The 50381-nt window shown below is 69.6% G+C and carries 51 protein-coding genes and 1 pseudogene; 23 read left to right on the top strand and 29 right to left on the bottom strand.

Annotated features, from left to right (window positions below; genetic code table 11):
* The first annotated feature begins 93 nt into the window (after positions 1–93).
* From VB738_RS15860 to VB738_RS15850, 3 genes are read left to right on the top strand one after another with little or no spacing between them, the layout of a single operon-like run.
* On the top strand, positions 94–999 hold the full coding sequence (locus tag VB738_RS15860) for a YhjD/YihY/BrkB family envelope integrity protein (RefSeq protein WP_323306659.1): 906 nt from the start codon (positions 94–96) through the stop codon (positions 997–999).
* A 49-nt stretch (positions 1000–1048) separates the two neighbouring features.
* Complete coding sequence (locus VB738_RS15855; RefSeq protein WP_323306658.1) at positions 1049–1285, top strand: glypican; 237 nt, start codon at positions 1049–1051, stop codon at positions 1283–1285.
* Positions 1285–1707 carry a hypothetical protein gene (locus VB738_RS15850; protein WP_323306657.1) on the top strand — a complete coding sequence of 141 codons (423 nt, stop codon included), beginning with the start codon at positions 1285–1287 and terminating at the stop codon, positions 1705–1707. Before VB738_RS15855 ends, VB738_RS15850 begins: the two co-directional genes overlap by 1 nt.
* A 3-nt stretch (positions 1708–1710) precedes the next feature.
* On the opposite strand, the gene VB738_RS15845 is transcribed toward VB738_RS15850, so the two are convergent.
* From VB738_RS15845 to VB738_RS15825, 5 genes are all read right to left on the bottom strand, one after another.
* Complete coding sequence (locus tag VB738_RS15845) at positions 1711–2118, bottom strand: DUF2834 domain-containing protein (RefSeq protein ID WP_323306656.1); 408 nt, start codon at positions 2116–2118, stop codon at positions 1711–1713.
* A complete protein-coding gene (gene xseB / locus VB738_RS15840) occupies positions 2115–2468 on the bottom strand; it encodes an exodeoxyribonuclease VII small subunit (protein WP_323306655.1) in 354 nt (117 codons plus the stop codon). The genes VB738_RS15845 and xseB overlap by 4 nt, the downstream gene beginning before the upstream one ends.
* Positions 2469–2560: 92 nt before the next feature.
* On the bottom strand, positions 2561–3751 hold the full coding sequence (gene xseA / locus VB738_RS15835; protein ID WP_323306654.1) for an exodeoxyribonuclease VII large subunit: 1191 nt from the start codon (positions 3749–3751) through the stop codon (positions 2561–2563).
* A gap of 4 nt (positions 3752–3755) precedes the next feature.
* On the bottom strand, positions 3756–3950 hold the full coding sequence (locus VB738_RS15830) for a hypothetical protein (protein ID WP_323306653.1): 195 nt from the start codon (positions 3948–3950) through the stop codon (positions 3756–3758).
* 142 nt (positions 3951–4092) lie between these two features.
* Positions 4093–4239 carry a chlorophyll a/b-binding protein gene (locus VB738_RS15825; RefSeq protein WP_015109196.1) on the bottom strand — a complete coding sequence of 49 codons (147 nt, stop codon included), beginning with the start codon at positions 4237–4239 and terminating at the stop codon, positions 4093–4095.
* A 126-nt stretch (positions 4240–4365) separates the two neighbouring features.
* Between VB738_RS15825 and VB738_RS15820 the strand changes: the two genes are divergently transcribed.
* Positions 4366–5250, top strand: coding sequence for an HAD family hydrolase (locus tag VB738_RS15820; protein ID WP_323306652.1), 885 nt, complete (start codon positions 4366–4368; stop codon positions 5248–5250).
* 11 nt (positions 5251–5261) lie between these two features.
* Here VB738_RS15820 and hrpB read toward each other — a convergent pair whose 3' ends face one another.
* The 3 genes from hrpB to VB738_RS15805 form a co-directional block, all read right to left on the bottom strand.
* Positions 5262–7850: an ATP-dependent helicase HrpB gene (gene hrpB, locus VB738_RS15815; RefSeq protein WP_323306663.1), complete on the bottom strand. Its 2589-nt coding sequence runs from the start codon at positions 7848–7850 to the stop codon at positions 5262–5264.
* Positions 7847–8230 (bottom strand): hypothetical protein, encoded by a 384-nt coding sequence (locus tag VB738_RS15810; protein WP_094586552.1) that lies wholly within the window; start codon positions 8228–8230, stop codon positions 7847–7849. The genes hrpB and VB738_RS15810 overlap by 4 nt, the downstream gene beginning before the upstream one ends.
* Positions 8231–8294: 64 nt before the next feature.
* Positions 8295–8588, bottom strand: coding sequence for a DUF2973 domain-containing protein (locus VB738_RS15805; RefSeq protein ID WP_323306651.1), 294 nt, complete (start codon positions 8586–8588; stop codon positions 8295–8297).
* A 251-nt stretch (positions 8589–8839) separates the two neighbouring features.
* Between VB738_RS15805 and VB738_RS15800 the strand changes: the two genes are divergently transcribed.
* A complete protein-coding gene (locus VB738_RS15800; RefSeq protein WP_323306650.1) occupies positions 8840–9997 on the top strand; it encodes a trypsin-like peptidase domain-containing protein in 1158 nt (385 codons plus the stop codon).
* A 22-nt stretch (positions 9998–10019) separates the two neighbouring features.
* On the opposite strand, the gene VB738_RS15795 is transcribed toward VB738_RS15800, so the two are convergent.
* The 5 genes from VB738_RS15795 to VB738_RS15775 all read right to left on the bottom strand — a co-directional run bounded on the left by VB738_RS15795 (position 10020) and on the right by VB738_RS15775 (position 13404).
* Complete coding sequence (locus tag VB738_RS15795; protein WP_094586521.1) at positions 10020–10289, bottom strand: hypothetical protein; 270 nt, start codon at positions 10287–10289, stop codon at positions 10020–10022.
* Between the two features lie 194 nt (positions 10290–10483).
* Entirely contained in the window at positions 10484–10648 is a 165-nt protein-coding gene (locus tag VB738_RS15790) for a hypothetical protein (protein ID WP_323306649.1), read from the bottom strand.
* Between the two features lie 125 nt (positions 10649–10773).
* On the bottom strand, positions 10774–12531 hold the full coding sequence (locus tag VB738_RS15785; protein WP_323306648.1) for an ABC-F family ATP-binding cassette domain-containing protein: 1758 nt from the start codon (positions 12529–12531) through the stop codon (positions 10774–10776).
* Positions 12532–12772: 241 nt separating this feature from the next.
* Positions 12773–13006 carry a hypothetical protein gene (locus VB738_RS15780; RefSeq protein WP_323306647.1) on the bottom strand — a complete coding sequence of 78 codons (234 nt, stop codon included), beginning with the start codon at positions 13004–13006 and terminating at the stop codon, positions 12773–12775.
* Positions 13007–13095: 89 nt separating this feature from the next.
* Entirely contained in the window at positions 13096–13404 is a 309-nt protein-coding gene (locus tag VB738_RS15775; protein WP_015109185.1) for a hypothetical protein, read from the bottom strand.
* 228 nt (positions 13405–13632) lie between these two features.
* On the opposite strand from VB738_RS15775, the gene VB738_RS15770 reads away from it, so the two are divergent.
* On the top strand, positions 13633–13965 hold the full coding sequence (locus VB738_RS15770; protein ID WP_015109184.1) for a ribbon-helix-helix domain-containing protein: 333 nt from the start codon (positions 13633–13635) through the stop codon (positions 13963–13965).
* Here VB738_RS15770 and VB738_RS15765 read toward each other — a convergent pair.
* From VB738_RS15765 to VB738_RS15735, 7 genes and pseudogenes are all read right to left on the bottom strand, one after another.
* The gene (locus VB738_RS15765) at positions 13954–15099 is read right to left on the bottom strand and encodes an anhydro-N-acetylmuramic acid kinase (RefSeq protein WP_323306646.1); all 1146 of its coding nucleotides are present in this window, start codon (positions 15097–15099) and stop codon (positions 13954–13956) included. The genes VB738_RS15770 and VB738_RS15765 overlap by 12 nt on opposite strands.
* A gap of 20 nt (positions 15100–15119) precedes the next feature.
* Positions 15120–15824, bottom strand: coding sequence for a TrkA family potassium uptake protein (locus VB738_RS15760; protein ID WP_323306645.1), 705 nt, complete (start codon positions 15822–15824; stop codon positions 15120–15122).
* 49 nt (positions 15825–15873) lie between these two features.
* Positions 15874–17253, bottom strand: a complete 1380-nt coding sequence (locus tag VB738_RS15755) for a potassium transporter TrkG (RefSeq protein ID WP_323306644.1) — start codon at positions 17251–17253, stop codon at positions 15874–15876.
* The gene (locus VB738_RS15750) at positions 17250–17885 is read right to left on the bottom strand and encodes a peroxiredoxin (RefSeq protein ID WP_254949307.1); all 636 of its coding nucleotides are present in this window, start codon (positions 17883–17885) and stop codon (positions 17250–17252) included. Before VB738_RS15750 ends, VB738_RS15755 begins: the two co-directional genes overlap by 4 nt.
* Before the next feature lie 84 nt (positions 17886–17969).
* Positions 17970–19232, bottom strand: a pseudogene (gene hflX, locus VB738_RS15745) (GTPase HflX); the annotation flags it as partial.
* A 347-nt stretch (positions 19233–19579) separates the two neighbouring features.
* Entirely contained in the window at positions 19580–20254 is a 675-nt protein-coding gene (locus tag VB738_RS15740; RefSeq protein WP_323306643.1) for an HAD-IA family hydrolase, read from the bottom strand.
* Positions 20251–21477: an NAD(P)/FAD-dependent oxidoreductase gene (locus tag VB738_RS15735; RefSeq protein ID WP_323306642.1), complete on the bottom strand. Its 1227-nt coding sequence runs from the start codon at positions 21475–21477 to the stop codon at positions 20251–20253. The genes VB738_RS15740 and VB738_RS15735 overlap by 4 nt, the downstream gene beginning before the upstream one ends.
* Positions 21478–21528: 51 nt before the next feature.
* Between VB738_RS15735 and VB738_RS15730 the strand changes: the two genes are divergently transcribed.
* A complete protein-coding gene (locus tag VB738_RS15730) occupies positions 21529–22377 on the top strand; it encodes a phosphoadenylyl-sulfate reductase (RefSeq protein ID WP_323306641.1) in 849 nt (282 codons plus the stop codon).
* A 1-nt stretch (position 22378) separates the two neighbouring features.
* Positions 22379–23104, top strand: coding sequence for a type III pantothenate kinase (locus tag VB738_RS15725; protein ID WP_323306640.1), 726 nt, complete (start codon positions 22379–22381; stop codon positions 23102–23104).
* Between the two features lie 25 nt (positions 23105–23129).
* Here the strand turns inward: VB738_RS15725 and bcp are convergent, their stop codons facing one another.
* The gene (bcp, locus tag VB738_RS15720; protein WP_323306639.1) at positions 23130–23597 is read right to left on the bottom strand and encodes a thioredoxin-dependent thiol peroxidase; all 468 of its coding nucleotides are present in this window, start codon (positions 23595–23597) and stop codon (positions 23130–23132) included.
* Between the two features lie 185 nt (positions 23598–23782).
* Here bcp and VB738_RS15715 point away from each other — a divergent pair, with 185 nt between their 5' ends.
* Positions 23783–24496 carry an alpha/beta hydrolase gene (locus VB738_RS15715; RefSeq protein ID WP_323306638.1) on the top strand — a complete coding sequence of 238 codons (714 nt, stop codon included), beginning with the start codon at positions 23783–23785 and terminating at the stop codon, positions 24494–24496.
* 57 nt (positions 24497–24553) lie between these two features.
* Here VB738_RS15715 and VB738_RS15710 read toward each other — a convergent pair whose 3' ends face one another.
* Complete coding sequence (locus tag VB738_RS15710; protein WP_323306637.1) at positions 24554–26809, bottom strand: AAA family ATPase; 2256 nt, start codon at positions 26807–26809, stop codon at positions 24554–24556.
* Positions 26810–26863: 54 nt separating this feature from the next.
* Between VB738_RS15710 and VB738_RS15705 the strand changes: the two genes are divergently transcribed.
* The 12 genes from VB738_RS15705 (at position 26864) to gltS (ending at position 42722) form a co-directional block, all read left to right on the top strand.
* Positions 26864–28009, top strand: coding sequence for an efflux RND transporter periplasmic adaptor subunit (locus VB738_RS15705; protein WP_323306636.1), 1146 nt, complete (start codon positions 26864–26866; stop codon positions 28007–28009).
* Between the two features lie 10 nt (positions 28010–28019).
* Complete coding sequence (locus VB738_RS15700; RefSeq protein ID WP_323306635.1) at positions 28020–31430, top strand: efflux RND transporter permease subunit; 3411 nt, start codon at positions 28020–28022, stop codon at positions 31428–31430.
* Positions 31430–31714, top strand: coding sequence for a hypothetical protein (locus VB738_RS15695; protein ID WP_323306634.1), 285 nt, complete (start codon positions 31430–31432; stop codon positions 31712–31714). The genes VB738_RS15700 and VB738_RS15695 overlap by 1 nt, the downstream gene beginning before the upstream one ends.
* Positions 31715–31766: 52 nt before the next feature.
* Positions 31767–32948 (top strand): efflux RND transporter periplasmic adaptor subunit, encoded by a 1182-nt coding sequence (locus VB738_RS15690; protein ID WP_323306633.1) that lies wholly within the window; start codon positions 31767–31769, stop codon positions 32946–32948.
* 6 nt (positions 32949–32954) lie between these two features.
* The gene (locus VB738_RS15685; RefSeq protein WP_323306632.1) at positions 32955–36257 is read left to right on the top strand and encodes an efflux RND transporter permease subunit; all 3303 of its coding nucleotides are present in this window, start codon (positions 32955–32957) and stop codon (positions 36255–36257) included.
* 84 nt (positions 36258–36341) lie between these two features.
* Positions 36342–36830 (top strand): hypothetical protein, encoded by a 489-nt coding sequence (locus VB738_RS15680; protein ID WP_323306631.1) that lies wholly within the window; start codon positions 36342–36344, stop codon positions 36828–36830.
* Between the two features lie 181 nt (positions 36831–37011).
* Positions 37012–37929, top strand: coding sequence for a LysM domain-containing protein (locus VB738_RS15675; protein ID WP_323306630.1), 918 nt, complete (start codon positions 37012–37014; stop codon positions 37927–37929).
* 137 nt (positions 37930–38066) lie between these two features.
* Complete coding sequence (locus VB738_RS15670; protein WP_323306629.1) at positions 38067–38828, top strand: 20S proteasome subunit A/B; 762 nt, start codon at positions 38067–38069, stop codon at positions 38826–38828.
* Between the two features lie 26 nt (positions 38829–38854).
* Positions 38855–39841: a glutaminase A gene (gene glsA, locus VB738_RS15665; RefSeq protein WP_323306628.1), complete on the top strand. Its 987-nt coding sequence runs from the start codon at positions 38855–38857 to the stop codon at positions 39839–39841.
* A gap of 76 nt (positions 39842–39917) precedes the next feature.
* On the top strand, positions 39918–40958 hold the full coding sequence (locus VB738_RS15660) for an AI-2E family transporter (RefSeq protein ID WP_323306627.1): 1041 nt from the start codon (positions 39918–39920) through the stop codon (positions 40956–40958).
* Positions 40959–41039: 81 nt separating this feature from the next.
* Positions 41040–41501 (top strand): hypothetical protein, encoded by a 462-nt coding sequence (locus VB738_RS15655; RefSeq protein WP_323306662.1) that lies wholly within the window; start codon positions 41040–41042, stop codon positions 41499–41501.
* A 6-nt stretch (positions 41502–41507) separates the two neighbouring features.
* The gene (gltS, locus tag VB738_RS15650; RefSeq protein WP_323306626.1) at positions 41508–42722 is read left to right on the top strand and encodes a sodium/glutamate symporter; all 1215 of its coding nucleotides are present in this window, start codon (positions 41508–41510) and stop codon (positions 42720–42722) included.
* A 10-nt stretch (positions 42723–42732) separates the two neighbouring features.
* Here gltS and VB738_RS15645 read toward each other — a convergent pair whose 3' ends face one another.
* Together VB738_RS15645 and VB738_RS15640 are read right to left on the bottom strand one after the other, a co-directional pair.
* Complete coding sequence (locus VB738_RS15645) at positions 42733–44091, bottom strand: carbohydrate porin (protein WP_323306625.1); 1359 nt, start codon at positions 44089–44091, stop codon at positions 42733–42735.
* Between the two features lie 13 nt (positions 44092–44104).
* Positions 44105–45751, bottom strand: a complete 1647-nt coding sequence (locus VB738_RS15640; RefSeq protein WP_416233192.1) for an alpha-D-glucose phosphate-specific phosphoglucomutase — start codon at positions 45749–45751, stop codon at positions 44105–44107.
* A 121-nt stretch (positions 45752–45872) separates the two neighbouring features.
* On the opposite strand from VB738_RS15640, the gene VB738_RS15635 reads away from it, so the two are divergent.
* Both VB738_RS15635 and VB738_RS15630 read left to right on the top strand, forming a co-directional pair.
* The gene (locus VB738_RS15635; protein ID WP_323306624.1) at positions 45873–46325 is read left to right on the top strand and encodes a hypothetical protein; all 453 of its coding nucleotides are present in this window, start codon (positions 45873–45875) and stop codon (positions 46323–46325) included.
* A 12-nt stretch (positions 46326–46337) separates the two neighbouring features.
* The gene (locus VB738_RS15630) at positions 46338–46580 is read left to right on the top strand and encodes a hypothetical protein (protein ID WP_323306623.1); all 243 of its coding nucleotides are present in this window, start codon (positions 46338–46340) and stop codon (positions 46578–46580) included.
* Here VB738_RS15630 and VB738_RS15625 read toward each other — a convergent pair.
* The 5 genes from VB738_RS15625 to VB738_RS15605 all read right to left on the bottom strand — a co-directional run.
* Positions 46561–47025, bottom strand: a complete 465-nt coding sequence (locus VB738_RS15625) for a hypothetical protein (RefSeq protein WP_323306622.1) — start codon at positions 47023–47025, stop codon at positions 46561–46563. The two genes, VB738_RS15630 and VB738_RS15625, sit on opposite strands and share 20 nt — an antisense overlap.
* A 14-nt stretch (positions 47026–47039) precedes the next feature.
* Complete coding sequence (locus VB738_RS15620) at positions 47040–48260, bottom strand: FAD-dependent monooxygenase (protein WP_323306621.1); 1221 nt, start codon at positions 48258–48260, stop codon at positions 47040–47042.
* Positions 48261–48298: 38 nt separating this feature from the next.
* A complete protein-coding gene (locus VB738_RS15615) occupies positions 48299–48562 on the bottom strand; it encodes a hypothetical protein (protein ID WP_323306620.1) in 264 nt (87 codons plus the stop codon).
* A 17-nt stretch (positions 48563–48579) separates the two neighbouring features.
* Positions 48580–49956 (bottom strand): phospholipase D-like domain-containing protein, encoded by a 1377-nt coding sequence (locus VB738_RS15610; RefSeq protein ID WP_323306660.1) that lies wholly within the window; start codon positions 49954–49956, stop codon positions 48580–48582.
* Between the two features lie 172 nt (positions 49957–50128).
* Positions 50129–50381, bottom strand: a 253-nt coding sequence (locus tag VB738_RS15605) for a hypothetical protein (protein ID WP_323306619.1), incomplete at its 5' end; no start/stop codon positions are given.

Below are 50381 nucleotides of genomic sequence, written 5' to 3'. Positions count from 1 at the left end.
AAGAGGGTGGCTTTTCTGTTGGTGCGTTCTGCGGCCTGGGACACGGCAGGATGCAGCGATGTCGCAGCCTTAGCCCTTGTCCATGGTTCTGTCGTGAAATGGCGTCGACGCTTTCGTCCCTTCTGGAAGGCCTATCTGTTGTGGCTGCGGGCCGACTGTGTTGACCTGAGTGCCGCTTTTGCCTACCACACCCTCCAATCGTTCTTCCCGGCCCTGCTGATTGCGCTGTCAGTGGCCTCCCGGGTTCTCGGCCGCGATCTCGAACGCTTCGATCGGCTGATCGTGATCGTCAGCCAGGTGCTGCCCCCCTCCGCCCTTCCGGGCTTCGAGGCCACCCTTCGGCGTTTCACCAACCAGGGATTCGGCGCTGGCATCCTGGGCCTGGTGCTTCTGGGCCTCAGCGCCAGCAACATCTACCTCACGCTCCAGCGCGGAGCTGATCGGCTCTGGTGGAATCGTCCCTTCGGATTCGACCACCTGAGCTGGAAGCAACACGTGCGTCGGTTCCTGGCCCTGCGCCTGAAGGCCTTGGTGCTGTTGCTGTTCGTCGGCTTGTTGATCGTTGTGGACCAACTTTTCAGCACGGTGCGGCTGTTCGGCTCCAGGGGCTTCCATGACCAGCTGCAGTCCTTCCTTCCGGAGCCCCTGCTGTGGATCAACTCCCTGTCTTCCGGGCTGGATCTGCTCATCTCCCTGCCGATTGGTTTCGGCGCCACCCTGCTGTTCCTCTGGATGCTGCCGTCGCGACGGATTCCCATCCGCCCGCTGGTTCCCGGAGCCCTGCTGGTGAGCGGAAGCCTTACCCTCTCCAACCTCCTGCTGGGCAGAAGCCTGCTCGCCCTCGGACTGCGCTTCCAGGCCTATGGAGTGGTGGGGGGTGTCTTGCTGCTGACGCTATGGGTCTGGTTGGTGGGTGCAGTTCTCTATCTCGGCCAGTGCTTCAGTGTGGTGCTTTCCGGCGGTGCCGCTGGGGGGCCATCGACACCTCTGCCGCGCTGAGGATCGACCCATTTCGGGTCAGGATGGAATGGCCTGATTGGATGGACCCTTGACCAAGCCTGCCCTACGGATCCCCCCTCTGCCGGCCAGCCTGGCGCTGGTCTCCATGGCGGTGGGCGCGGTCGTGCTGATCGGTCTCACAACCCTGGCGTTGATTCCGCTGCTGGTGGGCCTGGGCCTGCTGGCGGCCTGGCTGGTGGCCGCCCTGCTGCTGGGCTGGGCTGGCCTCGAGGGCCTGGCGGCCCTGGAGCGGTGGATCGAGAACGATCCACGCTTCCAGCGCTGATGGAACGGCGCATCCCCTGGCTGTGGATCGGCGTGGCGGCGGCGCTGCTGCTGATCCCCACCTCCGCCGGCCGCCTGTTGCTTGACGTCATCGGTGGACTCACCCTCACCCTGCTGCTCCTGCCCCTGCTGGCGGGTGGGGTGGCCCTGATCGGCTGGCAGCTGCTTCGGCGCCGCCTGCGCACCTGTCCCAGCTGCGGCTTCGCCAGCCTGGGCACCGACGTCTGCCCCGCTTGCGGCAGTCCCTTCATCGTCGGCGATGTCCCTGGATCGACACCGGGGGAACCGTCCGGTTCGATCTTCTGGGGACCCCGCTCCCCTGCCGAGATCGATGCCCGTGACGTGACCATCAATGTCGACGCTGTTGATGTGGAGGCCACGTCGAGCGGCGACCCGGACGGCCGCAGCGGTGATGGGACCTGAGCCCTAACCGGCCGACTCGGGCGCAGCCGGGCTGAGACGGGCCAGCTCCAGCAGCCGCCGTTCGCGTAGATGCAGGAACAGGGGCGCCCCGAAAGCGAAGGCGATCGTGACGCAGCTCAGCAGGACCCAGCCCAGTCCCCGCATCTCGAGGCGGCGGCTCTCGCGCACCATCCAGATCGTGACGGCCGTTGCCCCAATCGCCAGGTCGCTGGAGACGGAGCGGGCGGCTGGATTGGCGTTGGCCTCGCGGATGAACAGCCCCAGATCGAAGGCCGAGCCTGCGCTGCGGATGAACTCCAGATTGGCCAGCCAAGGGAGCACCCCACCGGCGACGGCCAAGAGCAGATAGATCCAGGCGATCCAGCTGAGGCTGCCGGTGCCGCTCCGGGTGGACAGGGCGTCGTCACTCATGGGGTGTAGGGCGTCGGGGCCAGGTCCGGCTGGCCGGGATCCCATTGCATCACCTGCTGTTCCACCCGGGCCAGCACCGCCTCGCAGCGTTCGGCGTAGGCCAGGGCCCGGCGGTAAAGACCGGCCATCGCCTCCACATCCAGATCCTGGTCCTGCAGCTGGGCCAGACAGAGCTCGAGCGCCGTCTGGGCTTCTCGGAAGCTCAGCTCCTGGGCCACGTCGTCCCCATCACGTCCCTCGTCCGCCCCATGTCCTTCGGTTCGACCGGCCCGATCGTCATCAGCGTCCTGGCCGGCGAGGTGGTCGGCGGCTTTGGCGGAGGCGCTGGCTCGAGGGGAGGGTTTGGCCATGGGTGCAAGCAAGGAAGGAATCGGCAGGGAGCCAGCCGGAACGACTGGTGGATGGAAGGAAACGAACCTGGGACGCTGCCCCGGGCCCGGGCTCAGGGACCCTGCCCGTCCGGCTCGACCACTTGCACCTGCAGGGCCACCCGGCCATCCGCCAGCTCGGCGGTGATGCCTGTGCCGGGCCGCAGCTGGCTCACCGAGCGCAGCAGGCGACCATCGCCGTCCCGGAGGAGGCTGAACCCCCTGGCCAGCAGGTGCCGCGGTGAGAGCGCTTGCAGCAGTTGCTGTCGCTGGTCCAGCCACTGGCGTCGCTGGCCAAGCAGCCGGGCGGGGTGCAGCAGGCGCAGCTGCTCCTGACGTGCGCCAAGCCGTTGGCGGGCCGAGGCGATCCGCAGCGTCAGCGTGCGTTGCAGATGGCCGCGTTCCTGCTCCAGGGCCCGGATCACCTGGCTGCGGTCCGGCAGTAGCGCCACCAGGGCCGCCGTGGGCGTGGCCGCCCGGTAGTCGGCCACCAGATCGGCGATGGTCACGTCATCCTCATGGCCGATGCCGCAGATGACCGGCCGGCGACAGGCCGCCAGACAGCGGGCCAGGGGCTCACCGTCGAAGACGGCCAGATCCTCCCGGCTGCCTCCGCCACGGGCTAGTACCAGGGCCTCGATGCCGAGGCGGTCCGCCTGTTCGCCGAGGTTCTCGATGGCGGCCACGATCTGGGCTTCCACGTTCCCCTGCACGGGGATCGGCACCACCAGCAGGTCGGTGGCGGGCCAGCGTTCCCGGGCGGTGCGCAGCATGTCGGCGAGGGCGGCGCTGGGCACGCTGGTGAGCAGGGCGATGCGACGGGGCCAGCGGGGCAACGGTCGCTTGCGCTCCGGCGCGAACAGCCCCTCGGGCTCCAGCCGGCTGCGCACCTGCTCGAACTGGCGCAGGACGGTGGTCAGGCTGGGGCGCACGTCCAGCACCTGCACCGTGAGGCTGGCCCGCGCCGCCCAGAAGTTGAGCTTGCCGACCACCACCACCCCATCCCCCTCCTGGGGCAGGAAGCTGAGTTTCTGCAGCTGGGACGCCCAGATCACCCCCTGGATGCTGGCCTGGCCGTCGACGAGGGTGAGCCAGAGATGGCCCTTCTTCTGCTGGGGGCGCCCCACGGTGGCCTCCAGCAGGAAACGGGGGGCGAAGCCTCGCTCCAGCAGGGAACCGATGGCCTGGTTGAGCTCGGCGACTGTGAACCGGGGGATGCCGTCGTGCTGGCGGGGGGATGCGCTGCTGCCAGGGACCGTCAGCATGGATTCAGTGCTTGAGCTGGCGGTAGCAACGCCACCAGTAGAGACTCAGCAGGCCGGCCACCAGGGCCACGGCGCGTCCCACCGGATGGTCGATCCGGACCAGGCCCGCCCCTGCGATCACCAGCGCGCTGCTCAGGAGCCGGGCGCCGTCGCGGCGGTTGCCGACATAAAACCGTGGTGCGGTGGCGGACGGGGCCATCAAGGGGCGCAGCCTGGGGAGAGCCTCAACCTAGGGCCGCCTGGGAAAGGGCTCCGTCCCATGGAAAAGCCGCCGGTTGGGCCGGCGGCTTACGGCTTGAACGGGCTTCAAGGACGCTGATGCTGAGCAAGACGGCCGGGCTTCAGCCGAGGCCGACCTGGGCCAGAATGCCCTGGCCGGTGAGAATTTCGGTCGCCAGACCGATCACAAAGCCCATCATGGCCAGGCGGCCGTTCCAGGTTTCGGCGAAGTTGACGAAACCGAAGCGGGGCTGGGAAGCGTCAGACATGGAAAGAACCCTCGGTGGAGCCTTGACTGTAACGAAACATGGAGTGGTCTTGACAGTGGCAGGGGCTACAAAGGCCGGTGTGGGTTGCACGGTTGACAGCCGAGCCTGGTCATGGCAATGAGGCCCGTGCAGGGACAGAGGGCGGACGCCGACCCAGGTGTCGAGCCAGGCGCCGGCTCGGTCTGGGGGCCCGGCACGGACGACCGCCGGCGGGCACCCCGGACCCGCCTCCAGCGCCATCTGGCGGCTCCTCTGCCCAGCAGCATCGAACTGGTGCTGGTCACCGACCTGGACGGGACCCTGCTGGAGGGGAGCGTTCCGACCCGCCGCCGCGTCTACCGCTGGCTGGCCTGCCAGCGTCACCGGGTGCTGCAGGTGTTCAGCACCGGCAGGGATCTGCGCTCCGTTGCCCGGCTGCTGTCGGCGGAGGCCGCCCTGGGACTCCATCCCCCCCATCTGGTAATCGGTGATGTGGGCTGCACCGTGGCCTGCGGCGCCAGTCTCACCCCCCTGGCCCTGGCCCTGGAGCCGATCGAGGCCCTTTGGCGGGGACGGGCGGAGAAGGTGCTGCCCCTGCTGGCGCTGGTGCCGGGGCTGTCCCCCCAGCCCCTCAGCACGGACCGGCGCCTGGCCTACGGCATCGATCCCCTCCGGCTCGACACCAGCCGGCTGGCGGCCATCGAGGCCCATGGGGTGGATTGCCTGGTCTCCGGCGACAAGTACCTCGACGTGCTGCCGCCGGGCGTCAACAAGGGCAGCACCCTGCTGGGCCTGCTGGAGTGGCTGGAGCTGGAACCGGCCCGGGTGGTCACCGCGGGGGACTCGCTCAACGATCTGGCCATGTTCGAGACCGGCCTGCAGAGCGTCATGGTGGGCAATGCCGAGCCCGGCCTGGTGCGGGCCCTGCCGGGGCTGGCCCGCACCTACCGCGCCCGCGCCCATGGCTGCCTGGGCATCCTGGAGGGACTGCGCCACTTCGGCTTCGGTCATCTGCTCGACGGTCTGCCCTAAGAAGGGCCCGCTCAGCGACTCTCCCCGCGCGCTTCCCGCGCCAGGCCCGCCTTGGTGCGGGCGCTGGCAACGCCCTGGCGGGGGTCCTCAGGCCAGGGGTGGCGGGGGTAGCGGCCGCGCAGCTCGCGGCGCACCTCGGCGTAGCCCTGGCTCCAGAAGCCGGCCAGGTCGCTGGTCACCGCCGCCGGGCGTCCCGCCGGAGACAGCAGCTCCACCCGTACCGCCAGCCGGCCGTCCAGCACCGTCGGCCCTTCGAGGCAGCCGAACATCTCCTGCAGCTTCACGGCCAGCACCGGGGTGCCACTGCCGTAGTCCAGCGGCACCCGGCGGCCGGAGGGCACCGGCTGGCTGAGGGGCAGCAGCCGATCCAGCTCCCGACGCAGGGACCAGTCCAGATCGCCCCAGAGAATCTCCGCCAGGTCGAGCTGCTGCAGCTCCTGGAGGCTGCGTAGGCCGCCGAGGTGGGGCCCCAGCCAGGCCCCCGGGTCGTGCTGCAGCTGCTCCGGTGAACGGTCGGGCCAGGGCGCCCCCAGGTGCCGGTGGGCCAGCATCAGGCGCTGCTGCAGCTGGCGGCTGGTGCGGCACCAGGGGAGCACCTCCAGGCCGAGTCGTTCGAGACCCTCCAGCAGGGCCCGCTCCACCAGCTCGCCGCTGGCGTCCGGCCAGGGGCGTCGCTCCAGCACCAGGGCGCCGCTGCGCCGCAGCCGCTCGCACCGCACCCGCTGGTCGGTGCCGTCCCAGCGGGCTTCGGTCTCCCACTCAATCTCCTCCGCCACCAGCGCCTCCAGGCCGCTGCGGGAGAGGGCCAGCGCCAGCCGCACCCGGGCCTCCTGGCCCTGGCCGTCGACGCTGGCGATGGCCAGGGCTTCGGCGGCGGCAAGGGGATCCCCCGGGGGCAGCACGGCGCCGCGGCCGCTGCGCATCAGGAAGCGGCCGTCGCCCCGGCCCCGGCCCAGGGCCAGGCGCTCCGGGTAGGCCCAGGCCAGCAGCTGGGCGGCACGGCCGTCGTCGGAGTCCATGCAGGAGCCACGGCCAGCGTCGCCGCCGGAGCCAGCGCTGGAGGCGACCGCTGCGGGGGCCGCCGCGCTGCGCCCCTCCCGGAGCTGGCGCAGCAGCTGGGTCTGGAGGTTGGTCCAGGGCGCCCGGGCCGCGGCACGCCCGCTCCCCTCCGCTCCCGGGCTGCGCTGCAGCCAGTCGAGGCGCCGCATCAGATCGCTGCCGGCCTCGCGTCGATCGAGGGGATCACGTTCGCTGAGCAGCACGGCCACGGCCGTGGCCAGCGACTCCCAGCCCCTGTCCCTGGCCCGCAGCAGCATGTGGGCCAGGCGCGGATGCAGGCCCAGCCGGGCCATGGCCCGCCCGTGGCGGGTGATGCGTCCCTGGCCATCGACGGCCCCGAGCTGCAGCAGCAGGCCGCGAGCCTCCTCCAGGGGGCGGCGGGGGGGCGCGGTGAGCCAGGGCAGGCTCTCGTCCTCCGCGGCGCCCCATTCCGCCAGCTGCAGGGCGATCGGCAGCGGATCGACCTCGAGCAGTTCCGGGGGATCGAAGGCGGCTCGCCGCTGCTGCTCCGCCGGGGACCAGAGCCGCAGGCAGCGCCCTGGCCCCAGCCGGCCGGCCCGGCCGCTTCGTTGTTCGGCGCTGGCCTGGCTGGCGGGCTGGGTGACCAGCCCGTCCATGCCGGTGGCCGGGTCGAAGCGGCTGCGCCGGCTGAGGCCGCTGTCGATCACCAGGGTCACCGCCGCGATTGTGAGTGAGCTCTCCGCCACCGACGTGGCCAGTACCACCTTGCCCGCCGCCCCCCTGGGAGCCGCGATGGCCCGACCCTGGGCCTCCAGCGGCAGTTGGCCGTGCAGAAGGGCCACCTCCAGCCCCTCGCCCCACGCGGTGGCCGCGATGGCCCGCCGTGCCGCCTCCAGCTCCCCCACCCCCGGCAGGAACACCAGCGCCGTGCCCCGCGGCTCAGGTTCGACCAGCCAGTTGCCTTCGAGGGCCCGCAGCACCTGGCGCTCCAGCCGCTCGTCCGGTCGCGGCGGCTGGTAGGCCACCGTCACCGGATGGCTGCGGCCCTCGCAGCTGATCACAGCGGCCCCATCCAGCTCCTCGGCCAGGGGCGCCAGATCGAGGGTGGCGGACATCACCAGCAGGCGCAGTTCGGGACGCAACAGGCTGCGGGCCTGGCGCACCAGAGCCAGGGCCAGATCCGCCTCGGCCTGGCGCTCATGGAATTCGTCGAAGATCACGCAGGCCACCCCGTCCAGGGCAGGATCGGCCTGGAGCCGGCGCAGGAACAGCCCCGCCGTGACCACCTCCAGCCGGGTGGCCGCCGAGGTGCGCGACTCCAGGCGCACGCTGTAGCCCACCCGCCCGCCGACGGGTTCACCGAGGCCGGCGGCGAGGCGATGGGCGGCGTGGCGGGCCGCCAGCCGTCTTGGCTCCAGCAGCAGCAGGCGGCCCTCGTCGCCGAAGCTCTCCAGCAGGGCGAGGGGAACCCGGGTGGTCTTGCCGGCGCCGGGTTCGGCCTGGAGCAGCAGGGTGGCCCCGGGCCCGAGGGCGGCGGTGATGGCCGCCAGGCGGCCGTCGATGGGCAGGGGCGTGTTCAGCGCACGTGGCGGAGGCCATCCACCGGGTGGTAGGCCTCTCCGGTGGTTTCCTCGTAGACGATGGCGGGCAGGCCGGTCTCGAACATGGTCTGGAGGGCCTCCTTCAGGTAGGGGTTCCAGCCGCCGGTGGTCACCTTGCCGTGGCGCACGGTCCAGTCCCAGGTGCCCTGGAGGTCACGGGGGATGCGCCCCTCCCGGTCACGGCGGGCCACCAGATCCTGGGATTCGACGATGCCGACCAGGATCGGATCCTTGCCGTAGGACGGCGTCAGGCTGAGCTCGAGCCGGATGGGGTCGTCCTTCACCATCTTGAGTCGAAACCGTGGCGGCAGCTTCAGTGCTCCGAGCACGGCCGCCACGATTCGCGTTCTCTGATCCACCATCGATCTCCGCCGGTTGGCGCATTCACCACAGGGAGCCTATTCAGCGGCCGGCCGGCCGCGCTCAGTTCGGATCGGCAGGGAAGGCGGGCTGCTCGTTGTCGCCACTGAAGCGCACCGTCAGCAGGTCCTCCTGTGTGAGCTGGCCATCCGCGTCCAGCAGCTCCGGGTGGATGGTGAGCCGGCCCGTGCGATCACCGGCGGGGCCGCCCTGGTCGGCGGCGGCGGCGGCTCCAGGGTCGCCGGGACGGGGAATGGCGCTGAAGCCCTGCCCCATGACCCGGAACGCCTGCCACAGCAGAACGATGAAACAGGCTCCGTAGACGATCGGGAAGATCTGCGAGAGGAGGGAGGTCATGGCGCGATGGGAACCCCGCAGTCCGCGGACTCCCCCCATCATCACCCGTCCGACGGAGCGGTGGTGGTGGCGAGCATCCAGGCCCAGAGGGAGGTGCAGGCGGCTCCGAAGGCGAGAAAGGCAAGCAGCAGGCGGCTTGTGTCCATGACCCGATAAAAAACTTTACAAATCATAGCCGGTCAGGCCGGTTTGCCTCCCCTTTCTCCTTCCCGGGGACTTGCCTACGGTTTTTCCATCTGAGCTTCTTCACGATGCGTTCCTCCCGCGTTCTTGCCGCGGCCGCCGCCGGGCTGGCCACGGTCACGGCGGCGGCCACCGCCACGGTCACGGCCACCACGGCCCTCGTCAGCCCGACCCTCACCTCCCCAGGCCTGGCCCAGCCGGCCACGGCCGTCCTCGGGCGGCAATCCTTCGTGGCGGCGGCGATCCGTCGGGCGGGCCCGGCCGTGGTCACCATCGACACCGAGCGCACCGTGCAGTCAGCCGCCACCGGCGGCCTGCCCCGGGGTCTGCTGAACGACCCCCTGTTCCGTCAGTTCTTCGGCGTTCCCCAGCAGGGGGCTCCCTCACGGCGCACCGAGCGGGGCCAGGGCAGCGGGGTGATCCTCCAGTCCGACGGGCTGGTGCTCACCAACGCCCACGTGGTGGACCAGATCGACCGGGTGACCGTGGGTCTCGAGAACGGTCGCCGCTACGAGGGTCGGGTCGTGGGCCTCGACAAGCTCACCGACCTGGCGGTGGTGCGGCTGGTGGGCGCGGGCCCCTGGCCCGTGGCGCCCCTCGGCAACTCCGATGCCCTCCAGGTGGGCGACTGGGCGATCGCGGTGGGAAACCCCTTTGGCCTCGACAACACCGTCACCCTGGGGATCATCAGCAGCCTCAACCGCAACGCCAGCAAGCTCGGCATCACCGACAAGCGGCTGGATCTGATCCAGACCGACGCCGCCATCAACCCGGGCAACTCCGGGGGACCGCTGCTGAACGCCGACGGCGAAGTGGTGGGAATCAACACCCTGGTCCGCTCGGGGCCCGGGGCCGGACTGGGCTTCGCCATTCCGATCAACCGGGCCCGCGGCATCGTCAACCAACTCGTGGCGACCGGCCGGGCCACCCACCCCATGATCGGCGTGGGGCTGGATGAGGTCCGGGCGGGAAGCGGCTCCGGCGTTGCCCAGGGTGCGGTGGTGGTTTCGGTCCAGCCCAACGGACCGGCGGATCGGGGCGGGCTCAGGACCGGTGATGTGATCGTCGCGGCCCAGGGGGCCGTGGTGAGGGATCCGTCCCAGGTGATCAACGCCGTCGAACGGGCGGGGGTGGGGGGAACCCTCAACCTGACGGTGAACCGTCAGGGGGCGATGGTGAACCTGCGGCTCATCCCTGGCGACATGGCCCTGCTGCGTCAGGGATGAGGAGGCTGCCCGAGTTCGCCATTCAGAGGACGTCCATGCCTCCCTTGCTGCTGTCGGGGCGAAGGGCGTCGAGCAGGCCGGCGTCCATGGTGAGCTCGGCGCCGAACCGGGCGGGAGCCCCCAGCTGCTGGCGCATCACCCACTGGGTGGCGGCCTTCTGGCTCTGCCAGGCCTGCAGCAGCTGCTTGGCCAGACCCCGCAGGACCTGTGGATCGCCCGTGGCGTCGATGGCCCGGGTCATGCGCTCCAGCTCGAATTTCTGACCGAGGCTGAGGGCGAGGGGTTCGGACATGGTGGGCTCTGCGATGGGGCGTTTCTGACCGGCCCAAAGCTACAAACTGTTTCAAGATCCCCCGTAGCGGCTGTTACAGGGCCTATGCCCCGGTCAGGAAATCCGCTCAACCCTTGCCTCTGGCCCGTTGCCCCTTGTCGCCGGTCCCGCGCAGCGGTATGGGAAGGGGCCCGTCAAGTGGCGCCCGCGTGAATTCAATGGCGCTCGCGCAGCTCTTCCACGCAGCGGGTGACGCACTCGCCGTCCTCCAGGGAACAGGTGGTGATGCATTCGAAATACACCTCCATCGCATCGCTGGTGCCGGCGGCCTCCTCGCGGTCCGCTGTCCAACCGTCGGTGACGACGTTCTGGATGGTCATCGCTGCTCCTGGATGGGTGACCCTGTCAGCCTATGCACACAGAAACGCCCACACCAGAGAAATGAGTCTTCCTGCCTAGGCAACCATGAAGTTGTATTTTGTGCCGCGCCCCTGACGGCGCCGCCTCAGCTGTCGGCCGTTCCCGCCGCTTTGCCCTTTGCCGTCCCGCCGGTCTTCTGGGCGGCCTTGGCCTTCTGCTTCTGTCGCTGTTCCTCGCGCCTGGCGGCGAGGCGGCGCTCCTGCTCCAGACGCTCGCTTTCTTCGGCCTCCTCCCGTTTCTTCTCCTGGTAGTAGGCGTAGTCGCCGCGATAGAGCACCAGCTCCCCGTCCCGCACCTCGACGATCCGGTTGGCCACCCGGCCGATGAAGAAGCGGTCGTGGGAGACCAGCAGGGCGGCGCCCTCGTAGGCCATCAGGGCCTCTTCGAGCATCTGCTTGGCGGGGATGTCGAGGTGGTTGGTGGGCTCATCGAGCACCAGCAGATTGCAGGGGGTGAGCAGCATCAGGGCCAGGGCCAGCCGGGCCTTCTCGCCGCCGCTGAGCTTGGCCACGGGTTTGAACACCGTGTCGTTGCTGAAGCCGAAGCTGCCCAGCAGGGAGCGCACCTGGGTCTGGGTCCAGTCGGGCACGGCCTCGAAGAGGGTGTCGATCACCGTCTTGGCCAGATCCAGGGCTTCGGCCTGGTTCTGTTCGAAGTAACCGGCCACCACATGGTGTTCCCCCAGGCCGGCCTGGCCCTCAAGGGGAATCTCGTAGCCCATCACCAGCCGCAGCAGGGTGGACTTGCCGGCGCCGTTCGGGCCGACGAAGGCGATCCGGTCACCCCGCTCCACCTCCAGATTCGCCCCCAGAAACAGAATCTGATCGTCGTAGCCGTGGGTGAGGTTCTCGATCGAGGCCACCACCCGGCCCGAGCGGGGGGCGGGGGGAAAGGAGAACCGCGGCCCGCTCACCGACTCCAGCGGCGCCTCGATCCGCTCCACCTTCTCCAGCAGCTTCTCGCGGCTCTTGGCCTGGGTGCTGCGCGTCGCACTGGCCCGGAAGCGGTCGATGTAGGCCTGCTGGCTGCTCAGTTCCTTCTGCTGGCGCTCGAACGCCGCCTGGCCGGCCTCCCGCTCCAGGGCCTTCTGCTCGAGATGCTGGCTGTAGTTGCCCAGGTAGGTCCGCGAGACGCCGCGCTCCGTCTCGACGATCTGGTTGCAGACCCGGTCGAGGAAGGCCCGGTCGTGGCTGATCACCACCAGGGGAACGGTCTGATCCACCAGATAACTCTCCAGCCACTGGATCGTTTCGACGTCGAGGTGGTTGGTCGGTTCGTCGAGGAGCAGCAGATCCGGCTCCTGCAGCAGGATCTTGCCCAGGGCGATGCGCATCTGCCAGCCACCCGAGTAGTCGCCCACCGCCCGCTCGGCCGACTCCGGCGTGAAGCCGATGCTGGGCAGCAGCTTGTCGATGCGGGCATCGAGTTCGTACCCGTGCAGAGCCTCGAAACGGCTCTGCAGCTGGCCGAGTTCGTCGATCAGGCGATCGAGCAGGGCTGGATCGGCGGCGGCCTCCTCGCTGGCCATCGCGTCCTCCACCTGCCGCTGGCGGTTGAGCACCTCGGCGGCCTCACCAAAGGCCTGGAAGAGTTCCTGGCGCACGCTGCGGGCGAGGTCGACGTCGAACTCCTGCTGCAGGTAGGCGATGCGGGGATCCCCCTGGCGCACCACCTGGCCGCTGGTCGGCTCCTCCAGCCCGGCGATGATGCGCATCTGGGTGGATTTGCCGGCCCCGTTGACCCCCACCAGGCCGATCCGGTCCCCCGCCTTCACCTCCCAGGTGATGTCCTTGAGCACCTCACCGGTGGGATAGATCTTGCCGATGCGTTCGAGGCGCAGCACGGAGCGGAAGGCGGTCGCGGTGTGCGCATCATCCCCTGCCGGGGCGTCCTGCAGACTGTCGAACGGGTCCGATCGCGTCGTCAGGATGATCAAGCGCCTCGAGCAGATCGCCGCCCTGGTGGTGGCGGCGGGCCTGGCGCTGACGAGCTACTGGCTGTTCTTCAGCTGGGCCCAGGGCGGGGGATCCCAGCGTCGGGAACAACCCCGCAGGTCCCAGCAGGAGGGCCGCCGGTCACCGGCTTCAGAGTCCGCCCCGGGCCTTGATCAGCCATTGCTTGGTGTCGCCGTCGTCGAGACCGGCCAGATGGGCCTTGACCTCCTCCGGGCTGACCGGCAGGCCCTCCTGCTCGCCGAGGGCGACAATCCTGCGCAGGGCCCCGCTGGGGTCCTGAAGGGCCTGGCGAAACAGTGACTGGGTGAGCTCGGCATCGTTGCTGATGCGTCCGTAGAGCTCGGCGGCGTTGCTGGTGGTCATCCTGGCAGGGATTCTTCCCTGACCTTATGGGCACAGGGGCCGTGGGCGCATCCCCTGCGGGATGTTCGTGAGGGACGGTGCGCGGCGTATCAGGCGGCGCGCGGACTGGTGTCCTCCTCGGCCCCGCTGGCGGAGGCGTCCTCCATGCTGCGGGCATCGAGACAGAGCACCTTGCGCAGCTGGGCGTAGTTGGCAGCCAGGGACTGGCGCCCCTCCTGCTGGGCACCGAACTCGGCCCGCTGCAGCACATGGTGCAGGTGGGTGAGCAGGTAGGTGCTGATCACGGCCGACACCAGCACATCGCTGCGTTCCGCCGTGCTGCGCCGCCGGCTCTGGCGGGTCTTGGGCTGCAGGGGGGTCTCGGAAGCGGTCGGACGGGATTGGGTGGTGCGGGCCATGGCGGAAGCGGCCGGTGGGCCGTCGGAAGGGACGGGGGCGTGGGACAGGTGGGCTTGGGACTGGGTCTGAAGACAGGGCCCGTTGTGGGCCTGGAGCTGGGGATCCCGGGGGAGCGGGAAGGTCCACAACCCTACGTTTGGATACTACCCATGACGGTCACTGTACACTTTTTCCTATCCCGCCGGATCCCAGCGGCCCCCTTTCTTCGGCCCCCACCCAGAGGCACCGTGCCTACCCGTCAGACCTCCTCCAGCGGCAAGCCCAAGTCGCCGCGGATCCAGGTCGTCCTGCCGGAGGAGCTCTGTGCCCGGCTGGCTGCCCTGGCCGAGAGCGAGTCGCGCACGGTGAGCAACATGGCCAAGGTGCTCATCCAGCAGGGGGTGGAGCGGCTGGAGCGTCAACGCCCCCCCGAGCCGGCCGCGGCGCCCTATCCGCTCGGGCCCACTGTCGCCGCCGATCGCTTCCGCCGAGAGCTCGAGCAACAGGAGCAGGCCGGCACCCGCCGGCTGCGGGGAGCGCCGCGCCGGCTGCGTCTGCGCCAGCCCCCCTCATCCCCCTGAGGGAGGCGGCAGGGCCATCACCCCCAGCACGGCAGCCCGCCGGGCCCCGGTGACCGAGGGCAGCGAGCCCCGATGGCCGCGCCGCCGCCACCAGGCCAGCAGGGCGAAGGCCAGCGCCTCCCGCTGGTCATCGGCGATGCCCTGGCTGGCCAGCGGCAGCACCGCCGTGCCGTGGCAGCGCCGCCGCAGTTGCTCCATCAGGAAGCCGTTGCGGGCGCCGCCACCGGCCACCAGCAGCTCCAGGGGACGGGGACGGGGGGGCCTGGCCAGGTCCTGCCCCACCACCGCCGCGCTGAAGGCCGTCAGAGTCGCCAGCACATCGGCAGGTTCCACCCCGTCGCCGAGCTCCGCCAGGCGCCGCTCGAGATCGGCCGCACCGAACAGCTCCCGCCCGGTGGACTTGGGCGGCGCGGCCTGGAAGAAGGGCTCCCGCAGCCACTGCTGCAGCCGGGCTTCGTCGATGCGACCTTGCCGCGCCCAGGCCCCGTCGGCATCGAAGCTCAGCCGACCGCCGCTGAAGCGGGCCACCGCCAGATCCAGGAGCGTGTTGGCCGGGCCGCAGTCCCAACCCAGTACCGGCGCCTTCCGGTCGGGACCGGCGGGGGGAGGCAGCAGGGTGAGGTTGGCGATGCCCCCCAGGTTGAGCAGGGCGCGCCAGCCGCCGATTCTCCCCAGCAGGGCGGCGTCAGTGGCCGGCACCAGGGGGGCGCCATGGCCGCCGAGAGCCAGATCGATGCTGCGGAAGTCGAAGACCACCGGGGTCCCGAGCAGCTCCGCCAGCAACGGCCCTTGCAGCAGTTGCCAGCTGGCCCCGCGACGCTCCCCCTCCGGCGGGCGGTGCCAGAGGGTCTGGCCGTGGCAACCGACCAGCTCGGCCCGGCCGTCCGGATCGCAGGCGCGGGCGGCCAGGGCCTGGTGTTCGGTGAGCTCCTCGGCGAGGTGCAGCAGGGCCTCGGCGTCCAGGGGCACCCCCTGGCCAACGGCGACCAGGCGTTCGCGCAGGGCCGCCGGGTAGGGGGTGTGGGCACTGGCGAGGATGCGCCACCGCGGGCGGCCCGGGCGACCCTTCAGGCTCACCAGCACCGCATCGACGCCGTCGGCGCTGGTGCCGCTCATCAGGCCCAGCACCCGCATGGCTCTCCTTCGCAAGGCAATCAGTGGGAAGGCAGGGCCTCGAGGGCTTCGCTGCTGCCCATCACCACCAGGAGCTCGGAGGCGTTGAGCACATGGGAAGCGGGTGGGTTGACGGTGAGCTGGTTGGCGGGGCCCGCCGCCAGCACGCTGACGTTGTAGTTCTTGCGCAGGTTCAGATCCCGCAGCGACTGGCCGACGAAGGAGCCGGGCACCTTGATCTCCTCGATGCTGTTGCGGTCATCGAGGCGGAGGCGCTCCAGCAGGTTGGGCCGGACCAGCTCCATGCCCAGGCGGGTCCCCTGCATCTTGGAGGGGAAGACCACCTTGTCGGCGCCGACGCGCCGCAGCATCTTTTCGTGCAGATCGCTGGTCGCCCTGGCGATCACCTGCCGGACCCGGCTGCCTTCGCCGTCCTTGACGATCAGGGTGGCCGTGATGCTGGCTCCGATCGGTTCGCTGATCGCCACCACCACCGTGCCCACGTCGAGGGCGCCGGCCGCCCTCAGGGCCTCCTCGTCGGTGCAGTCCACCACGCGGGCCTCGATGGCCGGGTCCATCTGGCGCAGCTCATCAACGGCCCGCTGGCTGTTGTCAATGGCGAGCACCTCGGCCCCATGGCGCAGCAACTCCTTGCACACGGCACTGCCGAAGCGACCGACCCCGATCACGGCGTAGCTGTTGGAGGTGTCCGCGTCACTGCCCTGCCACTGCCACCACTGGTTCATGAGGACGACGTCGCAAGGGGCATGGAGCGCGGATCGGAGGCAGCCGGATTCAGATGTAGAGCTCCTCTCGGGGAAAGCCCACCCGATTCTGGGGCCGGCTGCCGTAGACGGCTGAGAGCAGAAGGAGAATACCGATCCGGCCCACGAACATGCCCACCATCAGCACGAGTTGGCCCCAGCGGTTCAGCTGAGTGGTCACCCCCACGTCGAGCCCCACGGTGCCGAAGGCGGAAACGCAGGTGAACAACTTCTCCAGGAAGGAGAAGGCCTCGATTCCAGGGGTGCCGGCGGTGGTGTTGCCGAGCCCCAGCAGCAGGGCCATCAGCAGGATGAACAGGCCCGAGCCCAGGGTGACCCCGACCGCCTTGAGGATCACCTTGGCGGGGATCTCCCGGTTGCGCACCACCACCTCGTCGTGGCCGCGCAGGGTGGATCGGGTGGCGGCGACCAGGGCCGCGAAGGTGGTGGTCTTGATGCCGCCGCCGGTGCCGCCCGGGCTGGCGCCGATGAACATCAGGATGATCATCAGCAGAAGACCCGAGTCGGAGATCGTCTCCATGGTCAGCGGGACGGTGTTGAAGCCGGCAGTGCGGGTGGTGATCGACTGGAAGATGGTCACCTGGAGCTTGTCCCAGAGACTCAGCTGCTCCACCATTCCTTCGGTGGCGAAGTGCTCGGTGAACAGCAGGCCCACCGCCCCCAGCACGATCAGAATCAGGGTGGTGCGGATGACGAGGCGGGTGTGCAGGCTGAGGCGACGGAGTCGGGCCAGCCGGAAGCGGTTCACCCAGATGTCGTTGGTGACGCGCCAGCCGATGCCACCCATGACGATCAGCAGGCCGATCACCCCGTTGACGACGGGCTGGCTTCGGTAACCCACCAGGCTGTCGCGCCACAGCCCGAAGCCAGCGTTGTTGTAGGCGCTGATGCAGTGGAACAGGGAGGCCCAGAGCCGTTGGCCCCTGTCTGGGATGTCGGTGAAGCCGAAGTTGTAGAGCGTCAGCGTGCCGATCCCGATGACGATGCCGGCAATCAGGAGGATCTGGTTCAGGGTGGGCCCGATGCCACCCACGCCGAATTCATCCAGGGCACGGCCCTTGTCGAGGCGCTGGCGGAGGCCGGATCGACCCTGGACGAAACCCTGGAGGAAGGTGGTGATCGCCATCAGACCGAGACCCCCGGTCAGGATCAGCCCGGCCAGGGCCACCTGGCCGGGAAAGGTGAGATCAGCGCCCACGTCGATGATCGACAGGCCGGTGACGGTAATGGCTGAGGTGACAGTGAAGAGGGCCTCCCAGAGACCCACCTCATCGCTGGAGCAGAGGGGACTGGCGAGCAGCAGAGTGCCGAAGGTGATCACCAGCAGGCCGGTGACCACCGTGAACTGCGGCACCGTCAGCCGGTGCCGCCAACTCTGCCGTCGATTCATTTGTTGGGCTGGGGCGTCATCCGCAGGTAGGGGCGGATCTCGGTGACACCCTTGGGAAACTTCGCCCGGGCCTCGTCGGTGGGGATCGAGGGCACCACGACGCAGTCTTCGCCCTCCTTCCAGTTCACCGGGGTGGCCACCTGGTGGTGGTCGGTGAGCTGCAGGGAGTCGATCACCCGCAGGATCTCATCAAAGTTGCGGCCCGTGCTGGCGGGGTAAGTGATCTGCAGGCGCAGCTTCTTCTTGGGGTCGATGATGAACACCGAGCGCACCGTGAGGTTGCTGAGGGAATTGGGGTGAATCATGCCGTAAAGGCTGCTCACCTTCTTGTCGCTGTCCGCGAGGATCGGGTAGTCGACCGTGGTGTTCTGGGTCTCGTTGATGTCGCCGATCCAGCCCTTGTGGCTTTCGGCGGAATCGACGCTCAGGGCGATGGTCTTGACATTTCGCTTCTCCCATTCGGCCCGCAGCCGTGAGACCTCACCCAGTTCGGTCGTGCAGACAGGGGTGTAGTCGGCGGGATGGGAGAACAGCACCACCCAGCTGTCGCCGGCGAAGTCGTAGAGGTTGATCGGGCCGAGCTGGGACTCCTGAGTGAAATCGGGAACAGTGTCGCCCAGTTGCAGGGTCATGGGAGAGAAATTGGCGCCGGCCGATGCTGGCACAGCAGCGGGGCCGTCGGTCGTGGTCGCGGCGCTCCAGGACTGGAGCTCATGGAGCAGATGCTGCAGCCCCAGGTCGGCCGTGGCCGAGACGAACAGCATGCCCGGCTCCAGGGCCCGGGCCCGCTCCAGCTCGCCGCTGGCGCAGCGGTCGATCTGGTTGCCGATCACCCGCCTGGGGACGGTGGCGTTGAGGGAATCGAGGATGGTCTGGACCGTGGCGAGCTGCTCGGGCCAGGCCGGATCCGCCAGATCCACCACGATCAGCAGGCCGTCGGCGTCGAGCGCCTCCTCGAAGGTGGAGCGGAACGCCTCCATCAGCTGGGGCGGCAGCTCCCGGATGAAGCCCACCGTGTCGGTGACCAGCAGGGGGCGACCGTCGCCACTGCTCCCCCCTCGGCCGATCCGGCGGGTGGTGGGATCGAGGGTGGCGAAGAGCTTGTTCTCGGCCAGCACCGCCTGGTGGCCGCTGGCCCCGGTGAGGGCGTTGAGCAGGGAGCTCTTGCCCGCATTGGTGTACCCCACCAGGGCCACCTTCGGCAGGTCGCGCCGGCCCTGGCGCAGCCGGGCCCGGTGGTCCCCCAGCCGCCGCACCTCCCGCTGCAGCCGTTCGATGCGGCGGGCGATGGCGCGCCGGTCCTTCTCCAGCTGGGTTTCGCCCGGGCCCCGGGTACCAATGCCGCCCCCCTGCCGCGACAGGCTCAGGCCGCGGCCGGTGAGCCGCGGCAGGCGGTAGCGCAGCTGGGCCAGCTCCACCTGCAGCCGTCCGGCACCGCTCGCGGCCCGCTGGGCAAAGATGTCGAGAATCAGTTCGCTGCGGTCGCTGATCGGCAGGTCGAGCAGGTTCTCCATGTCCCGGGCCTGGGCCGGCGTCAGTTCCCGGTCGGCCACCACCAGGCTGGCGCCGACGCGGCGGGCCTCCAGGGCCGCCTCCCGCAGCTTGCCCTCCCCCCAGGGGGATCGGGTGACCGGGCCCTGGCGCCGCTGCTCCACCCGCCCCACGGGCACGGCGCCGGCGCTGCGCACGAGCCCCTCCAGCTCGGCGATGCGCCGCTCGCTCAGGGCCCGGTCGCCGCTGGTCTGCACCAGCAGCAGCACTCGCTCGGGGCCGTCCGGGGTCGGGGCCGCGGTGGCCGGCGTCTCCTTGCTGGCGAGGGCCGCGGGATCGTGGTCGCAGAGGTCGGCCAGATCCCCCTCCAGAACGCCCTGCCAGGCGCGGTCGCCGCTGGCGGCGGGGGTGTGGATGGCTGCGGGCCAGCGTCCTCCGGCCTCCGGTTGCTGGCCGAAGCGCAGCCACAGCTCCGGGGCCAGGTCCATCCCCACCACGGCCTCCTGGGGGGAGGGCTGCAGTTGGGCCTGGCGTCCGGCCCCGGCGCAGGTGAGCAGGCGCAGGTGCTGCCCCTGGCGCCTGGAGGGTCCGGGCAGCTTCTCCAGCAGGCGAGCCGCGTGGTCCAGTTCCCCCACCCACAGCAGCCGGCAGAGCCCGCGCCCATCCACCACCAGGGTCAGGGGCAGCTCCAGGCCCCGGCCCTCGGCCGCCAGGCGCTGCAGGGTGAGCAGGTCGGCGATGGCATCGGCTGGGTGGCGCCGGTGACAGATCTGCTCCAGCCGCCGCCGCTCGGCGGGCCGCAGGCCCGCCGTCCTGCCGGCCAGCACCCCCTGTCTCAAGGACGCCGCACCAGCAGGCAGCGCACCCCGGCGGCCCGGGCCCCGGCTTCATCCTCGGGGCTGTCGCCCACATGCCAGACCTGGGCGGCGCCCAGTCCGAGGGCCTCCAGGGCGATCCGGAAGGGCTGGGGGGATGGCTTGGCGGCCCCGGCGCTGCTGGAGACCACCACCGTCTCGAACAGGTCGGCCAGGCCCAGGCCCTCCAGCAGCGGCTGCAGCCGACGGTCGAAATTGCTGACCACGGCCAGGCGCAGCCCCGACCCGTGCCAGCGGCGCAGCACCGCCGGCACATCGGGGTAGACGCGCCACAGAGCGGGGTCGGCGAAGCGATCGAACAGGGCGTGGTGCAGGGCCGTGGGGGCCGGCGCCTCGGCGCCCCCTGCCCCTGCCGCCGCCAGCACGGCGTCGATGCGCTCCCCCCACCAGCGGCGCTCGGCCTCCAGCAGGCCATCGCCCTCGAGGCCGGGAAAGGCCAGGGGAGGGGCTTGCCGCAGCACGTCCGGGAAGGCGCGGTCGATGGCTGCGGGGGCGACGTCGATGCCGTGCGCGGCGGCCACGGCGGCGTAGGTGGCCCCCACCGAGGCCCGCAGGCCGATCAGGGTGCCCATGGCATCGAGCAGCAGGCCGCGGGGCCGGGGCCAGGTGGGCGCCGGTGCGGAAGCTGCCGTCATGGTGTCCAGTCGGCCAGCCAGCCGGCGGCCACCCGCAGCTGATGGGACCGGCCCGGCAGGCGGGTGAGGTAGGCCAGGCGACGCAGCTGGTAGGCGGCGGGACCGGCCAGGGTGACGCCGGAGCCGGTGAGGCTGGCTTCGCCGATGCCGAGGCTCATCATTTCGCCCAGATCCTTCCAGTGGAAGGGTTCCAGCGGTTCGCCCGCCAGGGAGCGCATCAGGTTGGCGGCCAGCACCGGGGCCTGCTGGAAGGCCACCTGGGCTGTGGCAGGGGGGGCGGGACCGGGGCCCTCGCCGGCCGCTTCCTCCGGGTCCACCGGGGCCGCCAGATCGCCGACCACGAAAAGACTGTCATGGTCCCGCAGGCGCAGATCGGGCCCGCAGAGCAGGCGACCGCGGCTGTCACAGGCGGGAGCGGGATCGATCCGGGGAGGACGGAAGCTCAGGCCGGCGGTCCAGACGACCGCCCGGATGGCGAGGGTTTCGGCGTGGTCGGGGCTGCCCCCGTCCGGGTGGCAGCGGAGCGTGAGCGCCTCGGCCTCGACCGCTTCCACCTGGGTGCGGGTGCGCAGTCGCACATCACGGCGTTGCAGGGCCAGGGCGGCCTGTTCCCGGTTGAAGGACCTGGCCTGGGGCAGCAGCTGGGGCCCCTGCTCGATCAGTTCGATCACGGCGCTGCCTTCGGCCATGTCGGCGAGCTTGCAGGCCAGTTCCACCCCGGTCGGACCGGCCCCGACCACGGCGATGCGCTGCAGGGGCCTGCGCTGCTGCCTGAGTTCGGCCAGCAGGCGCTGAAGCCGCTCCACATCGGCCAGGCTGCGGAAGCCCAGGCTGTGGCGATCGGCCCCGGGCACCGCGAAGGTGTTGCTCTCGGCCCCCGTGGCGAGGACGAGGCGGCCATAGGGGATGGTGCGGCCACCGGCGGTGTGGAGCCGGTGGCCGCCAGTGTCGATCCGCTCCACCCGGTCCTGCAGCCAGGCCAGGCCGCGGCCGGCCAGGAGGCCGTCGTAGCGGGGGGCGATCTCCCAGCCGCGCAGCTCGCCGCTCAGCAGTTCGTAGAGGAGGGGGAGGAACAGGAAGCGATCGTTCGGCTCGATGAGCAGAACGGGGGGGTGGTGCTTCCGCTGGGCCAGGGCCAGGGCGGTATAGAGACCGCCGAAGCCACCCCCGACGATGACAACGTTCTGGGCCGGATTCGGGGCCGGATTCGGGTGCCCTTGCATGCGGTCACCCTAACCACATCGTCCGGATCGCCGAAGGGCGATGATGGTTGGATGGTGTCCTTTCCTCTCACGGCGTCCACCAGCCCCGCGGGCGGTGCGGCGGACATGAGCCCCGCGGGCGGTGCGACCGACCCGAAGGAGGCTCTGCAGGCACTGCCCCGCGATCGCCATGGCGCCGCCATCGATCTCGACGCCGCCAGGGCCGGTCTTGATCCCCTCGATGCGATCGGGCGGATGCGCTGGGCCCAGGAGACGTTCGCCGGCCACTTCGCCGTCACCACCAGCTTCGGCATCCAGTCGGCCGTGATGCTGCACATGGTCAGCGCCCTCGACGGCTCCGGTGCCTGGCCCGCGATCCCGGTGCTCTGGGTCGACACCGGCTACCTGCCCCCCGAGACCTACCGCTACGCCGACCAGCTCTGCGACCGCCTCAAGCTGGATCTGCACGTGCTGCAGGCCGACCTGAGCCCGGCCCGGATGGAGGCCCTGCACGGCCGGCTCTGGGAGACGGGGGCACCCGAAGACATGCGGGCCTACAACCGTATCCGCAAGGTCGAACCCCTCGACCGGGGGCTGGAGCGGCTGCAGGTGCACTGCTGGGCCAGCGGGGTGCGGGCCGGCCAGACCGACCACCGCGGGGCCATGCACGGCCTGGATCCGGTGCGGCAGCGATGGTCGCTGCGGCCCCTGCTCGCCTGGAGCCGTCGCGACGTCTATTACTACATGCAGGAGCACGACCTGCCCCAGCACCCGCTCTTCGAGCAGGGCTATTCCACCGTCGGCGACTGGCACACCAGCGCCCCCGACGACGGCACCACGAACGGCCGGGCCACCCGCTTCGGCGGGCTGCAGCAGGAGTGCGGCATTCACCTCCCGGGCCTGATGGGCGAGGGCATCTGAGGTGCCGGGGCGCCGGCCCCGCTGGCTGCTGATCGGCAACAGCCGCTGGCACTGGGCCCTGGCCGGAGTGGGCGGTGGGAGCAGCGGCTCTTCTGAGGCTGATCTGCAGTTCGCTCACCTGTCGCCGCCGGCCTCGGCCGTGGAGCCGCCCCTGGCCTGGGCGGCGGTGGGTGCGGTGCCTTCGGAGGCCGCCCTGTCCGCCGCGTCGCGGCTGCAACTCGAAGATGTGCCCCTGGCCGGATCACCCCCCTGGCTCGGCATCGACCGGGCCCTGGCGGGTTGGTGGGCGGCCCGGCTGAGCGGCGGCCCGGTGCTGGTGGCCGATGCGGGCACGGTGCTGAGCCTCACCCGGGTGGATGGGCGGGGCCGCTTCGCCGGCGGCCGGCTGATGGCGGGGGCCGCCCTGCAGCTGGCGGCCATGGGGTCGGGGACGGCGGGGCTGCCCGCCCTGGAGGGGGAGCTGGCAGCCGGCGCGGAGGCGTGGCCGCTGGCCACGGCGGCGGCGATGCGCCGGGGGGTGGTGGAGGGACTGGCCGCCGCCGTGCGGGAAGCGGGGCGCCAGGCCCGGGCCCAGGAGCCGCGCTGTCGGATCGTGCTCACCGGCGGTGACGGGCCGACCCTGCTGCCGCTGCTGCGGCGGTGGCCGGAGCTGGGGGAGGACGCCCTGGTGCACCACCCCGAGCTCTGTCTGGAGGCGCTGGTGGCCCTGCGTCCCGCTGCGCCTTAGGGCCCGCAGTGCCGGAGGGGGAGGCTCAGGCCAGGCCAAGGTCCTCGAGGATCTGATCGGCCATCTCCTCGGCCTTCACCTTGAGATAGACGCGCTCCAGCTTGCCGTCGGCGTCGATGACGAAGGTGTGCCGCATCATGCCCATGTACTCCTTGCCCATGAACTTCTTGAGTCCGTAGCTGCCGTAGGCCTCGGCCACGGGACAGGGCTCGGCGTCGGTGAGCAGGGTGAAGGGCAGGTCGTACTTGGCGACGAACTTGCCGTGGCTGGCCGCCCCGTCCTTGCTGATCCCCAGCACCCGGATGCCGTGGGTTTCGAAGGCACTCCAGCGGTCGCGGAAGTTGCAGGCCTCCTTGGTGCAGCCGGGCGTGTCGTCCTTTGGATAGAAGTAGATCACCACCCGCTGGCCCCTCAGCGCGGCGAGGGAGACGGCCTCACCGGTCTGATCGGGGAGGGTGAAGTCGGGGGCTGGATCTCCCACCTGCAGGGCCATGGGTCGAACCTTGGAGCGAATGACAACCACTTCACCCTAGGGGCACGCTCCTGGACAGGGCCTCCTGCCGGGTCCCATCGCAGGCTCCGGGGCCCACGCGCCGGCACCCCGGCCGGGGTGCCTCTTTCCGTTCTGTGTGGAGAGGCAAAGAAACTGCACACGAGATGTAGGCAGAATCACCTTCGATGGGTAAGTTGATAAGGAAGTCACCATCGCCTCCCGTGTTCAAGAGAATTCTCGCCGGTCTCTTTGTGGGAACGGCCGTCACGGCCTCCGTGCTTCCCGCCTCCGCCGCCGTTGACAACGATCTGCCTGTCCGCTGGAACACCGGCGGCGCCGTGTGGTCCACGCACCAATCCGCCTTTGACACCTTCCTTGACTCCGGTGACATCACCGATCGCGGTCTGGAAGGCGGTCTGGCCCGTTCCGGCTGGACCTCCGATGAAGTCAAGTCGGGTATGACCAAGACCTATGCGGTCAATCTGGTGGGGGTGTCCCGCTTCCTCTACTCCGATGCGGGTGTGAAGTTCCTGAAGAACGCCACCAACAGCTATTTCCCTTACTACAGCATGAACACCTATGCGGTTCAGGCTCTGCGTTCGGCCATCATTTCCGATGCCAAGGACGGTTCGATCTCCTCGGCCGGCATCATGAAGGCTCTGCCCACCGACTTCCGACTTGCTGATTTCTGCAACACCTACACCGGTGCGCAGAACATCTGCGCCGAAGGTCGTTGCGCACCCGGTACCGCCCAGTGCACCTCGCTGCTCTCCTGGTACGTCTTCCTGCCCGCCTGCATCCAGGCCAACCAGATGGCCGACCCCGTCGCCATGGTCCGCGACACCCCCGGCCCCGCTCCCGCTCCCATGATGGATCAGCCGGTTCGCGGCCTCTGGTGATCCACCGGGGGTAGCTTCTTCCCCCAGACCCGACGCCCCGGCTTCGCCGGGGCTTTTTCATGGCCCCGACGCAGGGCCCCCATTCATGGCCCCGTGCCGGGCCAGCAGCAGGGTGTGCCCCAGGGGCTGGGGCAGAGCCGCCCCGCGCCGTTGCCGGAACAGGGCCTCGAGGCGCCGCAGGTCGGCGGCCGGCAGCACGGAGGCCAGGTGCCCGCGGTAGCTGGTCTGTCGGCCGAACCAGCGCTCCAGCACGGCGTCGCCCAGGGGGAGTTCGAGCGCTTCCTCCCAGACGTGTCGCTCCACGCGCCAGCCCAGGGCCTCCAGACCCTCCTGCACCCGGTCGGCCAGCTCCACCTCGCCGGCACGCCATGCCGGCTCCCTGGTGGCGACGGTGTCGAGGGCGCCCTTGGCCTCGCCGGCCCCGCTGCCGCCGAGGTGGGCGCGCAGGCTGCCCGCAGGCCCCAGCAGCGGATGGGTGAAGAGCAGGCGGGCCCGGGCGTTGGGGGCCGCCAGGCCCGTGAGCAGCTCCAGCCAGGCCCGCCGCTGCTCCGCCGTGCAGCCCCGCCAGGGCTGGCGCGCCGCGATCCATTCGAAGCGCCCCTCCCTCCGGGGCCATGGCTCCAGCAGGGCCTGGAGCGGTTCTGGCGCCTCCGGCGCCGCGGCCAGCAGGCGGGGACGCCGCAGCTGATCCAACAGCTGCAGCTGGGCCTGCAGGCGGTCGAGCACCGCTGCCGATGGCGTGGCCAGCACCACCTCCCCCTCGCTGGCCGCTTCGAGCGGATCGAGGGCCCAGAGCAGGGAGTGCGCTTCCAGCACCAGCACCCGGTCGAGGCGGCCGATGCCGGCCTCCTCCCAGAAGCGCCGGCGCAGGCGGTCGAGCCGCTCGCCCTCCGCCCCGGCCTGGCGCTGCAGCCAGCGATTCAGCAGGGGGTCGTCCGGGCTGCTGCTGAGCAGGTCGCCCCGGTCGTCGGCGGCCGTTTCGGCCGCTGCGGCCAACTGGGCGGCCCGGCGTTGCTGCAGCCGCCGGCGCAGGCCCCCTTCCCAGCCCAGGGCCCCCGGCTGCCAGAACACCTCCCCCTGCAGCGCCTGGGGCAGGTACTGCTGGGCCACCCAGTGGTCGGCATAGGCGTGGGGGTAGCGGTAGCCCACCCCATCGCCGAAGGCCTGGCCGTCCCGGTTGGCGTCGCGCAGGTGGGCGGGCACCTGCTGGCGCCGGGCTTCACGCACCGCCTTGACCGCATCGAAGAAGCCGAGGCTGCTGTTGCTCTTCTCGGTGCCGGCCAGATAGAGGGTGGCGTGGGCCAGGGGGTAGAGCCCCTCCGGCAGCCCCACCCGGTCGAAGGCCGCGGCGCAGGCCTCCACCACCACCATCGCCTGGGGATCGGCCAGGCCGATGTCCTCACCGGCGGAGATCAGCAGGCGCCGCAGGATGAAGCGTGGGTTCTCGCCGGCCTCCACCATCCGCGCCAGCCAGAACAGGGCCGCATCGGGGTCGGAACCCCGGATCGACTTGATGAAGGCGCTGATCGTGTCGAAGTGGGCATCCCCCTGCTTGTCGTAGAGCACCGCCCGCTGCTGGATCGATTCCTCGGCGATGGCCAGGTCGATCCGGATCACCCCGTCGGCCCCGGCCTCGGTGGTTTCCACCGCCAGCTCGAGGGCATTGAGCAGGCTGCGGGCATCGCCACCCGCCACATCCAGCAGGTGGGCGCCCGCCTCCGCGGAGAGTTCGACGCGGCGCTGGCCGTAGCCGTGCTCGGGATCGGCCAGGGCCCGCTCCAGCAGCAGGCGCAGGTCTTGCGGCTCCAGGGGCTGGAGGCGGAACAGGCGGGAGCGGCTGACCAGGGCCTTGTTGACCTCGAAGTAGGGGTTCTCGGTGGTGGCGCCGATCAGGGTGACGGTGCCGTTCTCCACCCAGGGCAGCAGGGCGTCCTGCTGGGCGCTGTTGAAGCGGTGCACCTCATCGATGAACAGAATCGTGCGCAGGCCGTGGTGCTCCAGCCTTTGCTTGGCGGCGTCCACCTCGGCGCGCAGGTCCTTCACGCCGGCCAGCACGGCGTTGAGGCTGCTGAAGTGGGCCCGGGTGCTTCCGGCGATGATCCGCGCCAGGGTCGTCTTGCCGGTGCCGGGGGGGCCGTGCAGGATCAGGTTGCCGACGCGGTCGGCGGCGATGGCGCGGCGCAGCAGCCGCCCCGGACCCAGAATCGCCGCCTGGCCCACGAAGTCGTCGAGGCTGCGCGGACGCAACCGATCCGCCAGCGGGGCAATCCTGCGCCTGGCCTGCTCGCCCTGATGCCAGAACAGATCACTCACCGCCCCATCATCTCGCCGGGAGAGCCTCCGGAGCGGTACGGTCTGCCGGAAGCCATGTCCGTCGCTGAACCCGTGATCGGCCATCCGAGCAGGCCGCCTCTTCCTGGGGCAGCCACGGGGCGCCTGCGACGCTCCACCGCCGCCCTTGTTGGTGCCGTCCTTCTGGGGGCCTGCCAGGCCGAGGCCCCCCCCGGCCGGCCGCCCCTCACGGTGCGCGCCGAGCCCGCCACCCTGGCCCCCTTCACCGACAACGTCGACACCGTCAGCACCCTTGAGGCCATCGAGGAAGTCCGGCTGGCGGCCCAGGCCGGCGGACGGATCGAGCGGCTGCTGGTGGGCCAGGGCGACAAGGTGGCCGCCGGCCAGATCCTGCTGGTGCTCGATCAGGCGCAGGCCCGCGCCGATGTGGCCCGCCTGGAGGCGGAGGTCCAGACCAACAAGCTCAACTACGAGCGCTACGAATACCTGGTGCGGCAGGGGGCGGCCAGCGCCTTTCAGCGGGACGAGTTCCGCCAGCGCTACCTCTCCTCACGGCAGGATCTGGTCGCACGTCGGGCCGACCTGGCCTTCCGCGATCTCAAGGCGCCCATCGCCGGAACCGTCGGGGACGTGCAGGTGAAGCTGGGGGATGTGATCGCCGCCGGCGATCCCTTCACCACGATCATCCGCAACGACCGGCTGATGGCCCGGGTGGATGTGCCGGCGGTGTTCTCCAACCGGCTGCGGGTGGGACAGACGGTGATCCTCATGGATCCGGCCACCAACAAACCGATGGCCCAGGGGGTGGTCGGCTCCCTCGATCCAGGCGTGGTGGCCGGCACCCAGTCCCTGCTGGCCAAGGCCGAGTTCGCCAATCCGGGCGGGACTCTGCGCACCGGGTTGCGCACCCGAACGCGCCTGGTGCTCGACAGCCGTCAGGAGCTGTCGGTCCCCTTCGCGGCCGTCACCCAGATCTCCGGCCAGAGCTTCGTCTACGAGGTGGGCAGCCTGGCCGATCTGGAGCGGCGCCCCGGCCGCGCCGACCTTGCGGTGGCCCGCAAGCTCCCCGCCGGCACCAGCTTCGCCCTCCAGACCCCGGTGCAGCTGGGCCCCCTGCAGAACAACCGCTATCCGGTGCTCAAGGGCCTCCAGCCGGGCACCCGCGTGATCACCACGAACCTGATCAACCTCCGCAACGGCGCGCCCGTCAAGGTGAACTGAGTCCTGCCTGATGTCCCCTTCGAACACGTTCATCCTCAGGCCGGTGCTCACCACGGTGTGCAGCCTCTTGATCGTGATCGCCGGCCTGATCGCGATCCCGCTGCTGCCGATCGAGAGCCTGCCGGACATCGCCCCACCCACCGTGCGGGTCACCTCCCGCTATGTGGGGGCTGACGCGGTGAGCGTCGAGCAGGGCGTCACCAGCGTGCTCGAGCAGCAGATCAACGGGGTGCAGAACATGGAGTTCATCACCTCCACCAGTGCGGCCGATGGCTCCAGCTCCATTTCCGTCACCTTCGCCAGCGGCAGCGACGGTGACATCAATCAGGTGAACGTCCAGAACCGGGTGTCCCTGGCCCAGCCGAGCCTGCCGGAGGAGGTGCGCCAATCGGGCATCACGGTGAACAAGGCCTCGAACTCGATCCTGCTCGTCTACAACTTCACCAGCGAAGATCCGAAGAACCAGTACAGCCTCGAGACCATCAGCGGTCTGCTGGATCAGAACCTCACCGATGCCGTGCGGCGGGTGCCCGGTGTCGGCGAGCTCACCTACTTCGGCAACCGCCAGCTGGCCTTCCGCCTCTGGCTGGATCCGGATCGTCTGGCCGCCAACAAGCTCTCCGCCGCCGACGTGGTGGCGGCCCTGCGCAGCCAGAACCGCCTGGTGCCCGTGGGCCGCATCGGCGGTGCCCCCTCCCCCGAGGGCCAGCAGTTCACCCTCACCGTGCAGCTGCAGGGCCGGCTGCGGACCACCGAGGAATTCGGGTCGATGATCCTGCGCTCCACCGCCGACGGTGGCCTGGTGCGCCTGCGGGACGTGGGTCGGGTGACGCTCGGGGGTGAATCCTTCGACATCGAGGCCACCGACCTGCGCGGTGTCCCTTCGGTGGGCATGGCGGTCTACCAGCTCACCGGCAGCAACGCCCTCGATGTCTCCAACGGTGTGGAGGAGGTGATCAAGGAGTTCGCTGAGACCTTGCCGGTCGGGATGACGATCCAGAAGATCTACGACAACACCGAATTCGTCGAGGCCTCGATCGAGGGCGTCACCTCCGCCCTGCGGGAAGCGGTGGTGCTGGTGGTGTTGATCCTGTTCCTGTTTCTGCAGAACTGGAAGGCCACCCTGGTGCCGGCCATCGCCATTCCGGTGGCCCTGGTGGGCACCTTCCTGTTTGTGCAGGCCTTCGGCTTCACCCTCAACCAGCTCACCCTGTTCGGCCTGGTGCTGGCGACGGGCCTGGTGGTGGATGACGCCATCACCGTGATCGAGGACACCTCCACCAAGAAGAACTCCGGCCTCAGCGCCCTGGAGAGCGCCAAGGCCACCATGGACGAGCTGTTCGGTGCGGTGATCGCCACCTCTCTGGTGCTGTTCGCGGTGTTCGTGCCGGTGCTGTTCTTCCCCGGAGCCACCGGGACGATCTACAAGCAGTTCGCGGCCACGATCATCTTCTCGATCCTGATCTCCACCTTCAACGCCCTCACCTTCTCGCCGATGCTCTCGGCCCTGTTGCTGGCCAGGGAGAGTGAGCCGCCCAGCCGCCGCACCTATGCGATCTCCGGTGTGTTCATCGGTTTCGTCTATGGGTTGCTGGCCAGCGGCGGCGGCATCGTGGTGGCCCTCGGCGTTCTGGCCCTGGCCGCGGCGATCGGCTTCGGCCTGCACCTGCTCACCCGCCTGCCGCTGCGGCTGCCGTTCGCCATCGGCGGTGCCGTCGCGGCCGTGATGCTGGGGCGGCTGAACAGCCCTCTGGAGGTGCTGATCTACACCCTGATCGGGGGGGTGCTCGGCTGGGGTGCTCCGTTCATCTTCCGCCGCTTCAACGTCATCTATGCCGGCGTTGAGCGGCGCTACCACGCCGGTCTGGCCTGGGTGCTGGGCAAGCGACGGCTGATCATGGCCCTGCTGGCCGGCGGCATCGTGCTCACCGGTTTCGCCTTCACCTCGATCCCGACAGGCTTCGTTCCCGTCGAAGACCAGGGTTACGCCATCGGCATCGTCCAGGGCCCTGACGGCGCCTCACTGGAGACGACGCGCCGCATCAACCAGCGGGTGGCGGAAATCCTGCGCAGCGAGAAGGACATCACCACGGCGGCGGTGTTCAGCGGCGCCAGCCTCGATGGCAACGCCCCCAACCGGGGTCTGTTCTTCTTCGGCACCCGCAACTGGAACGATCGGACCTCCGATGAACAGTCGGTGGCGGCGATCACCCAGCGGCTCAACCGCAAACTCTCGGTGATCCAGGAAGCCCGCATCATCGTCGTCGAACCCCCCGCCATCCCCGGCTACGGCACCGGGGCGGGCTTCGAGATGCAGATGCTCAACCGCAGTGGCGGTGCGCTCTCCTCAGCTGATTTCTTCGCGGCGGCCACCCAGTTGGTCAGCAAGGCCAACCAGAGCGGTCTGTTCGATCGGGTGTTCACCCAGTTCTCCCCCGAGGCCCCCCAGCTGCAGATCCTCGTCGACCGGGACCGCATGGCGGCGCTCGGGGTCGACTACGGCACGGCGATGCAGACGTTCAGCTTCAACATCGGCTCCTTCTATGTCAACGACACCTTCGATGCCGGCAGGGTTCGCCGCATCTTCGTCCAGGCCGATGAGCGCTACCGCGCCAATCCGGATCAGCTGAAATCCCTGTACGTGCCCAATGCCAGCGGTGAGCAGATCCCCCTGTCCGAGTTCATCAGCGTCGAATCGACCACGGGCCCGTCGGTGATTCCCCGCTTCAACCTGTTCCGCTCCATCAAGGTGGAGGGCTCGGCCCTGCCGGGCCGCAGCTCCGGCCAGGCGATCAAGGACATCCAGGACCTCTTCAACAACCTCTCCACCACCGGCGTCGGCTACGACTGGACCGGCATCTCCCGGGAGGAGGTGGCGGCAGGGGCCCTGGCGATCGTGATCTTCGCCCTCGGCATCCTCACCGTCTACCTGGTGCTCTCCGCCCAGTACGAGAGCTACAGCGATCCCCTGATCATCCTGATGACCGTGCCGACGGCCATGCTCGGGGCCCTGGCGTTCCTGGCCCTGCGGGGTGAGGTGCTCAACATCTACGCCCAGGTGGGCCTGGTGATGCTGATCGGTCTGGCGGCCAAGAACGGCATCCTCATCGTCGATCTCGCCAACCAGCGCATGCAGGAGGGCGAGTCCGCCATGGAGGCCGCACGGGGTTCGGCCCAGTCCCGCTTCCGGCCGATCCTGATGACCGCTATCTCCTCCCTCTTCGGCTTCCTGCCCCTGGTGTTTGCCAGCGGTGCCGGCGCCCGCAGTCAGGCTTCCCTGGGTACGGTGGTGTTCGGGGGACTGGCCGTGGCCACGGTGCTGTCCCTGTTCGTGGTGCCCGTGTTCTACGTCGTCATGAAGCAGCTCACCGCCGGACCTGCGCCCGCCGAGGCCGAGGCCTCACCCGGCCTGGGGGCCTGATGCCGGCCCCCTGCCCACCGCTGAGCGGCCGCCGGGTGCTCTGCGCCGGCATGCTCACCGGTGTGGTGGGCTTGGCCATCGCCCAGTTCCTGCGCTCCATCGTGGACCACACCCCCCTGCGGGTCACCCCCCAGGCGCTGTTCTGGAGCACGGTCGTGCTTGGCGGCTTCGGTGTGGTGGCCGGGATGGCGGTGGAGGCGGTGCGCCAGCTGCAGGAATCCAATCCCGAGCCTGACTATCACCGGCACCATGGCCGGGGCGGCGGACCCGGTCCGCGCCGCTGAGGGGCCGCATAACGCTCCGGACCAGTGGGGCGGTTGGCCCTTTTCCGGTACCTTGCGGGGGTATGAACCCGGTCCGGTGCGCTGGCAGGCCTTCTCCTCTCTCCTCCCCTTGGCGTGGCTGCTCGCCGCCTGCGGTTCCGCTGCCCCTGAGGCTCGCGCACCGTTGGTGGTCCAGACGGTGACGGTGGGGGAGTTCCGCTTCACCCCTGGCATCGAGACGATCAGCACGATCGAATCCACGTCCAACGTGGTGATGCGCCCCGAGACCGATGGCCGGGTGGTGCGGATCCTGGCCAGGGAGGGCCAGCAGGTGAAGGCAGGCCAGCCGATCCTGGTGCTCGACAACGTGCAGGAATCGGCAGCGCTCGACTCTGACCGGGCCGAGGCGATCAAGGATCGCGTCAACGCCGAGCGTTACGTCTTCCTCAACGAGCAGGGCGCCGTCTCGACCAAGGACAGGGACTTCTACATCACCCAGGCGATCCAGAGCCGCGACCAGGCCCGCTCCAGTGCCGCCACCCTGGGGTACAAGTTCGTCACCGCGCCCATCGACGGTCAGATCGGCAACCTCGACACGGTGAAGCTGGGGGATTACGTGCGCCAGGGCCAGGCGATCACGGGAATCGTCAACAACTCCTCCCTCTGGACCCTGATGGATGTGCCGGCCACCCAGTCCAGCCAGGTGAAGATCGGCCAGCCGGTGCAGGTGGAGAGCCAGGGCAATCCTCCGGTGAGGGGCGTGGGCCGGGTGGTGTTCGTCTCCCCCTACTTCTCCAACGCCACCCAGTCCTCGGGCCAGCCCAACACGGTGCTGGTGAAGGCGGAGTTTCCCAATCTCACGGGGGTGCTGAAGACGGGTCAGTATGTGCGCAACCGCATCATCACCGGCAGCAGCGACCAGCTGGCGGTGCCGGTGGAGGCGGTGATGATGCAGGCCCAGCAGCCCTTCGTGTACCGGGTGCTGCCCCTCTCCACGGTTCTGCCCCAGATCAAGGCCTCGGATCAGCTGCTGCCCGCCCAGAAGCAGAAGTTGGAGAAGCTCCCCGGCACCACGCCGGTGGTGGTGCAGACGGCGGTGAAGCTGGGCAAGCTGCAGAACAATGCCTATCCGGTGCTCTCCGGCCTGAGCAAGGGCGATGAGGTGGTGGTGAGCAACACCGCCCTGCTGCGCTCCGGCATGCCGGTGCGGCGGGCTCCGGCCCCGGCCCCGGCCCCGGCCCCTGCGGCGAGTTGAACTCCGATGTCGTTCTCCGATAACTTCATCAAGCGGCCGGTTCTGACCACCGTCTGCAGCATCCTGATCGTGCTGGTGGGGCTGATCGCCATCCCCACGCTGTCGATCGAGAATCTTCCAAACATCGCCCCACCCCTGATCCAGGTGACCTCCAACTACGGAGGGGCCAATTCCCTGGTCACCGAGCAGGCGGTGACCAACCCGATCGAACAGCAGATCAACGGCGTTCCTGGCGCGAACTATATTTCCTCCACCAGCAATATGTCTGGTACGAGCACGATTCAGGTCTTTTTCAACGAGGGCACTGACATCAACATCGACCAGGTGAACGTGCAGAACCGCGTCTCCCTGGCGATGCCTCAGTTGCCCCAGCAGGTGCAGGCCACCGGGGTGTCGGTGATGCAGAGCACCCCCTCTATTCTGCTGGCCTATCAGGTCACTTCTACGGAAGGCCAGTTCGATGCCTCCTATCTCAACGGCCTCATCTATCAGAATCTTTACTTCCAGCTGGAGCGGGTGCCCGGGGTGGCCACCGTTAACTTGCTGGGGGGCAGCAATCCGGCGTTCTGGCTGTTCGTCGATGCCAACAAGCTCTCCGCCAATAACCTCACCGCCGATCAGGTGGTCAATGCGGTGGCCAGCCAGAACAGCGTGGCGATTGGCGGCCTGGTGGGTGGGCCACCGGCTGCGGGCAACCAGAAGTTCGCCTACCCGATTCTGGTGGAGAACAACGGCAATCTGGTCTCCGTCGAGGAGCTCAACAACCTGATCGTCGGCCGCACCTCCACCGGCAACCTGCTGCGTCTCAAGGACGTCGGCGAAGCCACCTACGGCACCAACACCTTTGCCCAGCAGGCGGTGAGCATCGAAGGCCACCCGTCGATCACGGTCGCCGTCTTCCAGACCCCCGAGAGCAATGCCCTCGACGTCTCGAACCAGGTGGTGCAGGTCATGAACCAGTTCACCCAGACCGTCCCTCCGGGCGTCCAGGTGTTCGAGATCTACAACATTGGCCAGTTCATCGAGTCGGCCGTGGAGGGGGTGGTGGATGCCCTCGGCCTGGCCATCGTGCTGGTGCTGCTGATCCTGTTCCTGTTCCTGCAGGACTGGCGGGCGACCGTGGTGCCCAGCCTGGCGATTCCGATCTCCCTGATCGGCACCTTCGCCTTCGTCAAGATCTTCGGTTTCTCCATCAACCAGCTGACCCTGCTGGGCCTGGTGCTGGCCACCGGCCTGGTGGTGGATGACGCCATCGTGGTCATTGAGGCGGTGGAGAAGAACCTGGAGAAGGGGATGCGCCCCCGCCAGGCCGCCATGGAATGCATGGGTGAGCTGTTCGGGGCCCTGGTGGCCACCGCCCTGGTGCTGATGGCGGTGTTCGTGCCTGTGGCCTTCTATCCCGGCGGCATCGGCATCATCTACCGCCAGTTCGCCTTGACGATCGCCTTCTCGATCGCGATCTCCGCCTTCAACGCGCTCACCTTCTCGCCCATGCTCTCGGCCCTGCTGCTGAGGAGCCAGAAATCAGCGCCCCCCGGGCGGGTGGTGGGCATCATCGGCGGCGTGGTGGTGGGCCTGGCCTTCGGTCGCTTCAGCGCCGCCTCCTTCGGCAGCATCACCTATGGGATCGGCGTGGTCGGCGGGGTGCTCGCCGGCGCCAATCTGGTCTGGATCTTCAACCGTTTCAACGCCTTCTTCACGCGTCTCGAGCGTGGCTATGCCGCGATGGTGGAGGCCCTGATCGCCCGGCGCCGCTGGATCCTGGTCGGCCTGGGCGGCGGCATCGCCCTCACCCTGTTCGCCTTCACCGCCCTTCCCTCCGCCTTCATCCCCGAGGAGGACCAGGGCTACGGCATGGGCATCTTCCAGCTCCAGAACGGTGCTTCCCTCAGCCAGACCCAGGGCACCGCCCTGGAGGTGGCCAAGGTGCTCAATGCTGAAAAGGAGATCATCGCCGGTTCGGTGGTGAGTGGCTACGGCTTCAACGGCGCCAGTCCGGATCAGGGGGTGTTCTTCTTCGGCTTCAAGCCCCTGGATGAACGCAGCGGTGCCGACCAGAAGGCCCCGGCGATCGTCAACCGCCTGAACGCCAAGCTCAGCCAGATCAGCTCCGGCATGGCGGTGGCGGCCCAGCCTCCGGCGATTCCGGGGTTCTCGGCCCAGGGGGGCTTCTACTTCCAGTTCAACGACCTCAGCAACGGGGCCTTCACCTTCAACGAGCTCGATGATCAGGCCAAGCAGCTGATCCAGGCCGGCACGGCCAGCGGCGGCTTCTCCACCCTCTACACCCAGTTCATCCCCAGCGCCCCGGCGTTCGGGCTGAAGATCGACCGTTCGATCGTGGGGGCCCTCAACATCGACTTCCAGCAGGCGATGCAGACGATCGCCGTGCTGGCGGGCAGCAACTATTCGGGCCTCACCTACGAGAGCGGCCAGGTCAGGAACATCTACGTGCAGGCGGCGGCCGAGAACCGCAGATCCCTCGAGGATGTGCTCAGCTTCTACGTGCGCAGCAGGGACGACAAGCTGGTCCAGGTGTCGGAATTCGCCACCGCCGAGCTCACCAGCGCGCCGCCGGTGATCAGCCACTTCAACCTCTACCGCACCATCCTGATCCAGGGGGCCGAGGCGGTCGGCAAGAGTTCCGGGCAGGCCCTGACGCTGATCCAGGACCTGTTCCGCGCCCAGGACTTCAACAACATCGGCTATGCCTTCACTGGTCTGGCCGCCCTGCAGCTGTCGGCGGGCAACGCCAGTGTGCTGGTGTTCGGCCTGGGCATCCTGGTGGTCTACCTGGTGCTCTCGGCCCAGTACGAGAGCTACGTGACGCCGGTGATCATCCTGATGACCGTGCCCCTGGCCATGCTCGGCGCCCTGGTGTTCCTGGCGCTGCGCTCGATCGACCTCAACATCTATGCCCAAGTGGGTCTGGTGACCCTGATCGGGCTGGCGGCCAAGAACGGCATCCTGATCGTCGAAGTGGCCGAGCAGCACATGAAGGAGGGCATGACGGCCGCCGAAGCCGCCATCGCCTCGGCCGAGTCCCGGCTGCGGCCGATCCTGATGACGGCCATCGCCGCCCTGGCCGGCTTCCTGCCCCTGGTGGTGGCCACCACGGCGGGGGCGAACAGCCAGCAGTCCCTGGGCACGGTGATCTTCGGCGGCCTGCTGGTGGCCACCGTGCTGTCGCTGGGGGTGGTGCCCCCCTTCTATGTGGTGGTGAAGGCCCTGGAGGCCCGCTGGTTCGGCGAGGCCGACCCTGAGGCCGATCTGGCCACCCCCCGGGACCAGGCCAGCGGCTCGTTGTAACGAAACATGGAGCGCTTCGCCGCGTTCATTGCGGTGGCCTGGCCAGGCCGGGAGGATCGTTACAGGAGATGGAGGATCGATCCCATGCTGCCGACGCTTGCCGAACGGCTGCGGGAGCAGCACGCCAAGAGCAGGGGCAGAAGGGCCTCGCACCCGCCCTGGCCGGTGCCTGGTGAGCCACCCACGGCCCTGCTGTTTCAGACCCGTGTCGAACTGGCGAGCCCGGTTGCTCCCGACGTGACCGCGTTGACCGCCGTCCCCGATCCAGGCCTGAGGCTCCCGGTGCGCGAGGCCGCCGTCATGGGGATCGAGGCCTCTGAGTGCCCGGAGCCCGAACTGGAAGCGGTGCCTCCGGCCCCGGTGCCACCTCAACCGGCCACGGAGAGGACACGTGTGGCGGAGATGCTGCTGCTGCTGGTCTGGGCCGTGCTGGTGCTGATCGATGGTGCCGTGGCCCTGGCCTCCCTGCTCAATGGGGCCGCAGACCGGCAGCGGCGGCCGCAGGCGAGCACCGTCAGCGCCGTGTCGCCGTCGGCGGTGCCGCCCTTCCTGATGGCGGCGGCTTCGCCTTGACGATCTGCGGCGGAGAGGCGGCCCAGCAAGGCTTCGGCGTTGGGCTTTTCTATCCCTGCTTGATGAAATGATGCGGCGTTGCTTTCTACGCTTGGGGCGACGATCTCCAGAGTCTGGAATGTGCTGACTCTGGGATGGCGTCTGCTTCTGGTAGCTTCCTTATGCAGGAAGTGAGGGGATCGTGGGTCGACATTCAACGGCGACCGGGGCTGCTCTTGCCGCTCTTTTTCTCTCCTTCAGCGGGCTCGGCTTCAGCTCTGCGGTCTTTGGCCAGGCGGCACCGCCCGCCGGCAGCGTCAAGGTCGTCCAGGGCGACACGCTCGAGGCCATCGGCGCCCGGTATGGGGTGAGCGTTCAGGAGTTGATGCGCTTGAACAGGATCACCAGGCCCGAGGAGCTGCAGATCGGCCAGCAGTTGAAACTGCCGCCATCGAAAGGGCTCGTGCAGGTGCGTGCCGGTGACACCCTGGCTGTTCTGGCGGTCCGGCATCGCACCACTGTGACGGCCTTTCAGAAGGCCAACCCCGGGCTGAAGCCTGACCAGCTCAAGGTGGGTGCCTGGCTGAAGCTGCCACCGGCATCCGGGGCGGCCGCGGCCAAACCCACCGCGAAGCCCCCGTCCACCGCCAAACCAGCGGCTGCGGCCAAACCAGCGGCAGCAGCCAAGCCTGCGCCAGCCGCGAAGCCCGCGGCCACCGCCTCCCCCGCCCCGACCACGCCCCCGACCACGCCCCCGGCCGTGACGGCTCCGGCGCCCACCGCGCCGCCTGCACCGGTGCCGCCAAAACAGGGCGAGGCGGTCCGCTGGCGTTTCTACGGCAACACCCTCGTCGACTGGGGCGGCTGGAAGCTCCATCCCGGCGGGGTGCGGGTCACCCTGGTGCAACCCACCCAGGCGGACGTGGGACCGGTCCGGGCCCAGGCCACGGCGGTGGCGGTCCACTGCAGCAGCCTCCGCCAGGCCTGGCTGGTGAATGGGGCCTGGGAGCCCTGGTCGGTGCCGTTGGGGCGGTCGCTGGGCCAGCAGATCGTCCTGGATCTCTGCGCCAACGTCACCGACCCGACAGCTCCGGCGGTGGCGCCCCCCTTGGCCCCCTGAGGCTAGGGCCGTTCGGTGCCGAGCTCAGGGCGGGGTGCCGCAGGCACAGTGGGGAGGTGTCGGGTTCCGTTGCCTTCCCTGTCCTCACTTAGGACCTGTGAGCTAGCCTCATCGGCCTGCATCTGCTGCCAACCAGGGTGACATACTGCATCGGCTACTGGCTGGAGAAGGGGCTGGTCATGGCCTCGGATTCGCGCACGAATGCAGGAGTTGATTATATTTCGAGCTACAGCAAGATGTACGTCTTCCAGCCGGCCTCCGATCGGCTGTTCGTGCTTCTGGCAGCCGGTAATCTGGCCACCACCCAGGCCGTGGTCAGCTGGATCCGGCGCGATCTCGACCGGCCCGCCGAGGATTCCCCCAGCGGGGCCGGGGATCTGCGTTCCTGCGATTATCTGTTCGAAGCCGCCGCCTACATCGGCCGGGTGAGCGTGGCGGTTCAGGAGGAGAATGGTGCGGCCCTGCAGCAGGCCGGCGCCAGTGCCGGGGCCTCGTTCCTGCTGGGCGGCCAGATCGCCGGTGAATCCCACGGCCTGTATCTGGTGTATCCCCAGGGCAACGCCATCATGGCCACCCGCGAAACGCCCTACCTGCAGATCGGCGAAACCAAATACGGCAAACCACCCCTCGATAACGTGGGCCACACCAACCTCTCCCTGGAGGATGCGGCCCGGCTCTGCCTGATCTCCGAGGTGCTCACCCAGCGCTCCAACCTTACGGTGGGTCCCCCGTTCGAGCTGGCCATTGTCCCCGCCGACGCCCTGACCGTCGCCCACCGGCTGACCTTCGCGGCCGACGCACCGGAACTGACCGCCATGGTCGAGACCTGGAGCGACGCCCAGCGGGAGGCGCTGCACCGCCTGCCCAGCTTCCCCTGGGAGCAGGCCTCGCCAACCTGAGTCCCCCATCAGCCCCGCGTCCCGCCATGTGGTCCGTCTCCGAATGGGTGTCCAACGGTCACCTGCCCACCGCCGAGGTGGTGCAGGAGCTGGTGGCGGAGGCCCATCGCCGTTTCGCGCCGGTTGGCGAGGGCCAGGTGGCCGACTACATCCCCGCCCTGGCGGCGGCGGATCCGGCGCACTTCGGTCTCTGCGTCTCCAGCTGCGGCGGGGCGCTGTTCGAGGCGGGCGAGGCCCGGGTGACCTTCAGCATCCAGAGCATCTCCAAGCCGTTCCTGTTCGCCCTGATCTGCCAGGCCATCGGGGAGGAGGAGGCCCGCGAGAAGCTCGGCGTCAACAGCACCGGCCTGCCCTTCAATTCCGTGCTGGCGGTGGAGCGCAGCGGCGACGGCCTCTCCAATCCGATGGTGAACGCCGGGGCGATCGCCGCCACCAGCCTGGCGCCGGGCGCCAGCAGTGAGGAGAAGTGGGCCTTCATCCAGGACGGCTTCTCGCGCTTCGCCGGCCGGCGCCTGGAGATCGATGCCGCTGTGTGCGCGTCGGAGCTGGCCACCAATCGGCGCAACGCCGGCCTGGCGACACTCCTCAGCGACCATGACCGCATCTGGTGGGATCCCGACGAGGCCACCGAGCTCTACACCCGCCAGTGTTCCCTGAGCGTCACCGCCGCCGACCTTGCGGTGATGGCCGCCACCCTGGCCAACGGCGGTCGCCAGCCCATCACCGGGGAGCAGGTGATCGAGGCCATTCACTGCCAGCACGTGCTGGCGGTGATGGTGACGGCAGGGCTGTACGAAACCTCCGGCGACTGGCTGTATGCCACCGGCCTGCCCGGCAAGAGCGGCGTGGCCGGCGGCATGATCACGGTGGCGCCCGGCAAGGGGGGCCTGGCCACCTATGCGCCGCCACTGGATGAGGCGGGCAACAGTGTGCGCGGCCAGCTCACGGCACGTTTCCTGTCGGAGCGGCTGGGTCTGAACCTGTTCGCCTCCCGGCCCGAGGGGAGCGGCTGAAGCCTCGCTCCGCAGGGGGATGGATGGGGGCCTCGCCTGTCTACGATCCAGCCTCAGCGTGGTGCCTTCCTCTGCAATGTTCAGCACCACCAATCTCGTGCGCTATCTCCTGCTGTTGGCCTGCATCGGGGTCACGGTGGTGATCTTCAATTACTTTTCCGGCACGATTGCGGTGTTCACGGCCGCCGCCATCGTTGCGGCCCTGCTGAACGTCCCTGTGAAGTGGCTGAGCCGCTATCTGCCGCGGGGATGGTCGATTGCCGCCGTGGCTTTCGGCGCCCTGATCCTGCTGATCGGATTCGTCACCGGCCTTGGACTGCAGGTGCTGAACCAGGGCCAGGGCCTGCTGCTGGATCTGCAAGGCACCTTGAAACAGCAGGACCTCACGCCCCTGCATCAATACCTCAAAACCTATGGATTCGACAGAATCACAACGCTGCTTCAGGAGGGTTTGCTGACGGGACTGGGGTTGCTGCAAACCGTGTTTTCCGGTCTCTTTACCGGTGTTTTCGGTGCCGTGATCAGTCTCTACATGCTGCTCGATGGCGAGAAGCTATGGAAAGGATTTCTGAGGCTGATTCCGGAGCCTCACCGTGATCGTTTCGCCGTGATCTTTCTGCAGAGTGTTCTGGGATTCATCCGAGGACAGTTGCTGCTCATGGTGTTCCTGACCGTTTCAACGGCTGTGATCTTCCCGCTGCTGGGTGTGAAATACAGTCTGATTCTGGCGGTGATTGTGGGTGTCCTTGATGCGATCCCCGGGATCGGTGCCACCCTCGGCATTGTGTTGATTTCCTTGATGGTCTTCGCCTCCCAGGGGGGAGATATTGGCCTGCGGGCCTTGATCGCTTCTGTGCTGCTCGGTCAGATTCAGGACAATATCGTCCGGCCCAAGGTGATGGGCCAGGCGATGGAGCTCAATCCGGTCCTTCTCTTTTTGGCCCTCTTCATCGGACAGCGGGTCGCCGGCCTGCTGGGGGTGTTCCTTTCGATCCCTCTGGCGGGCATGCTGGCCCTCTGGTTCCATTCCGAACGCCAGCGGCGGGAATCCAGTCTCCCGAGTCCCGCCGGTGTGGATGGCACAGGCGACCACGGCCGCTCCACCGCGGAACGCTGACCATGGGGCGATCGGCCTCCATGCCCCGTTGCCCCGGCTGTCATGCTGCTCCTCGCTGATCTTCCTGGTACGCCCTTGACTGTGAACCGTGCGATCGTTGCCACCTTCATGACTCTGGCCGCAACAGCGGCCACCAGCGTTCCTGCCGCCCAGGCCAGCTGCCGTTTTCTGATGCCGCTGGGGGGCGGCGGCAACCCGGTGGTGTCGAAGCGGATCGGGCCGGACCGCCTCGTCGGCCGCACGAACTGGAACACCGACTTCATCGTCGATCGCGATTTCCGCAGTTATCGCTTCTTCTTCACATCGGCCTCCAGCGAGCGGGCCACTTTTCCGGTGTCGGGTTTCATGGTCTTCACCGACGGCAGCAGCCTGCAGGTGATCAACGAGACACCCACGTTCGAACCCGGCACGGGGCGGATGTTCGGGCCCTTCCAGGCCGTTCCCGGCAAGCGCACCCGGTTGATGAACTTCCGGGTGGGTTCCTCCACCACACCTGCCGCCATTGGATTCAGCTATCGGATCTCCGTCCAGGGTTGCACCTGATCTCCCATGCAGTTCGAGAGCTTCGCGACCTTCAACATCGCCATCGTGGTGCTGGCGATCGGCCGCTGGCTGAACCGCAAGGTGGGCGTCCTGCGGGAGTTCAACATTCCAGAGCCGGTGACCAGCGGGCTGCTGGTCTGCCTGCTGCTGGCGCTGATCCATGCCATCAACGGCACGGAGATCGGTTTCAATCTGCAGACGCGGGATTTTCTGCTGCTCTATTTCTTCGCAGCCATCGGCCTCAATGCCGACATCAAGACCCTGCTCTCGGGTGGCTGGCCCCTGCTGATCCTGGTGGGCACCACCGTGGGATACATGATCCTGCAGAACCTCACCGGGATCGGCATGGCGGCGCTGCTGGGGCTGAACCCCCTGGTGGGCCTGCTGGGGGGGTCGGTGTCCCTGCTGGGGGGCCATGGCACGGCGATCGCCTGGGCGCCGCGCTTCGCCGAGAGCCACGGCATCAGCAATGCCCTCGAGATCGGTATCGCCTGCGCGACGTTCGGTCTGGTGCTGGCTTCGCTGATGGGTGGGCCGATCGCCCGGATCCTGATCCGCCGCCACCGGCTCAAGCCGCCGCAGTCCCCCACCGCCGCATCTGTCGCCGCCTCCTCCGTGGAGGGCGCCGCCCCGGACGGGGCCATGGAGCCGGTGACCTACTTCAGCCTGCTGGGCACCCTCTTCTGGCTCAACGTGAGCCTGGGCCTGGGGGAACTGCTGCATGAGGCCCTCAAGGCCGCCGGCAGCAACCTGCCCCTGTTCGTCTGCTGCCTGTTTGCGGCGATCTTCCTCACCAACACGGTGCCGCGGCTGCTGCCGATCCGCTGCCTGGCCGCGCCCCGCTCCCTGGCCATCGTCTCGGACATCGCCCTGGGCATCTTCCTGACGATGTCCCTGATGAGCCTGCAGCTCTGGACCATCGCCTCCCTCGCGGGCCCCATCCTGGCGATCCTCACCGCCCAGTTCGTGGTGTCCTTCCTGTTCGCCCTCTTCGTGGTGTTCAAGGTGATGGGCCGCGATTACGAGGCCGCCGTGATCTGCGCCGGCTTCGGGGGCATTTCCCTGGGGGCCACCCCCACGGCGATGGCCAACATGTCAGCGGTGGCCCAGAAATACGGAGCCGCCCACCGGGCCTTCATCATCGTGCCGCTGGTGTCCGGTTTCTTCGTGGACATCAGCAATGCCGTGGTGATCCAGCGCTTCCTCAACTGGTTCGGTTGACACGGCGGGTTCAGAAGCGGAGCGTCGTCCGGATCAGGGCGGCCCACATGCTCAGGCTGGCCGCACCCGGGGCCTGCGGAGCCAGCAGAGCCTCCGACAGATCCACGCTGCCGGTGAGCGCACCCCGGGGGCGGCTCAACCAGAACACCGCCGGCGTCACCGAGAGATCGTCGCTGATCTGGATGCGGTAGTAGAGCTCCATGGCCAGGCCCCGGTCGTCGATGGTGCCCGGGCCCGGCGTCCGGACAGCGCTGACATGGGCGGGCGATCCGACGGCCATGCCCAGGCTGTTGCCCACCCCCAGCACATCGCTCCAGATCAGGCCGGCGTACCAGGAGCGGCTGCGCACCCCCGACAGGCCCGCCACCGGGTAGGCGCCGAAGCGGAACGTGTCCTGCCCCCAGCCGGCACTGATCGAGGGCCGCCAGCCGGAGCGGCGTGGCTGCCAGTAGCCCGCCAGTGACCAGGAGCTGAGGCTCCCCTCACCGGCACCGGCCGCCAGCTGGCTGGCCAGGGGGGTGCCCCGCAGCCGCACCTGGGGACCGCTCAGGTTCCAGGCGCCGGTGATGTTCCACTGGGGCCGGGTCAGGGCCAGCTGCAGCGTGCTGGTCTGGGAGGAGGCCCCGCCGAAGAGGCCGCCCCCCTGGGCTGAACCCCCGGCACGGCCGGCCACGTAGGCGTAGCCCAGGCTCAGCCCCCGCAGGCCGCCCCGAGGCTGCCACCAGAGCCCGAAGCCGCCGCCGAGCCGTTTGCCGTAGGTGCCCGGTGATCCGGCGTACTGGAACAGATCGAGGATCGGCGAGGCGTTGTAGACGCTTGGCCAGACAGGGAGCATGTCGAGCTGCATGATCCTGGGGCCGACGCTGAGCCGGATCTCGGGGCCGATCGGCACCTGCAGGTACGCCCTGTTGATGCTCACCAGCCGACCGGAGCACCCCTGCTCGGCGGCGCCGCAGGCCGGCTCCTGGAAGGCCACATCCAGGCGGCTCAGGGGGGCGGGCGGGTTGGAGAAGAAGCCCGACGGGGCGAAGTCGCCCGTGCGCAGGCGGATCCGGAACAGGTCCTGGCCGGTGAAGCTGGTGTCGATGGTGAGGCGGGCCTCATGGTTGAGGCTGACCCCGTTCAGCAGCGGCGCTGCGGCGCCGCTGTTGCCGGCCCTGTCCACCTCACTACCGGCGTACTGCACGGCGCCGAGAACGCCGTTGATCTGCAGATCCACCGTGGTGGTGGGGGCGAAGCGGGTGGCCTCCAGTGCCTCGATGGCGGCCTCGGGCGCGGGCGGCGGCAACTCCCGGGCCTGCAGGGGCCCGGCGGCAGAGCAGACCCAGGCCGCCGTCAGCCAGAGAAGGTTGGCGCCGGGGGGCCTCACGGAGCCGGGCCGTTCAGGTGATCACGGTGGGGCGATCCATGCCGGTGCGCTGCCGGATCTCGGCCAGGGCGTCGATGGCGTCGATCAGATCCTTCAGGGCCTGTTGGGGGTCGAGGTCGAGGGCACCGGTGGGGGACACATAGCTCTCCAGGTACACCCGCAACGTGGCGCCCTTGGTGCCGGTGCCCGAGAGCCGCAGCACCACCCGGCTGCCGTCGTCGAGGAGCACCCGCAGGCCCTGGCCCCTGCTGATCGAGCCGTCCACCGGGTCGGTGTAGCCGAAGTCGTCGGCGGCGCGGATCGTGCGGCCGGCGAAGCCCTGGCCCGGCAGGCTGGTGAGCATCCCGGAGACCCGGTCGTAGAGGCCGTGGGCGGCGTCGCTGGCTACGGCCTCGTAGTCGTGGCGGGAGTAATAGTGGCGCCCGAAGCGGCCCCAGTGGCCCGCCATCACCTCCGCCACCGAGCAGCCGCGCACCGCCAGGATCTGCAGCCAGAACAGCACCGCCCAGAGGCCGTCCTTCTCGCGGATGTGGTTGCTGCCGGTGCCGAAGCTCTCCTCACCGCAGAGGGTGATACGGCCGGCATCGAGCAGGTTGCCGAAGAACTTCCAGCCCGTGGGGGTCTCGAAGCAGGGGATGCCCAGCTCGGCGGCGACCACATCGGCGGCGGCGCTGGTGGGCATCGAGCGGGCCACGCCGGCCAGGCCGTCCGCGTAGCCGGGGGCCAGGGTGGCGTTGGCGGTGAGCACGGCCAGGCTGTCGCTGGGATTCACGAAGCAGTGCCGCCCCAGGATCATGTTGCGGTCGCCGTCGCCGTCACAGGCGGCACCGAAGTCGTAGGCACCGCCGGCCAGCAGCAGGTCGGCCAGCTCATGGGCGTAGGTGAGGTTGGGGTCGGGGTGGCCGCCGCCGAAGTCCGCCAGGGGCACGCCGTTGCGCACCGTGCCGGCCGGGGCCCCCAGCAACCCCTCGAACAGGCGGCTGGCATAGGGGCCGGTGACCGCATGCATGGCGTCGAAGGCGACGCGGAAGTCGCCCCGCAGCAGGGCGGCGATGCGGTCGAAGTCGAACAGCTTCTGCATCAGCGCCACGTAGTCGTCGACGCCATCGATCACCTCCACGGCCATGGCGCCGATGGTCGCCGTGCCGGGAACCTCCAGGTTCAGGGGGTCGGCCTCGAGGATGCGGTAGCCGTCCAGGCTGAGGGTGGCGGCATGGATGGCATCGGTGACCGATTCCGGTGCCGGTCCGCCGTTGGCGCCGTTGATCTTGACGCCGAAGTCGCCGTCGAGGCCGCCGGGGTTGTGGCTGGCCGAAAGGATGATCCCGGCCACGGCGCCGTGACTGCGGATCAGGTGGGAGGCGGCCGGGGTGGAGAGGATGCCGGCGGTGGTGGTGATCAGGCGGCTGACGCCATGGGCCGCGGCCATGCGGGCGATGACGCTGATCGCTTCGAGGTTGCCGTAGCGGCCGTCGCCGCCGACCACCAGGGTGCCGCCGGCGATGCCGGGCACCACCCGCAGGGAGGCCTCGATGAAGCTCTCCAGGTAGTGGGGCGTCTGGAACTGGCGGGTGCTCTTGCGCAGGCCGGAGGTGCCGGGCTTCTGGTCGTCGAAGGGTCGCTCCAGCGCCACCTGACGCAGCTCGGTCGTCATCGCCATGGCCGGCGTCCTGGTGCTCGGGGGAGCCCCAAGCTACCTCCGGCGATTCGGGCGGTCCTGCCGTTGCTGGTGTTCCTGACCGGGCTGGCTAGCCTGGGTCCAACGTGTTGCTGACCACCCCATGGCGCTTCGGCCGCTTCCCTCCGCCCGACCCGTGGCCACCGCCCTGCGCATGGCCGTGGCCGCCTCCGCGGTGGTCGCCGCCACCGCCGGGGCCGTGGTGTTCAGCCCGACCTCGGTGCGGGGGGCGGTGATGGGGGCCCCGAAGGCCCTCCCCTATGCCGAAGCGGTGAGCCGCACCCACACCGCCGCTGAGGCGGTGCTGGCCGGGGCGGGGGCCGAGTCCTGCCTGCGGGGCAAGCTCACCAATGCCCTGCTGGGACTTTCGAGCAGCTGTGAGGCCAAGGGAGAGCGCAATCCCCTCTGCCAGCTGGCCGACAAGGCCGTCGTCGTCACCCCCATGACCCTGGTCTTCATGCGGGACACGGCGACCCAGCTGCTGGCGCTGATCGATGCGGGCGCCACCCAGGCGTCAGCCTCCGGCAGCCCGGAGCCGGCCCTCCTCCAACCCTGACCCCGCACCACCATGGAGGTTCAGCACCCCACCGATGACGGGCCCCTGTCTGCGGAGCAGGCCCTGCTGCTGGAACAGTTCCGCCAGCGCGTGGAGGCCAGGATCAGCAGCCACGGCCTCACCAGCACCGATGTGGCGGACCTGGTGAAGGACCTGCGCGACCATCCCCAGGTGAGCCGTCAGATGATGGCCGAGCTGGCCCGGGAGCTGCAGCGGCTGCTGCCCGGTCAGCGCTTCAGTTTTGATTGGGATTGATCAGGTTGATGCCCCCCTGCCTCGGGGCGGCATTCTCCGCCGGCTTGGCCACGGGCAGTTGCAGGCGGCAGACGGCCGTGAGTCTGCGGGCGGCGCGGTCGATCGGTTCGCGTCGCTCGAAGCTGTTGCTGGCCGCCACCACCGACCGCTGACGGATCGTCCACAGCACGTCCTTGCAGCTGGCGGGCAGGCGCGGATGGTCGAGCAGGGGGTTGGCCAGGCTGCGGGCCTTGTCGCACGGTTCGGCCGTGTTCTCGCGGCTGCAGGCCAGGGTGATCAGCTGCAGGGAGCGGAATTCGGAGGAGGGGGGAAAGGGGGGCGGCTCCGGGGCGGCCCGCAGCGGTGCGGCCCCCACCAGGGGCAGGCTCGCCAGCAGGGCCAGGTGCGGCAGGGCCGCTCCGAGGCGGCGCGGTGCCGGGGAGGAGGCGCGAGGGGACCGGTCCATGGCGGGCGTGGAGGTCACCCAATCATGGCCGCCGCCCCGGTGTCCCTGGCGATCGCCGCAGTGCCGTCCCGCAGCGTGCGCTGGGAGGCCAGCCAGCGGCGGGCCAGCAGGGGGCCGCTCCAGCGGGCGGTGCGGGCCAGCAGGCCGCGCAGGCGGTGCCGGCGACGCAGCAGGTCGGCCCGCGAGGCCTCCTGCTCCTGCAGCGCCTGGATCCGCCGGATCTCCGGTTGCCGTTCGACGACAACCGCCGCCGCAGCCACGTCGATGGCCCCGGGTTCCCCATCCAGCAGGGCGGGCCCCAGCTGCCGGGCGGCCACCAGGGCATCGCGCAGGGCCATGTTGATCCCCTGGGCCCGCAGCGGACTCATCGGGTGGGCGGCATCCCCGAGCAGCAGCAGGCCGGGCCGCTGCCACTGGGGGCAGAGTCCCACCCGCACCGGCAGCCGCACCGGTCCCTGCACGGCCGCCGCTGGCAGCTCGCGCAGCCGCCGGGCCAGGGCCTCGGGGGCGTCGCCGGCCCAGAGCTTGGCCCAGGCGTCGGGGCCGGCCGGGGCGGGGGCGGGCGGCTGCTCCGGCGCCATCGCCCAGCCCAGCTGGACGCCGCCGCGGGCCGAGGGGAACAGGGCATAGCTGCCCGCGGGGCCCACCACCGTCACGAAGCGGCCGGCCAGCCAGTCGAGCACCCCCTCGGCCCCCGGGGCCTCCAGCCGGAACCAGAGCACGTCGAGGGGGCTGGGGGCACTCTCCAGCTCCAGGCCGCCCTTGCGGCGCAGCAGCGAATCGCGGCCGTCGCAGGCCACTACCAGCGCTGCCTCCAAGGTGGTGCCGTCCGCCAGGCGCACGCCGACGACGCGGCCCTCCCGCCACAGGAGATCGCTGGCGGCCTGGCCCGGGTGGAAGCGGAAGCCCGGCAGGCGGACCGCCTGGGCGAGCAGTTCGCCCAGCAGGGAGTCCTGGTCGATCAGGGTGCAGGGGGCGGAGCTGCCCATGGGCTCGGGCGCCTCGAACAGGGCCTGGCCATCGAGGAAGAAGCTCCAGGCCGTCAGGGGCCGCTGCTGCACCGCCGCCGGCAGCGGCTCCAGGCCCATGGCGGCCAGGGCCGCCAGACCGCTGGGCATCAGTCCCTCGCCGCGGAACGGCCGGCCGCCACGGCCGCTGGCATCGATCAGGTCGACCGGGAGGCCGCGGCGGGCCAGGAGCAGGGCCAGGCTGGCACCGGCGGGGCCGGCCCCCACCACCAGCACCCGGGCGCCACGGACCCCGGACAGGGCGCTCAGGTGAAGGAGTTGTAGTTGAGGCCCTCCTCGGGGCTGGCGACGTCCGCCCCCTGCAGGGAGCTCTTCTTGCTGAGCAGGTAGTCGACCAGTTCCTGCTGCAGGGTCAGCAGCTCACTGGTGCAGCCCCGGAAGGCGGCCCGGTGGCGGATCTCGTCGTGACGGGTGTGGAGGTCCCGCAGCATCAGGTTGATGGCGTCCAGGCGCGGGGTGACCTGGCGGGAGCTGGTGGTGGTGGTGACGGAGCTGGACGCCGGGTCCATGAATCGTGTGCTATGCGTTACCGAATCGTAGACGGCGCCGCCATCGCCTCCCCACTGGTGGCAGAGGGCCGCTCGCGGCCACTGCCGCAGCTGCGCCGGCGCTGCTCCATGCGGCGGGCCAGCCGGCCGCTGATGCCGAGTTCGGCCCCGCGCCAGAGGCGGTCGATCTCCGCCTCGAAGTGGCGGGCCAGCAGGGGGGAGCGGATCAGCAGCAGGGTCTCGTCGTTCTGGAAGGCGGCCGAAGGGCTCCAGTTGAAGCTGCCGGTGATCACGGCGTGGCCGTCGATCACGGCGAACTTGTGGTGCAGCTTGTCGCCGGCCGCCAGCCGGGGCGTGCCGACCCCTTCCAGGGGCGTGCTCCAGGCCCGGTTGTCCGCTTCGATGCGGCAGTCCTGGTCGGGCAGGGTCACGCCGAGCAGGTCGAGGGTCTCGCTGAAGGCCCGGTTGGCGAAGCCCGGATCCGCCAGCAGGCGCAGTTTCACGCCCCGCCCATGCAGCTCCTGGAGCCGGTCGGCCAGGTTCTGGCCCGAAAAGACGAACAGGGCCAGATCGAGACGCCGGTCGGCGCCGGCCAGCTGGGTCTCCAGCCAGGCCAGGCCGTGGTTGGGGTCACGGCGGCGGTGGGGGGAGAACAGCACCTCCACCGGCGTGCCGGCGACATCGACCAGCTGGGCGCCGCCGCCCTGCTTGGCGATGCCGAAGCGGCTGTCGGGTTGGCCGCCGGGGCCATCGCCCCAGAGCCGGGCGAATTCGGCGGCGAACACCCCGGCCAGGGCGGGGCTGACGAAGCGCAGCAGGTGGTTGACGTTGCCGCGGGTGCTCGGCGCGCCCGCATCGCCGTGGACGCAGGAGGGGCTGAAGTTGGCCGAGCCGGTCACCACCACCCGGCCGTCGACCACCAGGAACTTGTGGTGCATCAGGCCGCTGCCGCGGCTGCCGTCGGCGGTGTCGTCGAGCACCGGCACGCCGGCCCGCTGCAGCAGGGCGACGGCGTCCCCCTGGCCGAGGGCGGCCAGTTGCTGCTGGCGATGGCGCTGGTGGGGCGGCAGATCGACGGGATGCTGCTGGCTCCAGGGGGTGCTGTAGAGGTTCTCCAGAACCACCCGCACCCGCACCCCGCGGCGGTGGCGTTCCGCCAGGGCCTCGGCCACCGCTGGCAGCGAGAGCTCCTGCACCGCCACCAGGATCTCAACGCGGGCCTCGCGGATGCTCTCCAGCAGCAGGGCCTCCAGGTCATCCCCCTGGCGCCACTGGCCGCTGACCGGGCTGCGGTAGCGGCTGTCGCCGCGATGGTTGAAGGCCACCCGGATGCCCGGCGGCAGGGGCAGGGCCCGGGGGGTGCCGCCGGTCAGGGCGGCCGGTGCGGGGCCGCAGCCCCCCAGCAGCAGGGCCATGGCCAGGGCGGCCAGGGGCCGGTGGGCGCGGCGGAGGCGGGACTGGGGCGCGAGGAAGGCCACAGGCAACAAGGGGCTGGTCGATCCGCTCCTTCAGCCTTCCCGGCGGGCGACATCCCCTGGACGGCTTGCCCCAGGGGCGGCGCGGTGACGGCCGGGCTTCAGCGGCAGCTCAGTGGTGGCCGGGCATCTCCGAGGTGCGCAGCATGACGGCGAACCAGAGGCTGCCGATCACCACCGCGGCGATCACCCCGGCGGAGATGCTGACCCGCAGCATCAGGATCGGCACCACGAGAGGGAACAGGATCGAGCCGGCCAGGGGGGTGAGGGCCACTACCGCCTTGAGCAGGCCGCGGTTGGAGCCGGGGGCGGTGTGCTCCATCAGAACCACTCGGCGACGGCCTGGCTGGCGGGGTTGCTGTTGT

The sequence above is a fragment of the Cyanobium gracile UHCC 0139 genome, from assembly GCF_034931325.1.
GTDB classification, from domain to species: domain Bacteria; phylum Cyanobacteriota; class Cyanobacteriia; order PCC-6307; family Cyanobiaceae; genus Cyanobium; species Cyanobium gracile_B.
The sequence above is the reverse complement of the archived record's forward strand: the minus strand, read 5'-3'. Positions and strand labels throughout refer to the sequence as shown.

Coding starts and splice junctions, on each gene's coding strand:
- VB738_RS15625 (WP_323306622.1), bottom strand. CDS start 47,025: ATGGACCGGTCCCCTCGCGCCTCCTCCCCGGCACCGCGCCGCCTCGGA.
- VB738_RS15825 (WP_015109196.1), bottom strand. CDS start 4,239: ATGTCTGACGCTTCCCAGCCCCGCTTCGGTTTCGTCAACTTCGCCGAA.
- xseB (WP_323306655.1), bottom strand. CDS start 2,468: ATGGCCAAACCCTCCCCTCGAGCCAGCGCCTCCGCCAAAGCCGCCGAC.
- bcp (WP_323306639.1), bottom strand. CDS start 23,597: ATGGCCCTGCAGGTGGGAGATCCAGCCCCCGACTTCACCCTCCCCGAT.
- VB738_RS15760 (WP_323306645.1), bottom strand. CDS start 15,824: ATGAACCAGTGGTGGCAGTGGCAGGGCAGTGACGCGGACACCTCCAAC.
- VB738_RS15610 (WP_323306660.1), bottom strand. CDS start 49,956: ATGGCCCTGCTGCTGGGGGGCTGCGGCCCCGCACCGGCCGCCCTGACC.
- VB738_RS15750 (WP_254949307.1), bottom strand. CDS start 17,885: ATGACCCTGCAACTGGGCGACACTGTTCCCGATTTCACTCAGGAGTCC.
- VB738_RS15740 (WP_323306643.1), bottom strand. CDS start 20,254: ATGACGGCAGCTTCCGCACCGGCGCCCACCTGGCCCCGGCCCCGCGGC.
- VB738_RS15775 (WP_015109185.1), bottom strand. CDS start 13,404: ATGGCCCGCACCACCCAATCCCGTCCGACCGCTTCCGAGACCCCCCTG.
- VB738_RS15685 (WP_323306632.1), top strand. CDS start 32,955: ATGTCGTTCTCCGATAACTTCATCAAGCGGCCGGTTCTGACCACCGTC.
- VB738_RS15850 (WP_323306657.1), top strand. CDS start 1,285: ATGGAACGGCGCATCCCCTGGCTGTGGATCGGCGTGGCGGCGGCGCTG.
- VB738_RS15715 (WP_323306638.1), top strand. CDS start 23,783: ATGGGTAAGTTGATAAGGAAGTCACCATCGCCTCCCGTGTTCAAGAGA.
- glsA (WP_323306628.1), top strand. CDS start 38,855: ATGTGGTCCGTCTCCGAATGGGTGTCCAACGGTCACCTGCCCACCGCC.
- VB738_RS15705 (WP_323306636.1), top strand. CDS start 26,864: ATGTCCGTCGCTGAACCCGTGATCGGCCATCCGAGCAGGCCGCCTCTT.
- VB738_RS15700 (WP_323306635.1), top strand. CDS start 28,020: ATGTCCCCTTCGAACACGTTCATCCTCAGGCCGGTGCTCACCACGGTG.
- VB738_RS15630 (WP_323306623.1), top strand. CDS start 46,338: ATGGAGGTTCAGCACCCCACCGATGACGGGCCCCTGTCTGCGGAGCAG.
- VB738_RS15680 (WP_323306631.1), top strand. CDS start 36,342: ATGCTGCCGACGCTTGCCGAACGGCTGCGGGAGCAGCACGCCAAGAGC.
- VB738_RS15795 (WP_094586521.1), bottom strand. CDS start 10,289: ATGTCCGAACCCCTCGCCCTCAGCCTCGGTCAGAAATTCGAGCTGGAG.
- VB738_RS15660 (WP_323306627.1), top strand. CDS start 39,918: ATGTTCAGCACCACCAATCTCGTGCGCTATCTCCTGCTGTTGGCCTGC.
- xseA (WP_323306654.1), bottom strand. CDS start 3,751: ATGCTGACGGTCCCTGGCAGCAGCGCATCCCCCCGCCAGCACGACGGC.
- VB738_RS15830 (WP_323306653.1), bottom strand. CDS start 3,950: ATGGCCCCGTCCGCCACCGCACCACGGTTTTATGTCGGCAACCGCCGC.
- gltS (WP_323306626.1), top strand. CDS start 41,508: ATGCAGTTCGAGAGCTTCGCGACCTTCAACATCGCCATCGTGGTGCTG.
- VB738_RS15640 (WP_416233192.1), bottom strand. CDS start 45,751: ATGGCGATGACGACCGAGCTGCGTCAGGTGGCGCTGGAGCGACCCTTC.
- VB738_RS15730 (WP_323306641.1), top strand. CDS start 21,529: ATGGTGTCCTTTCCTCTCACGGCGTCCACCAGCCCCGCGGGCGGTGCG.
- VB738_RS15735 (WP_323306642.1), bottom strand. CDS start 21,477: ATGCAAGGGCACCCGAATCCGGCCCCGAATCCGGCCCAGAACGTTGTC.
- VB738_RS15615 (WP_323306620.1), bottom strand. CDS start 48,562: ATGGACCCGGCGTCCAGCTCCGTCACCACCACCACCAGCTCCCGCCAG.
- VB738_RS15695 (WP_323306634.1), top strand. CDS start 31,430: ATGCCGGCCCCCTGCCCACCGCTGAGCGGCCGCCGGGTGCTCTGCGCC.
- VB738_RS15780 (WP_323306647.1), bottom strand. CDS start 13,006: ATGACCACCAGCAACGCCGCCGAGCTCTACGGACGCATCAGCAACGAT.
- VB738_RS15765 (WP_323306646.1), bottom strand. CDS start 15,099: ATGCGGGTGCTGGGCCTGATGAGCGGCACCAGCGCCGACGGCGTCGAT.
- VB738_RS15800 (WP_323306650.1), top strand. CDS start 8,840: ATGCGTTCCTCCCGCGTTCTTGCCGCGGCCGCCGCCGGGCTGGCCACG.
- VB738_RS15805 (WP_323306651.1), bottom strand. CDS start 8,588: ATGACCTCCCTCCTCTCGCAGATCTTCCCGATCGTCTACGGAGCCTGT.
- VB738_RS15755 (WP_323306644.1), bottom strand. CDS start 17,253: ATGAATCGACGGCAGAGTTGGCGGCACCGGCTGACGGTGCCGCAGTTC.
- VB738_RS15635 (WP_323306624.1), top strand. CDS start 45,873: ATGGCGCTTCGGCCGCTTCCCTCCGCCCGACCCGTGGCCACCGCCCTG.
- VB738_RS15790 (WP_323306649.1), bottom strand. CDS start 10,648: ATGACCATCCAGAACGTCGTCACCGACGGTTGGACAGCGGACCGCGAG.
- VB738_RS15845 (WP_323306656.1), bottom strand. CDS start 2,118: ATGAGTGACGACGCCCTGTCCACCCGGAGCGGCACCGGCAGCCTCAGC.